The following is a 57,671-nucleotide window of genomic DNA, read 5'->3' as shown; positions in this document are numbered from 1 at the left end:
CATGACCGATGCCACGTTGCTGCGCCAGGGCTGGCAGGGGTTGCTCAACTTCCTCGGCTTCATCGGCGCGGTGCATGGCCCGCTGGTGCCGGACGGCCCGCCCGCCGTCACGCGCTTCATGAGCACGAGCGGCCCGAGTCATTTCGTGTTCGCCTACGAGCAGGGTGTCTACGAGCCGCTCGTCGAGCTTGGCGATGTGGTGCGCGAAGGGCAGCCCGCCGCGCGCATCCATTTCCCCGATACGCCGCTGCGCGAGCCGGTCGTGCATGTCTTCGAGGCGAACGGCGAGGTGGTGTGTCGCCGCGTGCCCGCGCAAACCCAGCGCGGCGATTGCCTGTTCCAGATTGCGGAGCCGCGCGACGCGCAGTGAGGCCGTGGGGCGTTTCGAATCGGCAGGCCGGCGCATTGTCGCCGGCCTGTTTGTTTTTGGCCGCCTTAATGGCTCGTTATGTTTTTATATATACAACGAGACCGAGTGAAATCAATCGCATTCGTCGCGAATTGAATGTCAAACGATGTGGAGAATCGTTAAATTGGCGTGGTGCGTTATGTATTTATAAATACAGCGAAGTGAATGAAATTCGCTGAAATCCTTTGTCGACAAGGGTTTGAAGGCGGCGGTGCGCATGCAGGCCGATTTCCGGGGTCATGAATTCGTGTCGATCCGACTTTCCATCGGCAACGCCATTTCCTATAAACAAAATGGCGCAATGTTGATTTTTTCGACATGCGACCGTGGAATGGACGGCGTAAAATCGTCGTGCAATTCCGTCGTCATACGAATTACGTTCCTCAATACCTCCTCGCCGAGACCACCATGCTCCACATGTCCCGGCGCCAGTTCTTGAAGGTGACCGCGTCTACGCTCGCCGGATCGAGTCTCGCCCTGCTGGGATTCTCGCCCGACGCCGCTCTCGCGGAAGTTCGCCAATACAAGCTGGCGCGCAGCGTCGAAACCCGCAACACCTGCCCGTATTGTTCGGTCGGTTGCGGCATTCTCATGTACTCGCTCGGAGACGGCGCCAAGAACGCCAAATCGAGCATCATCCACATCGAAGGCGATCCCGACCATCCGGTCAATCGCGGCACGCTGTGCCCGAAGGGCGCGAGCCTGATCGACTTCATCCACAGCCCGAGCCGGCTCACGCAGCCCGAATACCGCGCCCCCGGTTCCGACAAGTGGGAACCGATCTCGTGGGACGCGGCGCTCGACCGCATCGCGAAGCTGATGAAGGAAGATCGCGACGCGAATTTCGTCGAAACCTCGGCCGATGGCAAGAAGGTCAACCGGTGGCTGACCACCGGCATGCTGGCCGCCTCGGCCGGCAGCAACGAAGTCGGCTATCTGACGCACAAAACCATCCGCAGCATGGGGATGCTCGCATTCGACAACCAGGCACGTGTCTGACACGGCCCGACGGTGGCAGGTCTTGCCCCGACGTTTGGCCGCGGCGCGATGACGAACCATTGGGTCGACATCAAGAACGCAGACATCATCCTGGTCATGGGCGGCAATGCAGCCGAAGCCCATCCTTGCGGGTTCAAATGGGTCACGGAAGCGAAGGCGCACCGCAAGGCGCGGCTCGTGGTCGTGGATCCGCGCTTCACGCGCACGGCATCGGTGGCGGATTACTACGCGCCGATTCGTACCGGCACGGACATCGCATTCCTCGGCGGGGTGATCAACTACCTGCTGACGAACGACAAGATCCAGCACGAGTACGTCAAGAATTACACGGATTTCCCGTTCATCGTCCGTGAGGATTTCGCGTTCAACGACGGAATCTACTCGGGCTACAGCCCCGACACGCACACCTATCCCGATAAATCGACGTGGGATTACGAGCGTGGCGACGATGGCTTCGCGAAGGTCGATCCAACGCTTGCGCACCCGCGCTGCGTCTACAACCTGCTCAAGCAGCATTATTCGCGCTACACGCCCGAGATGGTCGAGCGCATCTGCGGCACGCCGAAGGACAAGTTCCTCAAGGTGTGCGAGATGCTGGCCACCACGGCGGTGCCGGGCCGCGCCGGCACGATCCTCTACGCGCTCGGCTGGACGCACCATTCGGTCGGCGCACAGATGATCCGCGCCGGCGCGATGGTGCAACTGCTGCTCGGCAACGTCGGCATACCCGGCGGCGGCGTGAACGCGTTGCGCGGGCACTCGAACATCCAGGGGCTGACCGACCTCGGCCTGATGTCGAACCTGCTGCCGGGCTACATGACTTTGCCGTCGCAGGCCGAGCAGGATTACGAGGGCTACATCGCGAAGCGCGCCTCGCAGCCGCTGCGGCCGAACCAGCTCAGCTACTGGAAGAACTACCGCGCGTTCTTCGTCAGCTTCATGAAGTCGTGGTGGGGCGATGCGGCTACCGCCGAGAACAACTTCGGCTACGACTACCTGCCGAAGCTCGACAAACCGTACGATCTGCTGCAAACCATCGAGCTGATGGCGCACGGCGAGATGAACGGCTATATCTGCCAGGGCTTCAACCCGCTGGCGGCGGCACCGTCGAAGGCGAAGACGGCGATGGCGCTCGGCAAGCTCAAATGGCTCGTGGTGATGGACCCGCTCGCCACCGAAACCTCCGAATTCTGGAAGCCGCACGACGATTTCAACGTCGTCGACCCGGCCGCCGTGAAGACGGAAGTGTTCCGGCTGCCGACCACCTGCTTCGCCGAGGAACGCGGCTCGCTGGTCAATTCCGCCCGCGTGCTGCAATGGCACTGGCAGGGCGCGGACGGCCCGGGCGAGGCGCGCAGCGACCTCGAGATCATGTCGGGCCTGTTCCTGCGCATGCGCGAGGCCTACAAGAAGGACGGCGGCAAGTTCCCCGATCCGATCGTGAACCTGACCTGGCCGTACGCAAACCCGGAAAGCCCCACGCCGGAAGAACTGGCGATGGAGTTCAACGGCCGTGCGCTGGTCGATCTGACGGACGCCAAGGATCCGACCAAGGTGCTCGTCAAGCGCGGCGAGCAACTGGCCGGCTTCGCGCAACTGAAGGACGACGGCTCGACCGCGAGCGGCTGCTGGATCTTCTGCGGCGCGTGGACGGCGGCCGGCAACCAGATGGGGCGGCGCGACAATTCGGATCCGACCGGCATCGGCCAGACGCTCGGCTGGGCCTGGGCGTGGCCGGCGAACCGGCGCATTCTGTACAACCGCGCCTCGTGCGACCCGGCCGGCAAGCCGTTCGATCCGACCCGCAAGCTGGTCGGCTGGAACGGCCGCGCCTGGGGCGGCGCCGATGTGCCCGATTTCAAGGTGGACGAACCACCTGAAAACGGCATGGGGCCGTTCATCATGAATCCGGAAGGCGTGGCGCGCTTCTTCGCCCGCGACGGCATGAACGAAGGTCCGTTCCCCGAGCACTACGAGCCGTTCGAAACGCCATTGGCCGCGAACCCGTTCCATCCCGGCAACCCGCGTGCGCTGAACAACCCGGCCGCCCGCGTGTTCCCGGACGACCGGGCCGCGCTCGGCAAGCCCGACAAGTTCCCGCACACGGCCACCACCTACCGCCTGACCGAGCACTTCCATTACTGGACGAAACACGCACGGCTGAATTCGATCGTGCAGCCGCAGCAGTTCGTCGAGATTTCGGAAGATCTCGCCAAGGAGGTGGGCGTGGTGCATGGCGACAGGGTCAAGGTGTCGTCGAATCGCGGCTACATCATCGCGGTGGCGGTCGTGACCAAGCGGATCAAACCGCTGATGGTCGACGGGCACAAGGTGCAGACGGTCGGCATTCCGCTGCACTGGGGCTTCAAGGGGCTGGCCAAGCCCGGCTATCTCGCCAATACCCTGACTCCGTCCGTGGGCGACGGCAACTCGCAGACACCGGAATTCAAGTCATTCCTGGTGAATGTCGAAAAGGCATAAAGGGGAAACGAGATGGCATTGCAATCGCTGGACATCAGGCGGCTGTCCGCCACCACCACGCCGCCGCCCACGGCGCGCGATCCCGTCACGGGCACCGTCGCCAAGCTGATCGACGTATCGAAGTGCATCGGCTGCAAGGCGTGCCAGACGGCCTGCATGGAGTGGAACGACCTGCGCGACGAGATCGGCGAGAACGTCGGCGTCTACGACAATCCGGCCGACCTGACCGAGCATTCATGGACAGTCATGCGGTTCTCGGAATACGAGAACCCGGCCGGCGACCTCGAGTGGCTGATCCGCAAGGACGGCTGCATGCATTGCGAGGATCCGGGCTGCCTGAAGGCCTGCCCGTCGCCGGGCGCGATCGTGCAGTACAACAACGGGATCGTCGATTTCCACGAGGAGAACTGCATCGGTTGCGGCTATTGCGTGACCGGCTGCCCGTTCAACATCCCGCGGATCTCCAAGACCGACCACCGCGCGTACAAGTGCACGCTGTGCTCCGATCGCGTGGCGGTGGGCCAGGAGCCGGCCTGCGTGAAGACCTGCCCGACCGGGGCGATCATGTTCGGCACCAAGGAGGACATGAAGCAGCAGGCGGCCGACCGGATCGTCGACCTCAAGGATCGCGGGTTCGCCAACGCGGGGCTGTACGACCCGCAGGGCGTGGGCGGCACGCACGTGATGTACGTGCTGCACCACGCGGACAAGCCGACGCTGTATCACGGCCTGCCCGAGAATCCGTCGATCAGCCCGTTCGTGAAGCTCTGGAAGGGCATCGCCAAGCCGCTCGCGCTGGCCGGGATTGCGCTGACCGCGCTGGCCGGGTTCTTCCACTACACGCGGGTCGGTCCGAACGAGGTGACGGAGGGAGAGGAGGCTGCTGCCCGGGACGAAGCACGCCGGATCAAGGAGGACGTGAAATGAGCCACGACGACCCGAACCTGATCGTCCGCTACTCGGCGAACGAGCGCTCGAACCACTGGATCACCGCCATCACGTTCGTGCTGCTCGCGCTGTCGGGGCTGGCGCTGTTTCATCCGTCGATGTTCTGGCTGACCGCGCTGTTCGGCGGCGGCCAGTGGACGCGCATTCTGCATCCGTTTGCCGGTGTCGTGATGTTCGTGTCGTTCGCGATCATGGTGGTGCGCTACTGGCACCACAACCTGATCGACGCCGACGACCGACGGTGGATGATGCAGATCGGCGACGTGCTGAACAACCGCGAGGAGAACCTGCCGCCGGTCGGGCGCTACAACGCCGGGCAGAAGCTGCTGTTCTTCACGCTGGTGTGCTGCCTGCTGGTGTTGCTGCTGTCGGGTGTGGTGATCTGGCGGCGGTATTTCTCGATCTATTTCCCGATCGAGGTGATCCGTCTCGCGGCGGTGGCGCATGCGGCGGCGGCCTTCGTGCTGATCGCCAGCATCATTACCCACATCTATGCGGCGCTGTGGGTGAAGGGCTCGATCGGCGCGATGGTGCGCGGCACCACCACGCTTGGCTGGGCGAGAAAGCATCATCCGAAATGGTTCCGCCAGACCGTCAAGGAGTCGAGCCGCACGCGTTAGCGCGGCGTTCCGGTGCATTGAGGCCGGCACGCGAAGGCCATCCCTCGGGATGGCCTTTTTCATTGCGGTCGATCACGGCCGACGATCGTGACGTTCGGGATGCAAGTGCCGGCCGGATCGCGGGCGGTTTCCGCCTTGCAATGGATCAAATTTCATCGGCTGTTTTCGGCGTCGATTCGTGCCTGCATGCTAGTTTGGCGTCCTCGGTTTTCATTCACTGCGTTGCCGTTCAAGGCGGTTGCAATGCGTGAAATGTGAAAAGAGTCGCACTGAATCGCCATCGATGATTTGGCGCGATATTTTGTTGTGCGATTCGCTTCCCATGTGCTTTCCTCGCGCGGTCGTGTCCTGCCAAGGCCATCCGTCGCGATGTTTTCCTCCGGTCTAACGCGGCGCGCGAGCTGTGTTCGCCTATTCGGGCGATTCCTGGCCTCGCATTGGCGAATGCTTGCAGGAAGCTGTATTCTTCACGGCGATGATGCATCAGCCTCCGCCGCCAAGCCGGCTCGCGGGCCGGCGTGCATTTCCGATCGGTCAACCCTTTCGCAGCGGCTGCCGCGTCCCGCGCAAGCCGGTTGCGGCAGCCGATTCCGGCGCGCAAATCGCGGCGCCGGCCAGACAGTTTCAGGTGATTCTCGTGACACAACGCATACTCGACCCGAATGACATCACGGCCCTCGATCATTCGGCGATTCCCCGCTTTCGTCTGCCCGAGCGCGCGAGCGCATTTGCCGAGCGCGCCGCGCGCCTGCGCAAGCTGGCCGACCTCAATCCGATCTCGGGCTATCTGCGCCTGATGGCGACGCTGGCCGACGCGCAGCATGCGGTGCTCGGCACGCTCGACGCGCCGTTGCCCGATGCCGACGCGATCCGTCACGCGCAAACCCATTCGATGCCGATCCTGCCCGCCATGACGGGCACACGCGATCCACGCTGGCGCGACGTGCTGCAACGCCTGCTCGACAGCGTCGAACAGGGCGGCCTGGTCACGCCGCCGCTCGCCAAGCTGATCGACGCGCTGCGCCTGAAAACCGCCGAGCAGCTCGACGCGCAGGCCGATGCGATCGTCGCGCTGCGCGTGGCCGAAGTGGAGCCGGCCTCCGCGCCGTTCATCGCGGCCGCGCTGCAGGTGGTCTGGACCGATCTCGCCTCGCGCGTGCAGCCCGCCGACGTGCCGTATCTCGATCAACCCGGCCTGTGCCCCGTGTGCGGCTCGCATCCGGTCGCGAGCGTGATCCGCATCGGCGGCAAGTATCAGGGCTATCGCTTCCTGCAATGCTCGCTGTGCACGAGCGAATGGCACATGGTGCGCACCAAATGTTCGCACTGCGATTCAACCAAGGGCATCGCGTATCACGGCATCGAAGGCGGCAGCGAGGCGATCAAGGCCGAATCCTGCGACGAATGCCATACCTATCGGAAGATCGGCTATCAGGACAAGGATTTCGCGTTCGAGCCGCTGGCCGACGATCTCGCCAGCCTCACGCTCGATCTGCTGATGAACGAGGCCGGCTACCGGCGCAGTTCGCCGAATCCGCTGCTGTGGCCCGAACTGCCGTCGTCCGACGCGTGAACGGAGAGGCGCCCTTGAGCGATACCGGCGTCAACGACCTGAACGCGCGGCTCGCGCGCGCGCCGTCCGTCGATCGCGTGCTGTCGTCGTCGGCCGTGTTGCCGCTCGTCGAGACGCATGGCCGCACTCGTGTGCTGGCTGCCGTGCGCGCCTCGCTGGACGCATGGCGCGAGACGGTGCGGCGTGATCCGGCAAGTGCCGGCACGCCCGACGAGGCCGGCATGGCCGCCGACGTGCGCGCCCGGCTCGCGGCCGCCGACGCGAGCGCGATGCGGGCCGTCTTCAACCTGACCGGCACGGTCCTGCACACCAACCTCGGCCGCGCGCTGCTGCCCGGCGAGGCCGTGCAGGCCGTGGTGGCCGCGCTGACGCGGCCGATGAATCTCGAATTCGATCTGGAAACGGGCCGCCGCGGCGATCGCGACGACCTGATCGACGCACTGATCTGCGAGCTGACGGGCGCCGAGGCGGCCACCGTCGTCAACAACAACGCGGCGGCCGTGCTGCTCACCTTGTCCGCGCTCGCCGTGCGCAAGGAGGTGGTGGTGTCGCGCGGCGAGCTGGTGGAGATCGGCGGCGCGTTCCGGATTCCCGACATCATGAGTCGCGCCGGCGCGCGGCTGCGCGAGGTCGGCACCACCAATCGCACCCACGCGCGCGACTACGCCGAGGCGATCGGCCCGCGCACCGCGCTGCTGATGAAGGTTCACTGCAGCAACTACGCGATCACCGGCTTCACGCGCGAAGTGACGATCGACGAACTCGCGCCGATCGGCCGAGAACGTGGCGTGCCGGTGGCGGTCGATCTCGGCAGCGGCACGCTCGTTGATCTCGCGCAATGGGGGCTGCCGCACGAGCCCACCGTGCGTGACACGATCGCGGCCGGCGCGGATCTCGTCACGTTCAGCGGCGACAAACTGCTCGGCGGCCCGCAGGCGGGCCTGATCGTCGGATCGCGCGAGCTTGTCGCGAAAATCAAGAAGCATCCGCTCAAGCGCGCGTTGCGCGTCGGCAAGCTGACGCTCGCGGCGCTCGAACCGGTGCTGCGGCTTTACCGTGCGCCCGAATTCCTGCGCGACCGGCTGACCACGCTGCGCCTGCTCACGCGTGCGCAGGCCGAGATCGCCGACACCGCGCAGCGCATGCTGCCGGCCATGCAGCGGGCGGTGGGCGAGGCCTTCGTCGTCAGCGCCGAGCCGATGTTCAGCCAGATCGGCAGCGGGGCGTTGCCGGTGGACGTGCTGCCGAGCTATGGGCTCGTGATGCGGCTCGCCTCGGGCAAGCGCGCCGGGCGCGCGCTCGGTCAGCTCGAAGCACGGTTGCGGGCGCTGCCGCGGCCTGTCGTCGGCCGGATTGCCGACGACGCCCTGCGGCTCGACCTGCGCTGCCTCGAAGCCGGCGACGAGCCGGCCTTCGCGGCGCAACTCGCGGCCGGAGATGCTCACTCATGATCGTCGGGACCGCCGGCCATATCGATCATGGCAAGACCACGCTGGTGCGCGCGCTGACGGGCGTCGACACCGATCGCCTCAAGGAAGAGAAGGCGCGCGGCATCTCGATCGAGCTCGGTTATGCGTACACGCCGCTCGACAACGGCGAGGTACTCGGCATGATCGACGTGCCGGGCCACGAGCGGCTCGTGCATACGATGGCGGCCGGCGCGTGCGGGATCGATGTCGCGCTGCTGGTCATCGCCGCCGACGACGGCGTGATGCCGCAAACGCGCGAGCATCTGGCGATCCTCGAATTGCTCGGTGTCACGCACGGCATCGTTGCATTGACCAAATGCGATCGCGTGGATGCCGCGCGCCGCGCGCAGGTATCGGACGAGATTCGCGCGTGGCTCGATGCCACGGCGCTGGCCGGTGCGCCGATCGTCGAAACCTGCGCGACGCAGCCCGGCGACCCGGGCGTCGCGGCGCTCGGCGCGGCGTTGCGCGAGCTGGCCGCGCAGTGGCGCGCGCGGCGCGACGACGGGTTGTTCCGGCTCGCCGTCGATCGCGTGTTCACGCTGGCCGGGCAGGGCACCGTCGTGACCGGCACCGCGTTCGCCGGGCGGGTTGGCGTGGGCGAGACGCTCAACGTTGCGCGCACCGGCGAGCCGGTGCGCGTGCGCGGCCTGCATGCGCAGAACCGGCCTGCCGAAATCGGCCATGCCGGCGAGCGCTGCGCGCTGAATCTGGCCGGCATCGACAAGGCGGCGCTGTCGCGCGGCGACGTGATCGCCGACGTGCGGCTCGCCGCCACTTCACCGCGTATCGACGTCGAACTGAGCCTGCTGGCCGATGCCGATCTGACGCTCGCGCACTGGTCGCCGCTGCATGTGCATCTGGGCACGCAGCACCATGTGGCGCACGTCGCGCCGATCGACATCGACACGTTGGCGGCCGGCCAGCGCGGGCGCGTGCAGCTCGTGTTCGACGTGCCGGTGTTCGCGATGCCGGGCGACCGCTTCATCGTGCGCAACGCCCAGGCGACGCGCACCGTGGGCGGCGGCCGCGTGCTCGACCCGTTCGGCCCCACGCACAAGCGGCGTGCGCCGGCGCGGCTGGCGTGGCTCGGCGCGATTGCCGCGTGGCTCGACGAAGGGCGCATCGATGCGCTGCTCGACGAGGCGCCGCTCGGCCTGCCGATCGCCACGCTGATGCACCTGACCGGTTTGCCGGCCGAGCGGTTGCCGCTGCCGGAAAACGCCGTGGTGGTGCCGGGCACCGATGGCCCGCGCGCGATCGCACCGCGCCGCCGCGCGGCGTTCCGCGCGCGCGTGATCGAGGTGCTGGCGGCATTCCACGAGCGCTCGCCCGACGAGCCCGGCCCCGATCTCGATCGCTTGCGCCGGATGGCGTTGCCGCTGGCTGACGCCGCCCTGTGGCGCGCGTTGATCGAGACGATGGCGGGCGAGGGCAGCCTCGTGCGCGAGGGGCGCTGGGTGCGCCTGCCCATGCATACCGCGAGCCTCGATCCGGCCGACGAGACGCTCGCGCAGCGCCTGCTGCCGCTGATCGCGGCCGGCCGCTTCGATCCGCCGTGGGTGCGTGATCTGGCCTCCGCGACCGGCGCGCAGGAAGAGGCCGTGCGCGTGCTGCTGCGCAAGCTGGCGCGGCGCGGTGACGTGCATCAGGTGGTGCGTGACCTGTTCTACGACAAATCGGTGGTGGCGGAGTTGGCGCAGCTTGTGACCGGGATGGCGATGGGGTGCATGGGCGGTGTGGATGCCGCTACGTTTCGCGATGGCACGGGGCTGGGCCGCAAGCGCGCGATCCAGATTCTCGAGTTCTTCGATCGCGTTGGGTATACTCGCTTTCACCGCGACCGGCATTTGCTGCGTGCCGAAGGTTCGGAGGTGGAGTCGGGTTGATTGCGGTGGTGTTCGCCGCTTCAGGTTTCAAGCAGTGCGTTGAAGTTCAAGTCTGCGGAAGGCATTCGTATCCGGTGGTACGGCCAGACTTCAAATCTGGTTGGGGACGTCAATCGTTCCCGGGTCGGTTCGACTCCGGCTGCCTTCCGCCATCAGGCGTTACTGGTTTTTCTTTCTCGAATTTTTCGCCGTTTCTGTTCAAAAAAATCGTTGTCAGGTCGATTTCAACTTATCGATAAGCCGGTTTCTGACGTTGTGCTTGGTCATGCTCCTGATCGGCGCCGAAACCTGGCCCTCAGGGGCAAGCCCCGAGGCTTCAGTCATTGTGAACGCGGACGCGATTGATCATGAAGTTGACATCGTCATTTGTATTGACGATGGAAAATATGACGTCAGGATGCTGATTCTTGAAGACACGGAATATCTCATCAGCGAATCCTTGGCCAATGCTGTCCACGCCTTCAAAATCGAAGATCACTCGATGGAATCGCTCAACACGTGCGAGAAGTCTTTGGGCCTGTGAGCGCGAGACGACGCTCTCGGTGCCAAGGCGTGCGAGTCGGACGGGAATCACGGTTTTGTCGAATCTCGACAGCCCTTCGTTTCGATCTTCGGAGCTGAATTCGTCAAAAACGGCGCGTAGTTTTCGCTCCGTTTGATGGCATAGCGCCATGACGACATGGGTTCCAGCTAACATTTGATCCTCGTTGTCGAGCAAGATATCCAGTAGTTGGTCTTCGTGGTCGAAGGTCAAGTCGCCGGATTGAATCTGGAAGCGGTCCATTGCTCGCGATGTGAAGAAGATGCCTTCTCCCGAATGACGGCTCGGATCTGTCGTCAGCTTTCCTTTTGCCAGTTCCAGCAGCGCAAATCGTTCGTCGTCCAGTTCGCAAAGCCGAGCAATGCGCCGGAATATGCCTTCTCCGTTGTCTGTAATGGATAACGCGGCATCGGTTGCCGTAATCCAAATAACAACGTGGAGCGACGAACCATCGGAATGATCTTTGGCATTGTTCATCATTTCAGTCGCGGCGTAGTCCCAAATTCGCAACGCCGCTTCGCTGGCGTATGCCTCCAGCGCGGGGCGAACGGACGTTGTCCATGCGACGTGTTCGTCGAAGTCGGCGAGAGGGAACGTCCACTCGTGAAAGAACAGCGTCTCAATCGAGTAACGTTTAGGGCGCGTGTTGCCGAGTTCCTTCAGGAATCCTGCCTCTACCCAGCGACGCACTTGAGCGGCAGCCGCCTGGCGGGATATGTTGCGCTCGGCCTCCAGTGCGGGAACGAGCGCGACTGCTGTCTCATGTGAAAAAAGGCCGGAGAGCCACCGTACGGTCTGAGGATCGATTTGAGCGAACATATGTAAACACCGGATATCGTATATGTAAACATACTATACGAAATGATGTTAGGCATGTTTACAAACCACTTGTCTATTCACTGCCTCAGCGCAGGGTTCTCTAAAATCCACTCATCCCCCCATCCCCTCCCAAAACCCCCGCCGATCCACCGCCTCCGGCAACGCCTCCCCAATCCTTGCCCGAAACACCGCCGTATCCGCCCCCACCGCCGCGCGTTGCGCCACGATGCGCGCGATCGGCCCGATATGCGTCGCGAGCCGCCGCGCGGTGCGCTCGACCAGCGCCGGATCGACAGCCGCCACCGCCGCCACCGTCGTACCCAACCCGCCGCCATCGCGCCGCGCCGCGCGCACCGACGTAATCCCCGACGCCGTCGCATCGCGCGCCAACAGCGCCGCGAACGCATGCCGCGCCGCATCGTCGGGCAGATGCCGCGCCAGTTCGGCGGCCAGCCCGTGCGAATCGGTGGCATGTGCCGCCGCGCGCCGCACCAGCCGCGACGCCACCGGGCCGACGTGGCTCGCGAGTTGCCGCTCGATCCGCGACAAAAATTCCGCCGGCCAATCGGGCACGTGCGCAGGCGCGCTCGCGAGGTCGGGCGGCGCCAGCGCCTGCCGCGCAAGCGGCACGGCCACCACGGTCTGATCGGGATCGCGCGGCGCGGCCAGCGTATCGAGCATCGCCAGCAGTTCGACGCGCCAGCCGTGCGCCGACGCATGACGCTCCGCCGGCGCCTTCGCCAGCGCCTTCAGCACCATCGCATCGAGCACGGCCGGCAAGCCCGGCACGCATGACGACGGCGCGGGCGGCATCGCGGTCAGCACCTGATGCATGGCCGCCGCCGACGAACCCGAAAACGGACAACGCCCCGTCAGCATTTCGTAGAGCACCACGCCGGCCGAAAACAGGTCGCTGCGCGCATCGACCTCGGCCCCGGCATATTGCTCGGGCGACATGTAGTTCGGCGTCCCGATCATCATGCCGGCCTGCGTCAGCCGGCCGGTATCGAGCTGGGCGATGCCGAAATCGGTGATCTTGCATTCGCCGCGCGGCGCGATCAGCAGGTTGGCGGGCTTGATGTCGCGATGGACCACGCCGGCCTCGTGCGCATAGGCGAGCGCGTCGAGCAACTGGCTGAACCACACCAGCACGCGCGGCAGCGGCATCACGGTGCCGCTGGCGGCATGCTGCGCGAGCCGGGCGGCGAGCGTCTCGCCGCGCACGTATTCGAGCGACATGAACGCCACGCCGTCGGCCTCGCCGTAGTCGAACACGCCGACGATATGCGGATGCACGAGCCGCCCGGCCGCGCGCGCCTCGTTGATGAAGCGCGCCGGCAGCTCGGCCTCGGCGGCCGCGCCGCTGGTGTCGTGCAGCAGCTCGGTGCGGATCGTCTTCAGCGCGACCTGCCGCTGGATATGCGGATCGGTGGCGAGATAGACGGTGCCCATCGCGCCCCGGCCGAGCACGCGCTCGACCTGGTAGCGGCCGATCCGCAGCGGCAGCGCCTCGGTGCGCGCGATCATGGCCGCGAGCCGGGCGGGGCGGTGTCGCCCGCGCCGGTTTCGTCGAGGATCTCGAACGCGGTCACGAGGCTGGTGCGCATGCGGCCGAACGAGACGGCCAGCGAGGCGATCTCGTCGCTGCCGCGGGTGGGCAACGCCACCTCGCCGAGCTGGCCGAGGCTCACCTCGTCGGCCGCGCGCGACAGCGCCTGCAAGCGCCGCGTGACGAGCAGATGCACCATCACGTTCAGCACGATCAGCACCACCGCGAACACCACGCTCAACGCCGCCATGAAGCTGCGCCACAGCGCACGGCCGCGTGCGATCGATTCGGACATCGGCACCGACACGAACTCCGCGCCGATCACGTCGTTCATCTTCCAGCCGAAGCCGTTGGCGGGGCCGTACTTCTCCAGCATGGTGCGCGGCGCGGCGGCGGGCGTGCTGTGGCACTGCATGCAGCTCGAATCGGTGATGCGGCTCGGCCGCGCAAGGAACAGCAGATGTTCGCCGCCGGGCGTGCGGCGCTGCCCGGTCACTTCCTGCAAGGCCGGCTGGTCGTGCAGATGCGCAATCACTTCGGCCTCCCAATCGCTGGGCCGGTCGCGCGGGTTGGTCGGGTTGACCATGGTCGAGCGGTACGAGAAGTTGGGAAACGTGCCTTGCAGCGTGTTGAGCATCTCGATCGCCGAGAACGCCGGCACCGATTCGGGCACGAACGAATACTGGATCTGCGTCGACAGCAGCGGCGTGATGTGCTGCGCCGTGTAGTTCTGCATCGCTTCGGCCGCGCTCATCAGCACGTTGGCGTCGTGGCGCGTTTCGTCGAGCGCCTGCTGTTGCAGCACGCGGTCGGCGACGATGCCGGCCGCGGTCAGGCCGATCGCGAAGATCGCGACGAACACGAGGTTGAACTTGATGGCGAGTGACAGCTTCATGGGTGGCCGGAGAGCGAGGGGTAGACGGAGATCGGCTTGAAAATCGGTTCGACGACGGGCTTGACGGCCGGCTTGACGTTCGGCTTGAGAAGCGGGCGCGGCGGTGGAAACACCAGCACGCGCCAGTCGGGCAGCGCATCGACGTGCTGCTTCACCTCGGCGCGAAACGCCGGGTCCGACAGCCGCGAACGAAAGCGCGCCGCGAACCGCGTGGCCGGATCGGTGCGCACGGCGAGCGCGCTGTCGAGCCAGTCGGCCACATCGGCATAAGCCACCGGGCGCAGGCCGCGCGCGGGCGTGCCGTGGGTGGCGGCCGGCATCGGCAGCGGGCGCAGCGCGTCGCGGAAGCCCACCGGCATCGCGGCCACGAAGGCCGGATCGGGGCCGCGCGACAGCGGCAGCGTCGCCCCCTGGCGCGGATGGCTGGCGTAGGCGGAGCCTTGCGCATCGATATGGATGACTGACGATTTGCCATGCGGTGCGCCGAGGGCGACAACCTGCGCCGCGCCGCGTTCGCAGAACACGGCGTCCACGCCGCCGCTTCCGGGCGCGGAGGCGATCACGAGCGCGGTGTCGTTGGCCGGCACGATGCGCGTGTCGGCCGTCTCGACCACCGGCGCGGCGCATCCCGCGCCATTCCCCGTGCACGCCCGCACCAGCTTGAGCCAGCCGCGCAGCAGCGCGACGTGCGCATCGCGCGTCAGCATCGCACGCGTGCCGGGGCCGAACGCGAGCAGGTTGCCGTTCCCATCCTGAAGCTGGATCGCGCTGTCGGGCGGCGTCTCGACGATGTCGTCCTGCGCGAAGCGCTGGCCGGCCTGCGCCGTATACAGGCTGGCCGCGTGGATCGTCGTGACGGGGGCGCCCGACGGCTCGGCGCGCACCAGCGTCCAGTCGGCCCGCGCGAGCGGCGCGATAGCGAGCAACACCAGCGGCGCGAGCCGCAGCGCCGTATTGCCTGCCATCCGTTCGAAGGTTCCTGAAAGTTTCATGACGTGCGATGCAGTGAATCCGCGCCCGGTTGACGCGCGGGTACTGACTGAACAGCCGGCCGCGCCGGTTTATTCCATCGGCGTGCGAAGTGACGACAAGCGCCGAAACGCGCCGAAACGCGTCCGTTGCACCCCGCCACGGAATATCCGGCGCTTCCCGGGTGTTCTGGTTCACGCAACCCGGCACGCAGGCCACGCCGGTTCGGCCGGATGAAAAAAAGTGGAATAGACGGCGAGCCTGCGTTGTTCTGTGAACGTGGACGACGGTCGCGGCACGACGCAAGTCCACCGCGATCGGGGCGTGCCGGCTGGCCGCGTCGAATCCCTGAAACCCAAGCACCTGAAAGGAACCAGCGCATGGCAACGAGGCAGAGCAGTCAGAAATTCATTGCCCGCAATCGGGCGCCGCGCGTACAGATCGAGTACGACGTCGAGCTGTACGGCGCGCAGAAGAAAGTCCAGATCCCGTTCGTGATGGGCGTGATGTCGGATCTGTCCGGCGCCAATGCCGGCGATCTGCCGCCGATCGAGGAACGCAAGGCGCTGGAGATCGACGTCGACAATTTCGACAGCCGTATGCAGTCGATGAAGCCGCGCGTCAATTTCAACGTGGCGAACACGCTGACGGGCCAGGGCAACCTGGAAGTGGACATCGCGTTCGAGAGCATGGACGACTTTTCGCCGGCCGCCGTGGCGCGCAAGGTGGAAGCGCTCGCCAAGCTGCTGGAGGCGCGCACCCAACTGGCGAACCTCGGCACCTATCTCGACGGCAAGGCCGGCGCGGAAAAGCTGATCGAGCGCGCGCTCAAGGACCCGGCGCTGCTGCAATCGCTGAGCGCGGCGCCGAAGCCCGCCGACACCGAACCCGAACAGGAGTGATGGCGACATGGACAGCCAGCAACAACTCGCCCCGGCCGGCGCGCAGCTCGAGACGAGCGGCGCAAGCGATTTCGCGGCCCTGCTGAACAAGGAATTCCGGCCGAAGAACGAGCGCGCGAAGGAGGAAGTGGAAGCCGCGGTGCGCACGCTCGCCGAGCAGGTGCTGCAGGACGCGAACATCGTGTCCGACGACGTGACGCAAACCATCAACGCCTACGTCGCCGAAATCGATCGCAAGCTCAGCGAACAATTGAACCGCATCATGCATCACGCCGATTTCCAGAAGCTGGAAGGCGCGTGGCGCGGCCTGCATCACCTCGTGACGAATTCCGAAACGGATCCGATGCTGAAGATCCGCGTGATGAACGTGTCGAAGAAGGAACTCGGCAAGAACCTCAAGCGCTTCAAGGGCGTGGCCTGGGATCAAAGCCCGGTGTTCAAGCGCGTGTACGAGGAAGAATACGGCCAGCTCGGCGGCGAGCCTTACGGCTGCCTGATCGGCGATTATTACTTCGACCACAGTCCTCAGGATATCGAACTGTTGCGCGGCATCTCGCAGATCGCGGCCGCCTCGCACGCACCGTTCATCTCGGCCGCCGATTCGTCGCTGCTCGGCATGGAGAACTGGAACGAACTGGCGAACCCGCGCGATCTGTCGATGATCTTCACCACGCCCGATTACGCCGGCTGGCGCTCGCTGCGCGAGATGGACGACGCGCGCTACCTGGCGCTGACCATGCCGCGCACGCTGGCGCGCCTGCCGTACGGCGCGAAGACCGACCCGGTCGAGGAATTCGATTTCGAGGAAGACACCGAAGGCGCGGATTCCGCCAAGTACACCTGGCAGAACGCAGCGTATTCGATGGCGGTCAACATCAATCGCTCGTTCAAGCTGTACGGCTGGTGCACGCGCATTCGCGGCGTGGAATCGGGCGGCGCGGTGGAAAACCTGCCGGTGCACACGTTCCCGAGCGACGACGGCGGCGTGGACATGAAATGCCCGACCGAGATCGCCATCACCGACCGCCGCTCGGCGGAACTCGACAAGATGGGCCTGATGCCGCTCGTGCATCGCAAGAACTCGGACGTGGCGGCGTTCATCGGCGCGCAGTCCGTGGCGAAGCCCGAGGAATACGACGATCCGGCCGCCACCGCGAACTCGAACCTCTCGGCGCGGCTGCCGTACATGTTCGCGTGCTGCCGCTTCGCGCACTACCTCAAGTGCATCGTGCGCGACAAGATCGGCTCGTTCAGCACGCGCGAGCAGATGGAGAACTGGCTGTCGAACTGGGTCATGAACTATGTGGACGGCGACCCGGTGAATTCCAGCGAGGAAACCAAGGCGCGCAAGCCGCTGGCGGCCGCGCAAGTGGTGGTGGAGGAAGTGGAAGACAACCCCGGCTACTACACCTCGAAGTTTTTCCTGAAGCCGCATTACCAGCTCGAAGGCCTGACCGTGTCGCTGCGTCTCGTGTCGCGGCTGCCGTCCGGGCGCGCGGCCTGAATGGTTCCAGCGGTCTAACCGGCATTCCGGCCGGCGCGGCGACGCGCCGGTCCCCTCGTTCGTCGAACCGGCGAGCAATCTCATCAGCAACGCACAGAGGCAACTATGGCATTCGACATGCACCTGAAATTCGGCTCTGGTTCGGTCACGATCCAGGGCGCATCCAACCACTCGAAGCACAAGAACCAGGTGCCGATCATCGCGTGGTCGTGGGGCGTCAGCAATACCGGCAACCTGCACACCGGCGCGGGCTACGCGTCGGGCGGCAAGGCCAACATCCAGGACATCACCATCACCAAGTACATCGACAGCTGCTCGAACGCGATCCTCAACGCCTGCTGCACCGGCGCGCGCCTCGACAACGCGTTCCTGTACGTGACCAACGCCACCGGCCAGCAGACCGACTTCCTGACGCTCGAACTGAGCGAAGGCGTGCTGATCACGTCGGTGTCCACCGGCGGCACCGGCTCGGACGAACGGCTGACCGAGAACATCACGCTGCACTTCGGCAAGTTCAAGTATTCGTTCCAGCCGCAGGACGACGAAGGCAAGGCGAGCGGCGGCACCAAGGATTTCACGTACGACATCCAGCAGGTCGCCAAGCAGTAAGCCGCCAAGCCGCATCCGCGCCGCGACGGCGGATGCGGCGCGCCGGAGCCGGGCCTCGCGCCCGGTTCCGTTTCCAGCCCGCCCATCAAGGAATGTTTCGCCGTGAGCCCCCTTCCTGTCACTGCCAGCCCCGAAACGCTGCTCGCCAACGGGCAACTGGACGAAGCGCTGCGCGCGCTGTCCGCCGAGGTCAGAAGCCGTCCGGCCGACGCCCGCTTGCGGGTGTTCCTGTTCCAGTTGCTGGCCTTGCTCGGCGATTGGGCACGCGCCGAACGGCAATTGGCAGTCGCGCACGAGCTGGATGCGCAGAACGCGCTGATGGCGAGCGCCTACGGCACCGCGCTGCACGGCGAGATCGAACGCGCCGCCGTGATGGCCGGCAGCGCGCTGCCGCCGCTCGTCGGCGCGGAGGAGCCATGGCACGCACCGCTCGTGCAATCGCTGGCGGCGCTGTGCAGCGGCCACGTGCAGGCCGCGCTGGCGCTGCGCAACGACGCGTTCGACGCCGCGCCCACGGTGGCGGGGCACATCGACGGCGAGCCGTTCGAGTGGATCGCCGACGCCGACCCGCGCTTCGGCCCGTGCCTCGAAGTGATCCTCAAGGCCGGCTATACCTGGGTGCCGTTCTCGCAGGTCCGCTCGCTCGATTTCGAAGCGCCCAGCGACCTGCGCGACAAGATCTGGGCGCCGGTGCGCATCGGCTGGCAGGCCGGTGGCGAGGCGGTCGGCTTCGTGCCGTGCCGCTATCCGGGCAGCGAGCATTGCAGCGTCGCCGCGCTGACGCTGGCCGCGCGCACCGCCTGGGTCGAGCAGGATGCGGACTGCTTCGTGGGCCAGGGCCAGCGCATGCTGGTGACCGACCGCGCCGAGCATTCGCTGCTCGACGTGCGCTCGATCACGTTCGACGCGCGCTAGGCGCCCGGCCATGGCCGAACTCACCCCGCAGGAGCGCCTGCAGCCGTCGCTGCTCGACCGGCTCACCGACCTCGCGCCGCACGAGCCCGACGAAAGCCGCGAGCAGCGCGTGATCACCGCCGCGCGGCTGCGCGAGTGCGTCACGCGCGACATCGCCGCGTTGCTGAACTGCACGCGCCAATGGGATGGCGAGCGGCTCGACGAACTCGATGGCCTCGACCAGGTGCGCAACTCGGTGCTGAATTTCGGCATTCCCGACCTGGCCGGCGCGACGCTGTCGGGCATCGACGCGGGCACCTTGCAGGAGCGCATCCGCGTCGCGCTGCTTGATTTCGAGCCGCGCCTGATCGCCGACACCGTGCAGGTGAGCGTGCATGCCGACGAGGCACGCATGGACAGCCGCTCGTTGAGCTTCCGCATCGATGCGCAGATGTGGGCGCAGCCGATGCCGCTGGGCCTCTACCTGCGCACCGACGTCGATCTCGAAACCGGCGAATTCCGCGTCGCGCAACACTTCGGCTGATCGCTATGGATCCTCGTCTTCTTCGTTACTACAACCGCGAATTGCAGCACGTCCGGGAAATGGGCGCGGAATTCGCGCGCGCCTACCCGAAGGTGGCCGGCCGGCTCGGCATGGAAGGCTTCGAATGCGCCGACCCCTACGTCGAGCGCCTGCTCGAAGGCTTCGCGTTCCTGGCCGCGCGCGTGCAACTGAAGCTCGACGCGCAATACCCGGTATTCACCCAGCATCTGCTGGAGATGATCTATCCGCATTACCTCGCGCCGATTCCGTCGATGGCGGTGGTGCAACTGCATCCCGATGCGAGCGAGGACTTGCCGCCGGCCGGGCACGCGGTGGCGCGGCACACGGTGATGCGCAGCCTGACCGGCTTCGGCGAGCGCACCGCCTGCGAATACCGCAGCGCGCACGAGGTGACGCTGTTGCCGCTCGAACTGAGCGAGGCGCGCTACTTCGATACGCCGGCCGCGCTGGCCGCCGCCGGCCTCGTGCCGCCGCGCCACCGCCCGGTGCGCGCGGGCTTGCGGCTGCGGCTGCGCACGCTGGCCGGCGTGCAGGCCAACATGCTCGCGCTCGACCGGCTGCCGGTGTTCCTGGCCGGTGCGGACGAACTGCCGGGCCTGATCCACGAACAATTGCTGGCGAATTGCGCAGGCTACACGGTGCGTATCGCGGCCTCCACCGAAGGCGAGTGGCTCGCCGACCATCACGACGCGGCGGCGCTGCGCCCGCTCGGCTTCGACGAGCACGAGGGCATGCTGCCGTACGGCGATCGCTCGTTCAGCGGCTACCGGCTGCTGCAGGAGTATTTCGCGTGCCCGGAGCGCTTTCGTTTCGTCGAGTTCACGGGGCTGCGCGCGCTGCTCGCGCGTGCGCGCGGCACGGAGTTCGAGATCGTCGTATGGCTCGATCGCAGCGTGCCGCGCCTGCACAACGCGATCGACGCGGGCAATTTCCGGCTGTTCTGCACACCGGCCGTCAACCTGTTCGAACGGCGCGCGGACCGCATCCATCTGCAAACGGGCAAGACCGAATATCACGTGATCGGCGATCGCACGCGGCCGATGGATTTCGAGGTGCACAGCGTGCTCGACGTGCAGGGCTACGGCGATCGTCAGGAGCCCGAGCAAAGCTTCCTGCCGTTCTACGGCGGCAACGCGCGCACCTGGCACGGCGGGCAGGCGGCGTTCCACACGCTGCGCCGCGAGCCGCGCCTGCTGTCGAGCCGCCAGAAGGAGAAGGGCGCGCGGTCGAGCTATGTCGGCAGCGAGACCTTCATCGCGCTGGTCGACGCCAACGACGCGCCGTATGCCACCTCGCTGCGCCAGCTCGGCCTGCGCGTGCTGTGCACCAACCGCGATTTGCCGCTGCACATGCCGGTGGGCAAGTCGTACACCGATTTCACGCTCGATACCGATGCGCCGGTGGCGTCGATCCGCTGCGTGGCCGGCCCGACCCGGCCGCGCGCGCCCACCGCGATCGGCGACACCGCCTGGCGGCTGATCAGCCATCTGCAACTGAATTACCTGTCGCTGCTCGGCGAGGACGGCGAGCAGGGCGCGGCGGCGCTGCGCGAAATGCTCGGCCTGTATCACGACGAGTTCGACGCCGCCGCGCGCCGGCAGATCGAGGGCATCAAGCAGGTGGTCGCGCGGCCCGCCACGCGCCGCATTCCGGTGCCGGGGCCGATCACCTACGGGCGCGGGCTCGAAATCACGCTGACCTGCGCCGACGCCGCGTTCGAGGGCGGCAGCGCGTTCCTGCTCGGCTCGGTGCTCCAGCACTTCTTCGCGCGCTACGTCTCGCTGAATTCGTTCACCGAAACGGCGCTGCGCACCTTCGAACGCAACGAGGTAGCCCGATGGCCCGCGACCCCCGGCAAGCGTCCGATCCTGTGACGGCCCGCGCCAGCGAGGCCGCCGCCGAGCTGGAGGCGGCGCTGCACGCGCGCCCGTTCGATTTCGAATTCTTCGAGGCGATGCGGCGGCTCGAATGCGCGTATCCGGCGCAGCCGCGCTTCGGCCATTCGACCAAGCCGGCCGAAGACCCGGTGCGGCTCGCCCACGCCGCCTCGCTCGAATTCCCGGCGCGCAGCATCGAGCGCTTCGAGCCGGGCGAAAACGGCGAGCCGGGGCGGCTGCACGGGTTGTTCCTCGGGCTGTTCGGGCCGAACGGGCCGCTGCCGCTGCACCTGACCGAGCACGCCGTCGATCGGCAGCGCAATGCCAAGGACCCGACGCTGGTGGCGTTCGCGGACCTGTTTCATCACCGGATGCTGAGCCTGTTCTACCGCGCCTGGGCGGACGCGCAGCCGACCGTGCAGCTCGATCGCCCGGCGCAGGACCGGTTTCGCACCTATATCGGCGCGCTGATCGGCATCGGCTCGCCGCAACTGGAGGGGCGCGACGCGCTGCCCGACGCCTACAAGCGCTTCTTCGCCGGGCGGCTGGTGCCGCAGGCGCGCAACGCCGAAGGCCTCAAGGGTTTGCTCGAACACTACTTCGAGGTGCCGGTGGCGGTGCAGGAGTTCGTGATCGGCTGGATGGCGCTGCCGCCGGAGGCGCACCTGCGCATGGGCGGCGCGATGGCGCAGATGGGCCGCAACGCCACGCTCGGCGCGCAGGTGCGCGGCGCGCAGCACCGCTTCCGGCTGCGCATCGGGCCATTGAGCCTGAACCAGTTCAACCGCTTCCTGCCCGGCGGCGATGCGCTCGAGGAGCTGGTGGCGGCCGTGCGGCTGTACGTGGGCGGCGAGAAGGGCTGGGACGTGCAACTGGTGCTGAAGAAGGAAGACGTGCCGGGCATGCACCTGGGCCGCGCCGGGCGGATGGGCTTCAGCACCTGGATGGGCCGCTATCCGAAGCCGGCCGACGCCGACGAGGTGGTGCTGACGCCGGTCGATTGACGCCGGGCGGCCTGGTTTAACCCCGGGTGAAACGCAACGAAGCGCGGCGCGGCCGGCGCTTCTTCACTTTGAACCGGTGGCCGCCGAGCGGCCGCCTCACTGTCTACAGGATGGATCATGGCCGAAATCAGTCGCGGCGCCTTGTTCGGCAAGCTCAATGCGCTGGCTTACCGCGGGATCGAGAGCGCCACCGTGTTCTGCAAGCTGCGCGGCAACCCCGATGTCGAACTGGTGCACTGGCTGCATCAGATTCTGCAATTGCAGGATTCGGACCTGCACCGCATCGTCCGGCACTTCGACGTGAACCCGTCGAACCTGGCGCGCGACCTGAGCGTCGCGCTCGACCGGCTGCCGCGCGGCAGCACGTCGATCTCCGACTTGTCGGCCGACGTGGAGGAAGCGGTGGAGCGCGGCTGGGTGTTCGCCACGCTGATGTTCGGCGAATCGCAGGTGCGCACCGGCTATCTGCTGGTGGGGCTGCTGCGCACGCGCCATCTGCGCCATGCGTTGCAGGCGCTGTCGGCGGAATTCGCGAAGCTCAAGCCCGAGGCGCTGGCCGACGGCTTCGCGCAAATCGTGGCCGGCTCGCCGGAAGACAGCCTGCCAGCCACCGACGGCTTTCGCGCCGAGGCGGCCGCGCCCGGCGACGCCAGCGGCGCGCTCGCGCCGCCGCAGGCGAGCGGCCAGCAGGCGTTGCGGCAGTTCACCGTGGACCTGACCGCGCAGGCGCGCGACGGCAGCCTCGATCCGATCGTCGGGCGCGACGGCGAGATCCGGCAGGTGGTCGATATCCTGATGCGGCGGCGGCAGAACAACCCGATGCTGGTGGGCGAGGCCGGCGTGGGCAAGACGGCGGTGGTGGAGGGTTTCGCGCTGCGCATCGCGCGCGGCGACGTGCCGCCGCCGCTCAAGGACGTGGTGGTGCGCACGCTCGACATCGGGCTGTTGCAGGCCGGCGCGAGCATGAAGGGCGAATTCGAGAACCGGTTGCGGCTCGTGATCGAAGCCGTGCAGGCCTCGCCGCAACCGGTCATCTTGTTCATCGACGAGGCGCATACGCTGGTCGGCGCGGGCGGCGCGGCCGGCACCGGCGACGCGGCGAACCTGCTGAAGCCGGCGCTCGCGCGCGGCAACCTGCGCACCATCGGCGCGACCACCTGGGCCGAATACCGCAAGCACATCGAGAAGGATCCGGCGCTGACGCGGCGCTTCCAGACCGTGCCGGTCGACGAGCCGGGCGAGGACAAGGCGATCCTGATGATGCGCGGCGTGGCCAGCGTGATGGAGCGGCACCATCGCGTGCAGATTCTCGACGAGGCGCTGGAGGCGGCCGTCAGGCTGTCGCATCGCTATATCCCGGCGCGGCAGTTGCCCGACAAATCGGTGAGCCTGCTCGACACCGCCTGCGCGCGTGTCGCGATCAGCCAGCACGCCGTGCCGGCCGAGATCGACGATGCGCTCAAGCGCATCGAGGCGCTCGAAACCGAGCAGCGGATCATCGCGCGCGAGGCGCGGATCGGCATCGACACGGCCGCGCGCGAGGCGCAGGTGTTGACCGCGCTCGATGCGCAGCGCGCGCGGCTGGCGGAGCGCGAGGCGGTGTGGGCCGAGGAAAAGGCGTTGGTCGAGCGGATTCTGGCGCTGCGCGCGCAATTGCGCGGCGATGGGGAGGCGGTGGACGGCACCGGTGGCGGGCTGGATGCGATGGGCGATGAAACGCGGGGCGGCGCGTCGGTTGAGGAGCCTGCCACGGCGCGGCTGCAAGCACTGGCTGAAATGCCCGCCGTAACGCATCCGCAAGCACTGGTTGAAGCGCCGGGCGCAGCACGGCCCCAAACACCGGCCGAAACGCCCGCCACGGCACGGCCGCAAGCACTGGCCGAAACGCCGGCCGAAGCAAGAGCGCAGGCACCGACCGATTCCACGCTCGACACCTCGCTCCCCCTCGACGCCACTGCCCGCGCCGCCGCGCTCGCCGATCTCCAACGCCTGCAAGCCGAGCTGGCCGCCTTGCAGGGCGAGACGCCGCTGATCCTGCCGAGCGTCGATTACCAGGCGGTGGCGGCCGTGCTGTCCGACTGGACCGGCATCCCGGTCGGCCGGATGATGCGCAGCGAACTGCGCACCGTGATGAACCTCGCGAGCCTGATCGGCGAGCGCGTGATCGGCCAGGATCACGCGATGGAGGCGATCGCCAAGCGCATCCAGACCTCGCGCGCCGGCCTCGACAACCCCGACCGCCCGATCGGCGTGTTCATGCTGGCCGGCACCTCGGGCGTCGGCAAGACCGAGACGGCGCTGGCGCTGGCCGACGCGCTGTACGGCGGCGAGCACAACCTCATCACGATCAACATGAGCGAGTTCCAGGAGGCGCACACCGTCTCCACGCTGAAGGGCGCGCCGCCCGGCTACGTCGGTTACGGCGAGGGCGGCCTGCTGACCGAGGCGGTGCGCCGCAAGCCGTATTCGGTGGTGCTGCTCGACGAGGTCGAAAAGGCCCACCCCGACGTGCACGAGATGTTCTTCCAGGTGTTCGACAAGGGCGCGATGGAGGACGGCGAGGGCCGTGCCATCAACTTCCGCAACACGCTGATCCTGCTGACCACCAACGTCGGCACCGACCTGATCGCCCGGTTGTGCCAGGACCCCGACCTGATGCCCGACGCCGACGGCCTGGCGCAGGCGCTGCGCGCGCCGTTGCTGGAGGCGTTCCCGCCCGCGCTGCTCGGCCGGCTCGTGACGATCCCGTATTTCCCGCTCAGCGGCGAAATGCTGGCGCGCATCGTGCGCCTGCAGCTCGACCGCATCAAGCGGCGCGTGGAGGCGCGCTACCGCGTGCCGTTCACGTACGACGACGCCGTCGTGCAACGGGTGGTGAGCCGTTGCACCGAAAGCGAATCGGGCGGCCGGATGATCGACGCGATCCTGACGAACACCTTGCTGCCGGCCGTCAGCCGCGCGTTCCTGACGCGCACGCTGGAAGGCGGCGCGCTCGAATGCGTGAGCGTGAGCGTCGAGGGCGGCGATTTCGCCTATCGGTTCGAGGCGCCAATCATTGAATCGGGAGCCACCGCATGAAAGCCATTCCGAAGCGCCTCCACATCATCTGGATCGGCGGCGACATCCCGGCGCGCAACCGCGAATGCATCACGTCGTTCACCAAGCTGAACCCCGATTGGGAGATCAACCTGTGGATCGACGCGAACCAGCTGCTGACCGGCGAGCGTCGCCAGCAGATCAGCGAGCGATACAAGGCCGCGCACAACGGCGCGGCGGTACCGGCCGCCCACTGGCAACAGTCGGCCGACACGCTCGGCGAGCGGGGTGGCGACAACGCCACGATCGATTATCTCGAAACCTACCTGGGCCGGCGCGGCGAGGCGCTGGAGGGCAAACGCAGCCGCAACGCCAATTCGATCATGATGTTTTGCGAGGCCAACCGGATCAAGCTGCGCGAGGTGCAGCGCGACCTGAAGATCGGCAAGAACGCGCCGATCTATCGCCAGGAACTGGTCAATCGCGGCGGCAACTTCGGCGCCGCCAGCGACATCCTGCGCATCGAGATCCTGCTGCAACACGGCGGCATCTATGTCGATACCGACATCCGCTGCGTGCAGGCGCTCGGCGAGATCATCTGCCACCAGTCGTACCCGCGCTTCTCGTCCAGCTATGCCAGCGCGAGCTGGAAGACCGTCGACGAGCAGGGCTGGAACAGCGACGAGTGGTGGCAACGCACCGTCACCGGCGCGGACCAGCCGCAGATCAGCAATTCGGTGATCGCGTCGCACGCCGGCTGTCGGGGCCTGACCGCCTACAAATCGCTGATCCACAGCAATTACAAGGCGCTGAAGAAACCCGGCGAGCTGCGCGACCTGTATGCGGCGAGCGTGCGCCACTCCACGGTCAAGATGACCGGCCCGACCGCGGCGGCCGAAAGCTCGGGCTTCAAGAAGATCCGCGACGCGTTCGGCGACCGGCAATTGCAGTCGCCCGACGCGGGCCAGCGGCTGGAGGATTCCCGCTTCCTGCGCGACAACTGGTACTTCCCCATGTACAAGGTGCGCGACCAGTATTTTCACGACTGGTTGTGAAGCGCTGCCGCCCGCGCGCGGGCGGCGCCGAAAACTCGATGGAATAGATCGCCGCCCCCGGTTGTTATTGGTCGTGAAGCTCATCGACACAGGCACGCGAATCATTCCATGGCTCACGCAATCACACTCGGTTCCAACGTCGGCGGCAGCCTGCTGTTCTCGAACCTGAGCGCGACCGAGGCGCTTGGCAGGCTGTTTTCCTACCGTCTCGAAGCGATCAGCAAGAACACGGCGGTGGACCTGCGCGCGCTGCTCGGCACGCCGATGACGGTCAAGCTGGTCACGCCGCAGGGCTACACGCGCTATTTCAACGGCATCGTGTGCGAGGGCGAGCAGGCCGGCTTCGTCAATATCGACGGCGTGCGCTACGCCGTGTACCGCTTCGTGCTGGTGCCGAAGCCGTGGCTCGCCACGCGGCGGCGCGATTGCCGCATCTATCGCGGCAAGAGCGTGCCGCAGATCGTGCAATCGGTGCTGGGCGACATCGGCTACAGCGACCTCAAGCCGAGCCTGACCGGCAGCTATCCGCCGCGCGACTACTGCGTGCAATACCGCGAGAGCGATTTCGACTTCATCAGCCGCCTGATGGAGCAGGAAGGCATCTACTACTTCTTCACGCACACCGAAGGCACCCACACGATGGTGCTGGCCGACGCGCTCGGCGCGCACACCACGGTACCGAGCTTCGAGCAGATTCCGTATGCGCCGCCCACCGAGCGCGGCAAGCGCATGAAGGCGTCGATCAGCGATTGGGAAACGGCGCGCGCGATGAACACCACGCGCGTGCAGCTCGACGATTACGACTACCTGAAGCCGAAGGCGTCGCTGCTGGCCACCGAGACGCTGACCGAGAGCGACGAAGCCTCGAACCTCGGCGGCCTCGACGCCTACGATTTCTCGTACGACACGGTGGGCTACGACCAGCGCCTGAGCGACGGCCAGCGTTACGCGCAGGTGCGTGCCGACGCGCAGAACGTGCCGCTGTTCACGAGCACCGGGCAGACCGACGCGTGCGGCCTCGCCACCGGCGCGCTGTTCCGGCTCAAGGATTTCCCGGCGGCCGAGGCGAACCAGGAATATCTGGTGATCGGCGCCGAGACGCGGCTGGTCGAGCCGGATTACGCGTCGGGCGGCGGCGGGGACGACGGCGAGCCGCCGTTCCACTGCGCGTTCCGGGTGATCCGCAGCCGCCAGCCGTTCCGCGCGATGCCCATTACGCCGCGCCCGACCATCGCCGGGCTGCAGACGGCCGTGGTGTACGGCGACACGCCCGAGGACATCGCCGTCGACAAATACGGCCGCGTGCAGGTCACGTTCTTCTGGAGCCGGCCCGGCAAGCCGCACGCCGACAACTCGTGCCCGGTGCGCGTCGCGCAGTTCTGGGCCGGCAAGCGCTGGGGCGCGCAGTTCATTCCGCGCGTGGGGCAGGAGGTGGTGGTCAGCTTCCTCGACGGCAACCCGGATCGGCCGCTGATCATCGGCAGTGTGTACAACGCCGACAACATGCCGCCGTACAGCCTGCCCGACAACAAGACCCAGAGCGGGCTCAAGAGCCGCAGCCACGCGGGCGGCGGCAGCGAGGATTACAACGAGATCCGCTTCGAGGATCGCAAGGGCGACGAGCAGGTGCTGATCCACGCGCAGAAGGATTTGCGCGAGGAATCCGAACACGATCACGACGTGCAGGTGGCGCACAACTACACGCTGACGGCCGGCAACCAGATCAAGCTCGTCACCGGCCTGGCCAGCATCACGATGAACCGCTCCGGCGAGATCGCGATCCAGGGCACCAACCTGACGATCAACGGCGAGATGAACGTGACGCTGGCCTCGGGTCTCGCGATGGAAATCAACTCGAAGGCCAACCTCAACATCAGTTCGGTGGCGGCGATGGAAATCCTGTCCGAAGCCGATTGCCTCGTGCAGTCCACCAACCTGCAATTGATCGGCACGGCCACGGCCATTCTGGGCGGCGCCGCGCCGATGATCCTGTGAGCGCGCTGCTCGACGCCGCGCGGCAGATGAAGCTGTCCGCGCCGGCCCTGGCCCGCCTGCACGACGCGCAGGCGCCGCGCGCGGCCGTGCAGGCGCTGCTCGACGCGGGGCTGTGCGCCGACGCGTTGAGCCTGCTCGCGCGCCTGCTGCCGCATCGCTATATGGTGGCCTGGGTGTGCCAGTGCGGCAGCCGCCAGACGCTCGACGCGCACGATCGCGCCGGGCTCGCGCTGGCCGAGGCCTGGGTGCGCGACCCGCGCGAGGCGCGCCGCGCCGAGGCCGCCGCGTTCGCGAGCGCGCATCGCTACCGCGGCATCGGCGCCTGGTGCGCCGCCGCCGCCGGCTGGACGGGCGGCGATCTCAATCCGCGGCACGCGCAACCCACGCCGCCGCCCGAGCACCTGAGCGCGCTTGCCGCGATGGCGGCGCTCGGCTACATGGCGGCGCTCGTGCCCGCGCAATTCGATGCCCGCCGGGCTGCGTTCGTCAACGACGCGCTCGGTCTGCTGGGCACGCCGGATGGTTTCGAAGGAGGTGATCAATGAGCAACGTGCAAAGCCTGATTCTGTCGGTGCAGGGCGAACGGGCCGAACGGCTCGGGGCGCGTCGCGAGCACACGTTCGATTGCCGCGACGGCAGCATCGGCCGTTCCGACGAATGTGACTGGGTGCTCGGCGCCGATGGCGTGTCGCGCCTGCATGCGCTGGTGCGCTATCTGAACGGGCTGTATTTCATCGAGGATCGCAGCACCAACGGCATGCTGTTGAACGGCGCGTCGTTGCGGCGCGGCGAGCCGTCCACGCTGAAGCATGGCGACCGCCTGCAGATCGATACGTTCGAGATCGACGTGCGCCTGCAGGGCGAGGCCGCGACGCAATGGAGCGCGCTCGGCGACGACGGGCGCGCGGTGGCGGATACGGTGTCGCCGGTGGTGGGCGCGGCTTCGTCGTCTTCGATGTTCGAGGCGCAATCGGCACCGAAGGCCGCGCCGGTCAAGCCGGTGCCGGCCGATGCGCTCGACTTGAGCCTGCTGCTCGCACCGCGTCGCGGCGAGGCGGCGGGCAGCGATGGCGATGGCCTGATTCCGGACGCCGCGCCGGGCGCGAGCCTCGATCCGCTCGCGATGTTCGACGCGCCGTCGTCCTACGACGAGGCGCCGTCGCGGCACGAGCCGCCGGCCGAATCGTGGAATCACACGCCGGCCGTGTCCGACCGGTTCCGGCCGCCGCAAGTGGAGGCGATGCGGACCAGCGCTCCGGTGCTGCCCGACGATTGGGACATGACCGGCAGCCGCGTGGTGGCGCGGGTGGAGCCGGTTCGGCGGGATGAGCCGATCGTGCCGGAGGTGGGCGTGCCGTCGATGCCGTCGATTCAGCCCGAGCGTGCCGTGATGGTGCCGCCTGCTGCGCCGGTCGCCGCGCCGGTCGCGATGGAGCCGGCCTCGCTGATCGACGCGCCGTCGCAGGCCGCAACGCCTCATGTCGTGCCGCAGCAACAACCCGCGCCGGCATCGGCTGTCGATGCGGCATCGGCACCGGCTGCCATTCCGGCATCGGCCTCGACCTCGACCTCGACTTCAGCACCGGCCTCGACTCCGATTCCGACAGCGGTATTCGCACCGGCACCGGCCTCGTCTCCGGTATCGGCATCGGTATCGGCATCGGCTCCGGTATCGGCATCGGCTCCGTCTCCGGCCTTGGCACCGTCTCCGGCCTTGGCTCCGGCGTCGGCATCGGCATCGGCATCGACGCCGACTCCGGCACCCGCATCCGCACCCGCTTCGACGGCCGCGCCGCAACCGCAATCCGTCCCCGCACCGCAAGCCTCGCCCCCATCCTCCGACCTCGAAGACATGTTCCGCATCGCCGTGGACGCGATGATGGACGTGCTGCGCGCCCGCGCCGAGCTGAAGAACAGCTTCCGCCTGCCCGCCACGCTGATCCAGCGCACCGAGAACAACCCGCTGAAGTTCGCGCCGACCGCGCAGGAAGCGGTCAAGCGGCTGTTCGCGCCGCCCGACCAGGGCTTCCTGGCCGGCAGCGCCGCGCTCCACGACGCCGCCGCCGACATCCGCAATCACCAGATGGCGATGCTGGCCGGCGTGCGCTCGGCGTTCCACTCGCTGCTCGAGCATTTCGATCCGGCGCGCATCGAGGAGGCCGAGGGCGGCAGCCCGCGGCGGCTCTCGCTGGGTGGCCGGCCGCGCCACTGGGAGCGCTACAAGGCGCAGTTCGAGGCGCTCACACGCGACCCCGACGACTGTTTCCGACGCCTGTTCGGCGACGAATTCGCGCGGGCCTACGAGGAACAACTGGTGCGCCTGAAAAGCCGTCGCGACTGACCGCAGCCGCAGCCGTAGCGCACCACCCCCGCCGCCCGCGCCGGCGGCCACGCACACCGAACCCTGGATCGACGTATCGCCATGACCCAAAGCAACAAGATCGTATGGAGCGAAGGCCTGTTTCTGCGGCCGCAGCACATGCAGCAGCAGGAGCGCTATTTCGAGCGCTACGTGGAGCTGCGCTCGGGCGGCCTGCGCCCGCACGCCTGGGGCTTCCAGGAACTCGAACTCGAAACCGACCTGCTGGCGATCGGCAAGCTCGGCATCAAGCGCGCGAGCGGGGTGTTTCCCGACGGCACGCCGTTCTCGATGCCCGGCGACGATCCGCTGCCGCCGCCGCTCGACATCGAATCGAACTGGCGCGACCAGGTCGTGCACCTGACCTTGCCGCTGCGCTCGGCCACCCAGCCCGACAGCGCCTGGCCCTCCGCCACGGCCGATCAGCTGACGCGCTACCGCGTGCGCGAAACCGAGGCGCGCGACGCGTCCGGCAGCATGGACGGCCTGACCACGCTCGAAGTGGGCGGCATGAGCACGCGCCTGCTGCCCGATTCGCAGCCCACCGAGGGGCTGATGCGGATTCCGCTGGCGCGCGTGGTGGAATGCCGCGCCGACCGCCGCGTGATCCTCGACGACGGCTTCATGCCCACCGCGCTGCGCACCGAGGCCGCCGACCGGCTCGTCACGTTTCTGTCCGAACTGCTGGGGCTGCTGCACCAGCGCGGCGAGGCGCTGGCCGGACGCGTGGTGGAAACCGATCGCGGCGGCGCGGCCGAGATCGCCGATTTCCTGATGCTGCAGGTGGTGAACCGCTACCAGCCGCTGATCGCGCATCTGGCCGCCGCGCCGCTGCTGCATCCCGAGGCGCTGTATCGGCAGTTGCTCGAACTGGCCGGCGAACTGGCCACGTTCACCGAGCCGGGCAAGCGCAGCCGCACGTTCACGCCGTATCGCCACGAAAGCCTGCGCGACAGCTTCGAGCCGCTGATCGCCGCGCTGCGCATGGCGTTGAGCGCCGTGCTGGAGCAAAGCGCCGTGCCGATCCCGCTGCAACAGCGCAAGTACGGCGTGTGGGTGGGCGTGGTGCCCGATCCCACGCTGCTCGACACCGCCACCTTCGTGCTGGCCGCCAAGGCCGACATGAAGGCCGAGGACATGCGCCGCCAGTTGCCCGCCCAATCGAAGATCGGCCCGGTCGAGAAGATCCGCGACCTGGTCAACCTGCAACTGCCGGGCATCGGCGTGTCGCCGATGGCGGTCGCGCCGCGCCAGTTGCCCTATACGTCGGGCTTCGTGTATTTCGAGTGCGACCGGCAATCGTCGATGTGGCGCATGTTGAAGACCTCGGGCGGCATCGCGATGCATTTCGGCAGCGGCTTCGCCGGCCTCGACCTGCAATGCTGGGCGGTGCGCACATGAGCACGAATTCCCGCAACGGCGAGCGCAATCCGCCACCCGACGCCACCGTGCTGCGCCCGCGCGAAGCGGCCGGCGCCGACGACGCCACGCGCATCGCGATGCCGCGCCCGGCGCAGGCCGCCGGCGCGGCCAACCACGCACGCACCGCCCGCGCCGAACGCCGCGCCGAGTTGGGCGACTTCATGAGCGGCGTGGCCAACCCGCTGGTGCGCGCCGCCAATCCGCTGCTGTTGCTGACCGTGCAGTTGCGGCACAGCGTGGCGCCGCCGGCCGACGTCGCCCGCCTGCGCGAGCAGGCCGTCGCGCAGGTGCGCAGCTTCGAGCATTACGCGCAGGACGCCGGCATCAGCACGCAGACGGTGATGGCCGCGCGCTACGTGCTGTGCACGCTGATCGACGAGGCCGTCAACATCGCGCCGTGGGGCGACCTGAGCGGCTGGGCGCAGAAGACGCTGCTGGTCACGTTCCACGGCGAAACCTACGGCGGCGCGAAGTTCTTCCAGATCCTCGACCGCCTGAGCGCCGATTTCTCGCGCCATCTCGACCTGATCGAGCTGATGTACATCTGCCTCGCGCTCGGCTTCGGCGGGCGCTATCTGGTGGAGCCGGGCGGCCTCGGCCGGCTCGCCGACATCCAGGACGACCTGTACCGCCGCATTCGCGGCCTGCGCGAGGCGCCGGCCGCCGAACTCGCGCCGCACTGGCGCGGCGTGGAGGATCGCCGCAACCCGGTGATGCGCCACGTGCCGCTGTGGGTGGCGCTGGCCGCCTCGGCCGTGATCGTGCTCGGCGCGTTCCTGTATTTCTTCACGCGCTTGAACGGCCTGAGCGAGCCGGCCAGCGCGCAGCTTGCCGCGATCGGCCTGGAGAACGCGCCGCCGCCGCAGGGCGGGGCCGCGCCGAAGCCGGCGCGCAGCCTCAAGGCGCTGCTCGGCCCGCTCGAACAGGCCGGCGCATTGAGCGTGGACGAGCAGGCCGACGGCCGCGCCACCGTGCGGCTGGCCGCCGGCGCGCTGTTCCCGTCGGGCGGCGCCGATCTCGCGCCCGACGAAATCCCGGTGCTGCGCCAGGTGGCCGCCGCGCTGAACCAGGTGCGCGGCCGCGTGATCGTGGTCGGCCACACCGACGATCAACCGGTGCACTCGCTGCAATTCAAGGACAACTTCGCGCTGTCCACGGCGCGCGCCCAGCACACGCTGGCGATCCTCGCGCAAGGGCTCGACGATCCGCGCCGGCTGGAGGCGAACGGCGCGGGCTCGTCGCAGCCGATCGCCGTGCCGCCGAGCCTGCCGGCCAACCGGGCGCGCAACCGCCGCGTGGAAATCCTGTACACCCCGGAGAACTGAACCCATGAACACGTTGAAAACGGCGGCGACGTCCCGCTGGTTCGCGGTGTCGGCCGGGCTGCTGCTGATCGCCGTGCTGATCTGGCTCGGCGGCCCGTATCTCGGCATCGGCGCCTATCAACCGCTCGCGAGCGCGGCGGCCCGGCTCGCGCTGATCCTCGCGATGGTGCTGGCCGCGGTGCTGGTGGCGCTGGCGCTGCAATGGCGTGACCGCCGCAAGGCCGCGCAACTGTCGGGCGAACTGGCCGGGCAGGAAGCGCGGCTCGCCGCCGAGGAGCCGGGCAGCACCGAGCGCGCGCAATTGCAGCAGCGCTTTCGCGAGGCCATCGACACGCTGCGCAAGACGCGCCGCAACGGCCGCAACCTCTACGCGCTGCCGTGGTACGTGGTGATCGGCCCGCCCGGCTCGGGCAAGAGCACGCTGCTGCAGAATTCCGGCTTCGATTTTCCGTTGTCCGAACGATTCGGCAAGGAAGCGCTGCGCGGCATCGGCGGCACGCGCGACTGCGACTGGTGGTTCACCGACGAGGCCGTGTTCCTCGACACCGCCGGCCGCTACACGACGCAGGATTCCGATGCCGGCGCGGACGCCTCGGCCTGGCAGTCGTTCCTCGCGCTGCTGCGCCGTCACCGCCGCCGCCGTCCGCTGAACGGCGTGATCGTGACGATCAGCGTGTCCGACCTGCTCGGCTTCGACGACGCCGCGCGCGCGCAGCACATCCGCGCCGTGCGCCGCCGCCTCGACGAGATCAACCAGCACCTGAAGATCGCGATCCCCGTGTATCTGGTGTTCACCAAGTGCGACCTGGTGGCCGGCTTCAGCGAATTCTTCGACGATCTCGGCCCGGACCTGCGCAGCCAGGTGTGGGGCGCGACGTTCCCGCTCGACGCCAGCCTCGACGGCAGCGCCTGCCTGCGCTTCGCCGGCGAATACGACCTGCTGCTGGAGCGGCTCAACACGCGGCTCATCGAGCGTCTGCACGCCGAGCGCGACCGCAGCCGGCGCGCGGCCGTGCTCAGTTTTCCTCAGCAACTCGGGGCGTTTCGCGAGATCGCGCGGCAGTTCGTGGAAGGCACGTTCGCGCGTCACGAGTACGGCACGCCGCCGGTGCTGCGCGGCACGTACCTGACCTCGGGCACGCAGGAGGGCGCGCCGATCGACCGGATGCTGAGTGCGGTGGCGCGCACCTTCGGCGTGGATGCCGCGCGCGTGCAGGTGGGCGCGGGGCAGCGCCATACCTATTTCGTCGAACGGTTGCTGCGCGACGTGCTGTTCCGCGAATCGGGCCTGGCCGGCACCAACCCGCGCCTGGAGCGGCAGAAGCTGCTGATGCAGGCGGCCGCGTATATCGGCCTCGCGGTGCTGACGGTGGGGCTGGTGGCCGGGTTCGCCACCAGCTACGCACGCAACCGCGTGCTGATCGCCGACGTGCAGGCCACGCTCAAGGATCTGCCGCCGGCCGACACGCTGAACGGCACGCCGGATCTGCCGACCTATTTCGCGCGCGCGCTGGCCCGGCTGGAGGTGATCTCGGCCGCGCAGGACGTGGCGGGCCAGTATCAGGGCCACGTGCCGTTGGCGATGCGCTTCGGGCTGTTCCAGGGCCACGCGCTGTTCGCGCAGGCGCACGGAGCCTATTTGCGCGAGAGCGACGCCACCTTGCTGCCCGGCATCGGCGTGCGCTTTCGCGAGGGGCTGAGCGAGAACGCCAACGATCCGCAGGCGCTGTACGACACGCTGAAGGGCTATCTGATGCTCGGCCAGCCGCAGCATCTCGACCCGGGCGAGCTGGCCGCGCTGGCGCGCCTCGAATGGCAGCGGCTGTACCCGCGCGACCCCGAGATCGCCCGGGCGCTCGACCGGCATTTCTCGGCGCGCGTCGACGATCCGCAAAAGCCGCGCGCCTTGCCGCTGGACGCCGCGCTGATCGATCAGGCCCGCGCCACGCTGAAGACGGCCGATCTCGCCACGCTGATCTACGGCAGCGTGCAGCTCGAAGCGCAGCGCTCCGGCACCTCGCCGGTGCGGCTCGATCAGTCGCTCGGGCTGCTCGGCAACGTGTTCGTGCGCAAGAGCGGCACGCCGCTCGCGCAGCCGCTGCCGGTGCTGTTCACGCGGCCGTATTTCGCGTCGGAAGCCAACGGCGGGATTGCGCAATCCGTCGACGATTTCGTCAAGGATTACTGGGTATTCGATGCGGGGCGCGTCGATCCGCTGGCGCGCTCGCGCTACGAGCAACAGGTGCTGACGCTGTACGAGCAGGACTACATCCGCAACTGGGACGCGCTGCTGGCCGACCTGCAACTGCAGCCGGTGGCGAGCATCCAGGATGCGAGCGCGCTGGCCGCCAAGCTGTCGGGGCCGAGTTCGCCGCTCAAGGCGCTGCTGAACCTGGTGCGCGACAACACCAGCGACATGCTGCGCGGCAGCGCGGGAACGAGCGCAGCGGGCGGCGTCGATACGAGCGCGGCCGGCGCGCAGGCGAAGACGGTGGGCGAGAACCTCGCCGCCAAGCGCGCGCTGAACACGCGCCTCGCGGGCGAGCTGCGCTCGGCCGGCGCGCCGCTGCCGGTGGGCGTCACGCTCGGCGCCAATGGCGGCAGCGGTGGCGGCAATGGCAGCGGCACGCAACCGGGCGCGGCGATCGAGGCGCATTTCGCGCAGCTCGACCAGTTGAGCATCGGCACGCCGGGCGCGACGCCGCTCGATCACACCATCGGCGTGCTCGATCAACTGGGCAAGGCGCTGCTGACGATGAACGACCTGAGCGACCCGGCCGCGCAGAACAACGCCGCCGTGCTGGCCGCGCGTCAGGAGGCGGGGCAGTTGCCGCCGCAGGCGGCCGGGCTGATCGCCGGGCTGACCGGCAAGAGCGCGGCGCTGGTGGCCAGCGGCAGCAGCGCCGCGCTGGCCGAGCAGTTTCGCGCGGCGGCCGGCAACGATTGCGCCAGCTTCGTGGATGGCCGCTACCCGTTCGCGCCGGGCGGCGCGTCGGACATCCCGGTGCAGAACTTCGCCGAGCTGTTCGGCAACGGCGGCCGCTTCGACAGCTTCTTCAAGTCGACGCTCGCGCAGCGGGTGGATACCGGCGCGCGCGCCTGGCGCTGGAAGCCGGGCGCGCCGCCGGGGCCGGACAGCGTGCTGGCCGGCGCGCAGGTGGCCGACGAGATCCGCCAGGTGTTCTTCGGCAGCGGCGCGCAGGCGCATGTCGGCTTCACGCTGCTCGCGCCGCAGTTCGATGCGTCGATCGCGCGGCTGGTGGTGGAGGTGGACGGGCAGAAGTTCGACGTCTCGGCGAGCGGCGCGGCGGCGGCATCGAGCGCCGCGATGGTGTGGCCGGGTCCGCAGCCGGGCCATGTGGTGATCAGCGCGTTCGACGCGTCGAATCATCCGGTCGGCACGCCGCTGCGATTCGACGGAGATTGGGCGTGGTTCCATGCGCTTGACGCCGGGCATGTGCAGAAGCAGGGCGACCTGCGCGTGGTGGCGAGCTTCACGTTCGATGGGCACGCGGTGGGCCTGCCGATCCAGCCCGCGAGCCTGCGCAATCCGTTCCAGAGCGATGCCGTGCGGCGCTTCAGGTGCCCGCGATGAGCGGCGTCGGGTTCTACGGCAAGCTGCCCGCGGCCGGCGATTTCGTGCGGCGGCGGCTGCCGGGCGAGTTCGTCGAGGGCTGGGACCGGCATTTCCAGCGTGCGCTCGATGCCGGCCGCCGCGAGCTGGGCGCGCGCTGGGATGCGGCGTGGCGCGACGGCCCGGTGTGGCGCTTCGTGCTGCCGGCGCTGGTGTGCGGCGGCGGTGCGTGGTGCGGCGTGATCGGGCCGGGCGTGGACCGCGTGGGCCGCGCGTTTCCGATGGTGTTGGCCGCGCCGTGCGCGGGCGATGCCGCCAGGCTGTTCGGCCAGGGCGCGTGGTTCGATGCGCTGACGCGGGTCTATCGGCATGGGCAGGACGGTGCGCTCGATGTCGAAGGGTTCGACGCCTGCGTGGCCGCGTTGCCGCCGGTGCCGGTGGAGGCGGACGATGCGGCCGCTCGCTGGCGCGATCTGCCGTGGGAAGCCGGGCAGTGGCAACTGACGCAGCCGGACCCGCTGGCCGAAGCCGCCGTGCTGGGCGAGACGTGGCGTCAGCTTGGGTTGCGCGCCGAGCCGTGGAGCCTGTGGTGGCGCGAAGGCGCGATGCATCGGCTCGCGGTGCGCGGCTTGCCGCGCAGCGTGGCGAGTTTGTTGACCGTGCCGGATGAGCGCATGGCCATGCCGATGTCCTCCGCAGCGCAGGCCATCGAACCGGACTGGCTGCCGATGGCCGCCGCAGCGCCGGTCATCGAGCCCGACTGGCTGCCCATGCCAGCCGCAGCGCCGGTCATCGAACCGGACTGGCTGCCGATGCCCGCCGCAGCGCCGGTCATCGAGCCCGACTGGCTGCCCATGCCAGCCGCGACGCAGGCCATCGAGCCCGACTGGCTGGCCGACGCTCCCGGCGACGGTTTGTCCGCCGCCGATTTCGTCCTGCCGCCCGCTGTCGCGTACGTATCGGATGCGGCGTTGCTGCGCCTCGATGCCGGCCGCATCGTCGTGCTGGCCGCCGATGACGGCCCTGGCGGCTACGGCGGCGCGCCGCGTCAGGCAGCGCGACTGATCCGCGAGACGGTCGCGGCGCACGGGCAGGGCGCAGCCGGCCCGCGCGCGGCGCTGATGGCGCTGCATGCGCAATTGCGCGACGCGCCGGGCCATGCCGAAGGCAGCGCCGCCGCATTGCACGCCGCATCTCATGCCGCATCGCCCGCCGCATCGCCCGCCGCCGAAAACGGCGCGGCCGTCGTGGTGCGCTTCGACGGCGCCGACGCGCAGGTGCTGCGCATCGGCGCCGCCGCGCTCTGGCATTGGCGGCGCGGCCAGTTGCGCGCGCCGTTCGTTGAGCGCGAGAGCGGCGCGGGCGGCGAATTCGACGACCTGCTGTTCGGCGAGGCCTGGTTCGACATGCCCGGTGTCGGCACGCCGGGCGAGCCCGATTGCGACGAAGCCTCGCTGCGGCTCGAACCGGGCGACCGCCTGCTGCTGCTGGCCACCCGCGCGCTGACGCAACTGCCGCGCGAATGTCTCGCGCAGGCGCTCGACCTGCCCACCGGCGACGACGTGCGTGCGCATCTGGCGCGGCTCGCCGACCTGCGCACGCTGCCCGCGCAGTGGCCGATCGCCGTGCTGGAGGTGCCGGCATGAGCGCCACCTACCGCTCCGCCGGCCGCACCGAAACCGGCAAGGTGCGCCGTCGCAACGAGGACGCGATCCTGGTGCGCGACGACCTCGGCCTGTGGGTCGTGGCCGACGGCCTCGGCGGCCACGCGGCCGGCGATTACGCGAGCACGCTGATCGTGACGCGGCTCGGCGGCCTGACGCGCGACGGCGACGTGCACGCGTTCGTCGCCGCGATCGAGGATTGCCTCCAGCAGGTCAACGACGAGCTGCGCGCCGCCGCGCTGGAGCGCCAGGTGGACGTGATCGGCTCGACCGTCGCGCTGCTGGTGCACGACCCGGCGTTCATGCTGTGCGGCTGGGTGGGCGACAGCCGCGTGTACGTGCACGAGGACGACGCGCTGGTGCAACTGACGCGCGACCACGTGCACGGCCAGCCGGTCGACATCACGCACTTCGGCGCGCCCGGCGCGGCACGCTCCGCGCCGCCGGCCGGCTCGGGCGTGCTGACCCGGGCGGTCGGCGTGGAGGACACGCTGTTCGTCGATTGGGCCGTGGCCGGCAGCCGCCCCGGCATGGAGTTCCTGCTGTGCTCGGACGGCATCAACAAGGAACTGAGTGACAGCGAACTGGCGAGCGCCTGCCGCGAGCCGCTCGCCCCCTGGCAACGCGTCGACCGGCTGTGCGCGCTCTCGATGGCGCGGCGCGCCCGCGACAACCTCTCCGCCGTGATCGTGCGGCTCGATACCCCGTGAAGACTTTCCGATGACCTCTCCCCACGCCTACCTCAAAGCGGGCCGTGCGCAGGTGCGCACGCTGGCCGACCTGTTGCGGCGTCGCGCGCGCAAGCTGCTGGCGCAGCGTCGCGGCGGTTCGCCGACCGCGTCCGCCTCGTCTCCGGTGGGGCGCGCGAACACCTTGGCGCCGGCCGCGCGGCTCGCGCCCGACGACGATATCGGCTTGACCTACGTGCAGCCCGCCCGGCCCGCCGCGCCGGCCGCCGATGCAAGCGATACGGTGCGCACCGCGCAAGCCTGGCACGACGCGGGCGACGCCACCGTCGTCAAGCCGGGCAGCCGGCCTTCGGGCAATGCAGGCAACGCGGGCAACGCGGGCAACGCGGGCAACGCAGGCAACGCAGGCAACACCGGCAACACCGGCACCCTCACGTCCGGCACCGGCGCGGACAGCAGCCTGAGCCGCGAAAGCTGGCAGCGCATCGCGCAGGCGCAGGGCGGCGACGACGCGGCCGTCGGCAAGCTGCTGAAAGGCCGCTTCCTGCTCGAGCGCGAGCTGGGCCGGGGCGGCATGGGCGTGGTCTATCTGGCGCGCGACGAGCGCAAGGTCGAGGCGCGCGACCGCGATCCGTACGTGGCCGTCAAGGTGCTCAACGACGAGTTCCGCCGCCATCCCGATTCGCTGATCGCGCTGCAACGCGAGGCACGCCGCGCGCAGCGGCTGGCCGACGACAACATTGTCCATGTCTACGATTTCGACAAGGACGGCACGATCGTCTTCATGACGATGGAGTACATCGACGGCACCGACCTGCGCACGCTGATACGCGGGCGGCCGTCGGGCCTGCCGTTGCGCGAGGCGTGGCCGCTGATCGCCGGCATGGCGCGCGCGCTGCAGCGCGCGCACGCGAGCGGCATCGTGCATTCGGATTTCAAGCCCGGCAACGTGATGGTCACGCGCGACGGCGTGCCGAAGGTGTTCGATTTCGGCATCGCCCGGGCGGGCCACGCCGGCGCGGGCGCGGCCGGCGAGCAGACGGTGTTCGACGCCGGCACGCTCGGCGCGATGACGCCGGCCTACGCGAGCCTGGAGATGATCCAGGGTGCCGAGCCCACCGCCCGCGACGACGTGTACGCGCTCGGCTGCGTGGTGTTCGAACTGCTGACCGGCCGCCATCCGTTCGACCGGCACGGCGCCGACGTCGCGCTGGCCGAGGGCGCGGTGCCGCCGGCCGTGCCGGGGCTGCCGCGCCGCCAGTACCGCGCGCTGTGCGAGGCCGTGGCGTTTCGCGGCGAGGCGCGCCTGGCCACCGTCGGCGCGCTGATCGACGGCCTGCGCCCGCGCCGCTCGGGCGAGCGCATCGCCCCCTATCTGCTCGGCCTGCTGGCGGTGGCCGCCTGCGCGGCCGGCGGCGTGGCGCTGCACAACCACGACCGGCATCGCCAGTACGACGCGGCCGTGGCGCGCTTCGCCGCCACCGATCCGCATCGCTACGCCAACGAGGATCAGGCGATGGCGGCGCTCGCCGCGCTCGACGTGGACGACCGCCAGCGCCTCGTGCTGAACCAGAACGATGCGATCCTGCGCTTCCTGTCCGAACGGCTCGATGCCGATTGGAGCCCGCCGCTCGGCCGCTTCGATTACGCGGCCGTGCAGCACGTGTTCCAGGTGCGCGATCAGTTGAAGCTGTTCTCGCCGGCGTTCGACGCGCGCCGCAAGCAGATCGACGACGAGCGCACCGGCATGCTGGCGAGCCTCGGCGGCAGCCTCGACGAAGCGGTGGATCGCGATGCGCTGTTCGAGGATCAGCCGGGCAGCGCCGCCGACATCCTGCGGCGCATCCGGCTGCTCGACCCCGGCAGCGCGCTCACGCGCAGCACGCGCCTGCAGTTGAAATACGACGCCGCGATCGGGCAGTCGATCGATTTCGGCAAGTTCGACGAGGCCCGCGCGCGGCTCGCGCTGGCGCTGCAACTGTTCCCCGACGCGTCACGGTTGCTGCGGCGGCGCGACCAGCTCGACGCGGCGATCGCCACCGCGGTTGCGCATCCGGGGCCGCACGCCGGCACCCTGAGCGTGGCCGACGCGCGGCGCTCGCTGAACGACCTGGCCGCCAATCCGTCCACCGCCAAGCCGTGGCTCGACGCGCTGTCGGCCGCGATGACCGCCTTGCAGGGCGACGAGGCGCCCGAAACCGCGCAGGCGATCGAGACGCTGACCGACGGCATCGTCAACGCCGCGGCGCGCGTGAGCGATGCCGCGCAGGCGCACCCGACGCTCGACCTGATCGAGATCGGCCTGCGCTACGCGCCGAACGCGCCGGGCCTTGCCGCGCAGCGCGACCGCATGCTGATGCTGCTGCAACAGCAGCGCATCGACCAGCAGATCGCCAGCGGCGACGCCGCCGCGCAGATCGACGCGATGCGCCTGGCCGCCACCGCCAACGACGGCCCGCGCGCGCTCGCCGCGCTGAACCGGCTGCGCGCGCTGCAACCCGACAACGCGTTTCTCGGCAGCGCCGGGCCGGCGCTGGTGGCCGACGCGTATCTCGGCAACGCGCGCCTGCTGGGCCGCACCGGCAAGCTGGCCGACGCCGCGCAGGCCGCGTCGAACGGCGCCGATGCCGTGCCCGGCGACGCGCGGCTCGGCGCGGCAGTGCAGCGCTACCGGATCGCCGCCGCGATCCTCGAGGCGCGCGGCAAGCCGATGGTCGATGCCGACTGGCAGGCCTTGCAGGCGCGCTTCGCGGCCGCGCGCGACGGCGACCCCGACGCCATGCGCCAACTGGAGCGCGACATCGGCAACACGGTGTCGCTGCCGCCGGGCGGCTTGAGCGCGGTGTTGCAGCAGATCCGCGCGCAGGCCGGCAGTGCCGATGGTGGCGATGCCGATGGTGCGAGCGATTCGGCGGTGGCCCGTTGAGCGCCGCGCGTGCGGGCCGCGTGACGGCAACGGTGACGGCAAGGGAGGAGGCGCGATGAGCGTGCGCGAGCAGCAGGTCAACGACGCATTGCGCAGCCTCGACGAGATGCACCGGCAACGCCGGATCGCGCGGGACGAATACCGGCAGCGACGCCGGCGCCTGCTCGATTCGCTGAGCGAGGCGACCGAGCTGGCCGGGCGCGACACGGTGCGGCGCGCGGTGCCCGATGGCGATGCGCCGGTGGCGCGTCGCGAGGCGAGGGGCGATGACGCCGGCACGGGCGGGGTTCGTCAGGAAAACGAAATGCCTGCGCGCGGCATGTCGCGATGGCGCGTGGCGATTTGCGTGGTGGGGATCGGTGCACTGGCGTGCGCCGCGTGGTGCTGGTTCTCGGTGGGAACGTGAGCGGCCGGGCGCGTGGTTCAGGTGCGGCGCAGGCTCGGCTCGAGCCTGATTCAAGCGCTCCCCGCCGCTCAATCGCGGTTCGGCCCGGCCAGCGTCCGAAGCTCCGACAGCCCGCCCGGCGCGATGTCTTCCAGCACTTCGGCGAAGCTCTTGCCGACCAGCCGCCGCGCGCGCTTGAGCAGCACCGGCAGCGGGCTCGACGGTTCGGCGCGTTCGTAGTATTCGCAGATCTCGTCGAGCCGGCGGATCACGTCGGCCTGGCTGGCGATCGTGTCCGGGCGCGCCGGGGCGGCGACGGGCGCTGGCGCGGCCTCGCCCTCGTTGCCCGGCGCGGCGGTGGTCGTGCCGGTCGCCGCCAGTTCCGGGAAGCGCCGCGCCACCTGCGCATCGACGAACTTGCGCAGTTCGTCGATATCGCCGCCCAACAGCGCGAGATCCGGGCTGGCGGTGCCGAGCCGCTCGCGCAGCAGCGCGACGATCGCCTGCGCGTGCTCGTGCGCCGCGGCCAACTGCGCGGCCGCTGCCGGCAACTGCGCCTCGCCGCAATCCATACAACAGGCTTCCAGATCGGCGAGCGTCGGCGGCGGCGTGCCGTCCTCCGACGGTGCGGCGACGATCGCGCCGGTCGCCACGCGCAGGTCGCGCAGCGAAAAGCGCCCGAGCCTGGGCGAATGCACGAACGGCGCGAGCCGCAGGTAGCCGAGCACGCTTTGCGGATCGGCGAGCGGCATCAGCGCATTGGCGCGCGCGGTCGGATCGTTGTCGTCCTCGGCGTCGAGCTGCGGGTGGACGTCGTCCCAATACGCTTCGAGCAGGCCGCGCACCACGGCGAGGCCCGCCGTCCAGCCGGCCACGCCGTCCAGGCGCGTGCGCGCCGCGCACAGATGCACCGCCACGCGCACATCCTTGGTGCGCGCCAGCAGCGCCTCGGCGGCCTGCGCGACCCGGTCCCAGTCCGGCTCTTGCGCCGCCTTCAGGCTGTCGCCCATGATGCGCTCGGGCATCGGCGTGGCGAGCTGGTCGAGCGCCGCGAAGGCCGGATCGTATTCGAGGTTCGGGCCGGTGCGCGCGTCGCCGTCGATGGGCGCGAGCAGGGCCGGGAGCGTGACGGAATCGTTCATTGCAGGCCAGGGAAGGTTGGTGACGAAAGCTTGCTTGGGTTGCATCGATGGCGGCCGGATCGGGCCGCCATCGATGCGCTCGCGCGAAGCGGCTTCGTCCAACACAACACCTGAGTACGCCGAACTATTCCGGCACGAAAGGATGCGCATCGATGCCCGGCCGCCCGGTCGGGAAATCCGTGATGCGAAGCACTAGCATTTACTTACAATTTTGCGGATTTCACGCATGCCGCACGCAAGGCCTTGTTATTACAGGAGGCCGCGCCGCGCGACACCCGCAATGCGTCGCTCGATAACGAAATGAATGCGCATTTTGCCCCGAACTGGCGCAATTGATTTCGGCAGACGCCCGACCCCGGTTGTACAATCCGCGAACTTTTTACCACCTCCTTAGCCACGGCCGGTTTCCGGTCGGCGAGCCGGTCGCCACCCCGTTTTCAGTCAGCCAAACATGTCTACAGCAGATGTCGAGAATTTGCCCGCACTTCTGCCGGGCATGCTGCCGCGGCTCTGGGCATTCTCCCTTCGCCTGTGCGGGAATCAGCACGATGCCGAGGACCTGGTCCAGCGTGCCTGCTTGCGGGCGCTGGAGCGTGCCCATCAGTTGCAGCCGGGCACCGCGCCGCTGAGCTGGATGTTCTCGATCGTCCACTCCACCTGGATCAACGAGCTGAAGGCGCGCAGCGTGCGCAGCCGCTCGAGCATGGAGTGGGACGACGCGTTTCTCGAGACCGTGCCCGACCCGGGTGCGTGCGACCCGGAATCCGCCATGATGAGCAGCGAGATCATCGCGGCCGTCGAGCGCTTGCCGGAAGCGCAGCGCGTGGTGATGCTGCTGGTGGCCGTGGAGGGCATGAGCTATTCCGAGGCGGCCGAGGTGCTGGAGGTGCCGATCGGCACCGTCATGAGCCGGCTGTCGCGGGCGCGGCAAACCATCGGCGCGCGCTTCGGCGAGCGCAGTGCGCCGGCTCCGCGCGCGTTTCAAGCGCAACGGGTCACGCCATGAGCGTCGGCGACGCCAGCCTGCTGGCCTATGTCGACGGCAGTCTGCCCGCGCAAGCGCACCGTCGGATCACGGCAGCCATTCAGGAATCCGATGCATTGCGGCAACGCGTCGCGCGGCTGCGGGCGGCCGATCTGCCGTATCGCGATGCGTTCGCGCGGCAGGCGCTGCCGCCCGTGCCCGCGTTGATCGTGCATACGGTGGATGCGTTGATCGCGCGGCATCGTGTGGGGCGGGGCGATGGCGCGCCTGCCGCCGAGCCCGCGATGGCGAGCGGCAACGTGCATCGCCTGACGCCGCGCGGGCAGGCCGCGCCGCGATGGACGTGGCCGAAGTTCGCGGTGGCGTTCGTGGCGGGCGTGTTCTGTTGCAGCCTGGCGCTGCGCCTCGCGCCGGGCTTGTCGAGCCGGGGCGCGGATGTCGAGACGCAGGCCGATGGCGGCGAGGCTGACGATCGTGGCGACATGCGGAGCATGACGCCCTGGATCAAGGCCGCCGCCGATTACCAGCAGCTTTACACGCGCGACACGGTTGCCTTGCTGCAACCCGACATGAAGGCCGCCGCCGCCGAGCTCGCCGCCATCAATACGATCGACAGGCTGCCCGTGCGGATTCCCGATCTGCGCGACCAGGGCCTTGCGTTCAAGCGCGTGCAACGGCTGCGCTTTCACGGCAAGCCGCTCGTGCAGATCGTCTATCTGCCGATGCAGGGGCAGGGCAAGCCCGTCGCGCTGTGCGTACTGCGCGAAGCGATGGCCGACGCCGCGCCGTCGCGCCGCCGCGTCGATGGCTTGACCGTCGTGAGCTGGCGGCGCGGCCAGCTTGGCTACGCGCTGCTCGGCGAGGCCGGCGCGGCCGATCTCGATGCGCTCGGCGCGCGGCTTTACGGCGACGAGGCCGAGGCCACGCTCGGCAGCGACGATTCGGGTGGGCATGTCCGGCGCGGGTGAACGCAGCGAGGGCGAGCCGATGGGCCGGGCCGGGTTGATGTTGCGCTGGGCCGTCGTGCTTGGCGTGCCGGCCGCGCTGACCGGCGCGTTCGTCTGGTGCGGCGGCTGGTTGAGCGCGCCGGTCGATGCGCCGCGCATCGTCGATGCGTTCGAGGCCACCGCCGCCCGCTATCCGGGCTTCCGCCGCAATCATGCGAAGGGCATCTGCGTGACCGGCCATTTCGACAGCAACGGCGCCGGCCGCGCCGTGTCGCGCGCCAGCGCGTTCGCGCCGGGCCGCTATCCGCTGGTCGGGCGGCTGTCCATGCCCGGCACCGATCCCACCCGCGAGGACGCCACCGGCATGGTGCGCAGCTTCGCGTTGCGCATGACGATGCCCGGCGGCGAGCAATGGCGCCTCGCCATGAATTCCGCGCCGATCTTCGCCGTGCGCACGCCGCAGGCGCTGTTCGAGCAATTGCGGGCCGACGCGCGCGACCCCCGCACCGGCCGCGCCGATCCCGAGAAGATGCAGGCCTTCCTCGACGCCCACCCCGAGGCGGGCGCGTTCGATCGCTATCTGGCCGCGCATCCGTCCTCGTCCGGCTACGACAACGCGCGCTACTACGGCATCAGCGCGTTTCGCGTGGACGATGCGCGCGGCGCGCGGCGTTTCGTGCGCTGGGAGGTCGTGCCCGACGATGCGTACCGCCCCGTCGATGCGCGCGAGCAGCGCGACCCCGATTTCCTCGCCTACGATTTGACGCAGCGGCTCGCGCGCGGGCCGCTGCGCTGGCATCTGGTGCTGAACGTCGCGCTGCCCGGCGACCCGCTCGACGATTCGACGCGCGCGTGGGCGCCGTCGCCGAGCCGGCCGCGCATCGATGCCGGCACCGTGGTGATCGACCGCGCGCAGACGCAGATCGACGGGCCGTGCCGCGACGTCGTGTTCGACCCGACGGTGCTGCCCGCCGGCATCGCGCCGTCCGCCGATCCGTTGCTGGCCGCGCGCTCGGCGACCTACGGCGAATCGTTCCGGCGGCGCATGACGGAGGAGGCCGCGGCGATCCGCGCGGGCCGGCATTGAGGTGGCGGCGCGGGTTGACGGGTGACTGGGGGGAAAGGCGATGGGTGCGCGCCACAATACCTGCTATACGGCATTGGGGCGCGGCGAGAGTCCGTTTATCATAGCGGCTTCGTGGCGCACCCACCCGCGCTTAAGGCCCGGTTGCGATCCAATCGGGCGCCTTCCATTTTTCAGCTATTCGTCCCATGACCCCCGACGACAGCCAACTGATCGCCTACGCCGACGGCCGACTCAGCGCGACCCAAACCGCCTGGGTCGAGCGCGAACTGGCCGCGTCCGCCGCGCTTCGCGACAGTATCGGGCGGCTGCGTGCTTCCCGATTGCCTTATCGGCAGGCGTTTGCCGCGCAGATCCTGCCGGCGGTGCCGGCGGCGTTGCGGCGGTTCGTGGAGGGGATTGGGGGAGAGGGGACGTGACGGGTCAGGAAGACTTTTGAAAAGAAAAATCATCCCGATGGTGCTTGCCAGCTTGTTGGTGACTCCGGGGGTACATGCGCAAAGCAGTACGCCTTTGGTTGGGTTCGGCGAAAGTTATTGGCGATACGCGGCTGATCCGAGTGGGGCGACCGTGTTTAGTTTTGTGCCGCACTGCCGGCAATTTGGGGTGAGAGATTCTGAAGATACCAGGCCGCCTGGATATTTATTTTTCTCGCCTGAAATTGAGCCGATGGGATCGACCTATCGCTGGCTTGGTGTCGCGGCTTTTTTGCAAATGCAGCGAGGGTTCGGCAGCCTCTTCCAAGCAACGCTTCCTTTAATCAGGCTGCCTTCGTGCTAAAAAAGTTTGATCAGGGTGGCAACCCAGTACGCATCGCTGATTTGCGGCGGCTGAAATTTATTTTCATCAACCCATCAAAACACGCACCGAAATGAAAACTCTCGTAACAGCTCGTCTGTCTGAGCTCGGCATCGTTCTTCCCGCTCCGATTCAACCGCTTGGGTCGTATCGATCCGTGTCGGTCGTCGGCAATCAGGCGTTCGTTTCCGGCCTCGGCCCCTTTGAAAATGGCAAGCCCGTTGTTGGCGTTGTGGGCAATGACATTTCTCTTGACCGTGCACAAGAGGCTGCGCGCCTGACGATGCTGATGATTCTCGCCTGTCTTCACGAGCAGTGCGATCTCGATCGGGTGAAGCGATGCACACGCCTGACCGTCTACGTTAGGGGGAACGAAACGTTCACTCAGCACCCGGCTGTCGCCAACGGGGCGAGCAATGTCCTGCTTGATGTGTTCGGAGCCGACCTTCTTCCTGCAAGGAGTGCCCTCGGGGTTTACACGTTGCCGATGGGAATTCCAGTCGAAATCGATAGTGTTTTTGAACTGGAGTGAATGACGGGGCTTGTGCCGCGCAGGTCGTCGCGGCGGCAAGCTTGAGCGGCGCTATCTGGATGTCGAACCGTCGCTTGACGCGAATGCGCAGGGTGCCGAGTCGTACTTGACTCTCGATGCCCTGGAGAGCGATTCGGGCAATGATGCCTCGGCGTCGCAAGTCCTGGCTGATGCTCCTCGGTCCGTCGGGTCAGGGCCGCGCTCGCACCATCGATGCTTGCCCGTCCTCAAGCGGATCGGATCGTGCTCGCAGCATCGCCACGTGCGGCGTGCGCGTCATGAAGTGGTCGCCGGCAGGTCATCCCGCCGCCGGCCCGAGAGAGAGCGGCGGCGATATGCGTGTCGAAGCCGCAGCGGCTCACAGAAGGCCGTAAGGAAAAAGAAAGATAAAAAGGCGTTCGACGCTTCGTTGCGATACCCCACCACATTCCCCATTCCCCCGTCGCAATATATTCACATACCTTCCGAATTAATCCCCCCGTCATTTATTCCCCGAGAATTCCCTCGACTCTCCATTGCCGGTATAATCGCGCCGAAATCAGACACCGGGAAGCCGCGCCCGAAAAAAACCAAGCCGTTATCAGGCCGACAACAACATGGATGACGCATGAACATGAGCGATTTAATTCAGGCCATCCAGGGTGGGCTGATTCAGCAGGACCGGCTGATCAAGGTGGACATCCCGGCCCTGCCGGCCAATACCATGGTGCCTCGCCGGGGGCTGGCCACGTCGCGGCTGGGCCGCGAATTCAGCGTCACGCTCGACCTGATTTCCACGGCTGGCGATGTGGAACTGAAAACGCTGATCGCCCAGCCGATCACGCTCTGGATTCAGCAGGCCGATAAATCGTATCTGCCGGTCAATGGTTACATTCATACGGCGCGTCGGCTTGGCGCAGATGGAAGTTTTACCGTTTATCAACTCGGTTTCGCTTCGTGGATGTATTTTTTACGCTTTCGAAGCGATATGAAGTACTGGCAGGATAAATCGGTCGATCTGATTATTACCGACGTATTCAATCAGCATCCCCAGGCGCAAGGTTTCTTTCAGTTCGCCCTGTCCAAACCGCTGCCGTCGCGCTCGTACTGCCGGCAGAGCGAATCGGACTGGAATTTCGTCCATCGGCTGATGGAAGAGGAAGGACTGTTCGGTTTCTGGCGTCAAGCCAAGGACGGCAAGTCGCACACGCTGGTCGTGACCGACGACCTCCACCAGCTCGACGTGGCGTCGCCGAACCCGGTGCCGTTCTACCGCGCCGGCACCGGCAGCGAAACCGACGCGTTCACGCAATGGGGCGGCGCGCGCACCCTGCAGAGCACCGCGCACACCACCCGCACGTTCGACTACAAGGCGCCGGCGGACCCGGCCAACCCCAAGGGCACGACGCTGCCGACTATGACGGGCCAGGGCGATCTGCCCCAGCAGGCCGAGGTCTACGAATACACGGGCGCCTATACCTATTCGAAACAGGACCGGGGCGAGCACCTGTCGAAGGTCCACCTGGAGGAATGGGAGTCGCGGGCGAAACGGTTCTTCGCGGCGGGCGGCGTGCGCGGCATCGACGCGGGCCTGCGCTTCGATCTGAGCGGGCATCCCGAACATGACCGCGATCCGTCGAACCAGCGAGAGTTCGTTGCGATCTCAGTTCAGCGCTATATCGAGAACAACCTGCCGCTGTCGGACAAGGAAGCCAGCTTCCCGCACAGCCTGCAGGCGGCCGTGGCGCAGGCCAAGGCCGGTTACGCGGGCGCCTCGGTGCCGCACGACGACGGCTCGGCCGGCTTCTATCTGGCCGAAGTCGAGGCGCAGCGCACCACGGTGCCGTATCGCAGCCCGTTCGAGCATCCGAAGCCGGAGATGCACCTGGAGACGGCGATCGTCGTCGGGCCGCAGGGCGAGGAGGTCTACACGGACGAACTGAACCGCGTGAAGGTGATGTTCGTCTGGGATCGGCTGAATCCGGGCGACGAAGGCGCGTCCTGCTGGGTGCGCGTGGCGCAGTCGGACACGGGCGGCGGCTACGGCGGCGTGCACATGCCGCGCGTGGGCGAGGAGGTGATCGTTGGCTACGTGGGCGGCGATTGCGACCGGCCGATCGTGCTGCATCGCGTGTACAACGGCTCGGTCAAGCCGCAATGGCACAGCAACGGCATCCTGTCGGGTCATCGCTCGAAGGAATACGGCGGCAGCGGCTACAACCAGATGGTGATGGACGACGCCACCGGCCAGAACCGCCTGCAACTGATGAGCAGCAGCGCGAACAGCATGCTGCATCTGGGCTATCTGATCGACCAGAGCGGCAATTCGCGCGGCGGCTACCTGGGCAGCGGCTTCGACCTGCGCACCGACGATTACGGCGCGGTGCGCGCGAGCCAGGGCCTGTACGTCACGACCTATCCGAAGGCGGCGAACACCCAGCCGCTCGACGTGAAGGAAACGCAGCAGCAGCTCGTCAACGCGGAAAGCATCGTCGAATCGATGTCGGACGCGAGCGTCCAGCATCAGGCCGAAAGCCTGCAGGATGCGCACGACGCGATGCGCGCATTGACCGATGCGACCCAGAACACGGTGGCGAGCGCCGCCGCCTCGGGCGGCAACACCGCCGGCGGCGGCACCGGCAGCGCGAACGCGTTCCGGCAGCCGGTGATGGTGTTCGGCAGCCCGGCCGCGATCGGTTTGTCGTCGCAGCAATCGATCCATGCCGCCGCCACCGAGCACATCAACCTGGTGAGCGGGCAGAGCACCCACGTGGCGGCCGGCAAATCGCTGATCGCGAGCGTCGGCGAGAAGTTGAGCCTGTTCGTGCAGAACGCGGGCATGAAGCTGTTCGCGGCGAAGGGCAAGGTGGAGATCCAGGCGCAGGACGACAACATCGAACTGACCGCGCAGAAAACCCTCAAGCTGCTTTCCGCGACCGAGAAGATCGAGATCGCGGCGGACAAGGAAGTGCTGCTGACCTCGGGCGGCGCGTATATCCGCCTGTCGGGCGGCAACATCGAGATCCACGCGCCGGGGAAGATCGACGTCAAGGGCGCGCAGCACCTGTTCGCGGGGCCGGCCAGCCAGGGTTATCCGCTGCCCGCCGCGCGGCCCGACCAGCCGGGCCAGCTCAACCTGCTGCATCAATACGCCAACGGCGAGGCCGTCAAGGGCGGTCAGTTCTCGGTGTTCGACGCCAACGGCTCGCTGCTGCGCAAGGGCGCGCTCGACGCCAGCGGCCGCACCACCGTCAGCGGCCTGCCGCCCGGCGCGGCGCAAGTGCAGTTCGGCACCGATCCGCGCGACCCGTCGCAGCCGGCCAATTACTTCAAGAGCGTGCCGTGGCCGCTCGCGCCATCCACGGGCGGCAGCGCCGCGGCCGGTTCGCAACTGGCCTCGCTGCTGCCGGCGGCGGGCGGCGCGGGGGCGCTCGCATCGTCGGCGGCCGGGCTGGCTTCGGCGGGCGCGAGCCTGGGCGGGGCGACCTCCGCGCTGTCGGCGGTCGGCAGCGCGGGCTCGATGGCCTCGGCGCTGGGCGGCGCCGGCTCGGCCGTGGCCGGCCTGACCGGGGCGTCCGGTGCCTCGGGTGCATTGGGCAGCGGCGTGAGCAGCCTGCTCGGGGCGGCCGGCAAGAACGTCTCGCAACTGGGCAGCCTGGCCTCGATCGCCTCGAACCCGCTCGCCGCCGCACCGGGCATGGTGAGCAAGCTGCTGCCGTCGGCCGGCGCGAGCCCGATGGCCGGCGCGGCCCAGCAGGTGGGGTCGCTGGTGCAGTCGGCGCGTGGTGCGCTGCCTGTCATCAAGGGGCTGGTCTGATCCATCGCAGCGACAAGTACAACCATCGCAGCGACAAGCACAACCGACGATAAGAAACCGATAACGATGAGCACACCGTCCACCACCGCGCCGGCCGCGCCGCAGAAAAGCCACGAAACCAAGGTCGCGATCATGCCCTTGGTGACGATCGCCAAGGAAGACGTCGGCAGCGCGCTGGACAACTTCGACCAGTGGCTCAAGAGCGTCAGCGACGGCTACGTCACCCTGGCGCGCGTCGAACAACTGGCCAGCTATATCCCGGTGGTCTCGAACATCATCTCGGCGGTCGACGTGGTGATGGACATCAAGCGGCTGATCGAGGCCCAGCACAAGGATGTGTTCGATTACCTGAACCTCGGCATCGACCTGATCGGCATCATCCCGATCCCGCCGGTGATGGGCGAGTTCCGCATGGGCGCGCGGCCGCTGCTCAAGCTGGCGCGCCAGGAGCTCGAACGCAGCGCGGTGGCGGTGGCCGAAGGCGGCGCGCAGATGATCGCCGACGCGGTGATCTCGGTGCTGGTCTCGCACCTGAGCACCAAGTTCGCGGGCGAGATCGACGCCTTCGTCCAGCAGGTCAAGGCCAAGCTGCAGCAACTGCTCGACGATTGCGCGAACCATGCGCATCAACTGCTCGAAGGGCTCGCGCAGATCTTCGAGAAGGCCGCCTCGGGCGCGCTGTTCGACACCGCCGGCAACGAGCGGGCGGCCGCGCAGCATCTGAAGCAGGCCGGCGACGGCTTCACCGCGCACGACGCGAGCAAGATCGCCCACAGCCTGTGGTCGTATCTGGAGGACGGCGCGAAGGAACTCGTCAAGGATACGGCGAACGTCGCCACCAAGGCCGCCAACCTGGTCTCGCCTTCCACCAACGCGAAGCTGCGGGAGTTGGCGGCGACCGCGCGCGGCGCGATTCCGATGGTGACGGCGAAGATCAAGGGCTTGAATAGTTCCGATGTGGGCGGCCTGATGTGGCTGCTCAACGCGCTGACGATCGCGGTGGAGAAGTGGCGCGCGCTGAAGGCCCATCGCGGCCAGGTGGTCGGCATCAAGGAAGCGGGCACCGTCAAGGCGGAACTCAAGAAGACCGAAGGCGAACTGGAAACGATCGCCAGCCAGGCGGCCGCCAAGCACCCCGGCGCAAACACCTGCAAGACCTGCGGCGGCGGCGCGGCAGCGGGCCGCTCGCCATCCTCGATCGGCTTCGCGCTTGGAGACGAACTGTTCGCGCACGAGGATTTCTCGCTGCCGGGCGTGTTGCCGATCGTCTGGCTGCGTACCTATCGCTCGTTCCTGTCCGCCTACGACGACGGCGAACTGGGCGCGCGCTGGGTCACGCCGTACACGACGCGCCTGGATATTCGGGAGGCCGAACAAAAGCTCGTGTATCACGACGCGACCGGCCGCAGCCTCGACTATCCGCTGCTGGCCGCCGGCGAATCGCACGACGATTTCGGCGAGGAACTGACGCTGTCGCGGCTCGACGATCAATGGCTCGCGCTCACGCGCGGCCACAAGCTGATCGAGGTGTACGAGCGCCATGCCGACGTGTTCCGCCTGGCGTTCCTGCGCGACCGCAACGGCAACCAGATCGTGCTGGTGTACGACGACGCCGGGCGGCTCGTGCGCGTGGCCAACGAACAAGGCAGTGTGCTGCTGACCCACGACGCGAAGGGGCGGCTTGCCAGCGCGCTGCATATCGATGCCGATGGCGAGAAGCTCGGCGCGCTCGCCAGCTACCACTACGACGAGCAGGGCGATCTGATCGCGGCGGTGGATCGCGACGGCAATCGCCGCGAATACCGCTATCGTCACCATCTGATCACGCGCTACACCGATCGCACCGGCCGGGGCATGAACCTCGAATGGGACGGCACCGGGCCGAAGGCGCGTTGCGTGCGCGAATACGCGGACGACGGCAGCTACGAAACGCGCCTCGCCTGGGACCCGAACATCCGGCTGGTGCAGGTCACGGACGGCCTCGGCCGCGTCACGAGCCATTACTACGACATCGACGGTTACACGTACCGCGTGATCCAGCCGGACGGCCTCGAGGAATGGTTCTATCGCGACGCGAATCACAACCTGACCCAGCACATCTACCCGGACGGCAGCGTCGAACGTTTCGGCTACGACGCGCGCGGCAACCTGATCGTGCTCACGCACCGCAACGGCAGCGTGACGCACATGACGTACGACGGCAAGGATCAACTGATCACGATCGTCGATCCGCAGGGCGCGCGCTGGCAGCATGCCTATGACGACGCCGGCAACCTCGTCAGGCAGACCGATCCGCTCGGCCACGAAACGAAGCATGCCTACGATGGCAAGGGGCAACTGGTCGCCGTGACCGATGCGCGGGGCGGCACCCGGCAGCTCGCCTACGACGACGCGGGCCAGCTTACCGGCTACACCGATTGCTCCGGCAAAACCTCGCAATGGCGCTACGATGCGCGCGGCCGCGTGCTGGAAAGCAAGGACGCGGCGGGCGGCGGCGCGACGTTCCGCTATGGCGCCAACGGCCAGTTGACCGCAACCGAATCGGCGGCCGGCACCGAGCGTTTCGACTACGACGCCGAAGGCCGCCTGCTGGTGCATACCGACCCGATGGATCGAGCGACGCGCTACAGCTACGACGTGGCCGGGCGGCTCGCCACGCGCCGCAACGCGCTGGGCGAGACCATGCAGTACCGCTACGATCCGCTCGGCCGCCTGTCGATGCTGACCGACGCCAACGGCGCGAGCCATCGCTTCCGCTTCGATGCGGGCGGGCGTTTGCTGGAGGAGACCGGCTTCGATGGCGTGAGCACGCGTTACGTCTACGCGCCGACCACCGGGCGGCTCGTGTCGTCGCAGGTTGCGCAGCAGATCACCGAGGTCGAATACGACGAGGCGGGGCGGCTCGTGCGGCGCGTGGCGGGCGACGAGGACGAGCGCTTCATGTACGACGCCAACGGGCGTCTGGTCGATGCGCAGAACCGCCACGGCGGCATCCAGCACTTCTTCGACAGCGCCGGCAACCTGGTGCGCGAGCATCACGAGCATCGCTGGCAAGGCGGGCGCCGCAGCTATGTCTGGCGTCATGCCTACGACGAGAACGGCACGCGCATCCGCACGGTGCGCCCGGACGGCCATCGCATCGACTGGCTCGTGTACGGCTCGGGGCATGTGCACGAGATCCAACTCGACGGCCAGGAACTGATCCAGTTCGAGCGCGACGACCTGCATCGCGAGGTGCAGCGCACGCTGGCCAACCGCGTCGGCGAGGAGACCAAATACGATCCGGCCGGCCGGCTCGAAGCCCGCACGGCGCAGCGCCTCGGTGCACGGGCGCCGTTCATCGATCGCGGCTATCGCTACGATCCGGCGGGCCATCTCGCGCAGATCGACGACAACCGCAAGGGCGTGAGCACCTACCGTTACGACCCGGTGGGCCGGTTGGTGGAGGCGCTCGCGCCGGCCGGCAACGAGCGCTTTGCGTTCGATCCGGCCAGCAACCTGCTGGATACGCCCAACCCCGAGCAAGCGCGTACGGGTCCGTCGATCCTGAGAGGCCCCGACAACAGCTTGCCGGCCGCGGTCTCGCCGGTGCTGGGCAATCTGCTGACCACGTACGCGGGGAGCCACTTCAGCTACGACGAGCGGGGCAACCTCGTGGAGATGCGCTCGCCCGAGGCCCATCATCGCTACGACTGGGACGGTTTCGGCCGCTTGACGGGCGCGAGCGTGGCGGGCGCACAGCATCATCACGAAGCGAAGTACTACTACGATCCGTTCGGCCGACGGATCGGCAAGGACGTGGACGGCGAGCGGACCGTGTACGGATGGGATGGCCAGAAGCTGGCGTTCGAGAGTCGCGCGGCGGGCGGCACGCATTACCTCTACGAGCCTTACGGCTTCGTGCCGCTGGCGCAATTCGCGACTGCGGCGGTAGAGGGCATCGACACGCCCGAGTGGACCGCCGAGCATCGCTACACCCCGGAGGACGATCCGCTGCTGGCGTATCGCGAGGCAGCGGGGCCGGCGACGGTGTTCTACTACCACTGCGACCAGATCGGCACGCCGAAGCTGATGACGGACCCACTGGGCGAGATCGTCTGGGAAGCCGAATACAAGGCGTGGGGCGACGCGGCCGAAGTGATCGCGCGCGTGTCGCAGGCTACCGGCGGCGTGGTGCACAACGCGTTGCGTTTCCAGGGCCAGCAATGGGACGAGGAAACCGGGCTGCACTACAACCGCTTCCGCTATTACGCGCCGCGGATGGGCCGCTATATCAGCAAGGACCCGATCGGCTTGTCGGGCGGCGCGAACGCGTATCTCTACACCGTGGTGCCGACCGGGCAGGTCGATCCGTTCGGGTTGAGCCCGACCTGGTGCGACAAATCCCAGCGCTGGCGCGAGAGCGACAACGGCCAGTTCCGTTCGCGGCCGACCGAGCTGATGAAGACCCAGCCCGATACCGCGTTCTTCTGGTCGGGCCGGACCAATGGCGTGGGGGGCATGGACCCTGCCGCCGAAATCGCCAAGGCCAACGGCGGCACCACGCTGGAAATGTTGCTCGCGCAACAGAAAGTCCAGATGCCTGCCTGGGATGCCAACAATCCGACCGTGGTCAACGAGTGGGGGCAGATGTCGAAGGCGTATGCTCAGGGCACCTGCGGCCTGGTGCGCGGGGTGATCGGCAAGGAACTGCGGCCGGGCAATGTCTGGGAAGGGTACGAAAAGGGCACGTTGATGAGCAATCCGAACGTCAAGACGATTCAGACCATCGACCCGAGCACCCAGGAAGTTACGACTATTTTTCAGAGGTAAGCGATGAGCTTCGTTGTCACTCACGTTTCGCGCGGCGATATTCTTCTGAGCAAGGGCTCGCAGCAGGCCCGGGTGCTGGGGGAGGGGTTGCTGGTGTCCAAGCCGGGTGATCCGGCGTTTGTGGTGTATCTGAATTCCATCAACGAGGTGGAATCGGAAGGGAAGAAGGCGCCGGTGAGCGAGGCGGTTCGGCAGGAGATCGTCGAGGCGATCAAGGGGTATTTTTCGGGGAAGGGGATGGGGGTGGATTTCGAGTGAGGGGGCTGGTTTCGCGGCTTCTCGAAGGTTGATGCCCACTCAGATATACGGGAATGCTACGTAGAATATGAGGGTGTAACGAAATACGTTCTCTCGTTCGATGGTGTTTTCAACTTCGATTTCGACCACCACATGGAAGGCGATGGAATCATACTGCATGCTAGGTTTCACTGGTTGATGGGTTGCTGAGATTCAGATGCAGCTCGGGCTATGAACGAGCCACGCCGGCGGTGCGACGTCCCCCCGGTTTCAGTAGCACTCGGCTTTGGAGCCCGGGGTTAATTTAGCTGCGTTTGCCATCAACTGACGGGCGTAGTTTGCAGGCGTCAGCCCGCCCAGCGATTTCTTCGGCCGTTCCTCGTTGTACTCTC

General features: G+C 68.0%; 40 protein-coding genes and 1 tRNA gene (1 of these 41 running past the window's edge). 36 read left to right on the top strand and 5 right to left on the bottom strand.

Annotated elements, in window-relative coordinates; all coding sequences use genetic code 11:
• The 8 genes from ACYP33_RS09530 to ACYP33_RS09495 form a co-directional block, all read left to right on the top strand.
• On the top strand, nt 1-370 hold the end of the coding sequence (locus ACYP33_RS09530) for a succinylglutamate desuccinylase/aspartoacylase family protein (protein ID WP_414441616.1). It extends 656 nt beyond the left edge of the window; 370 of the gene's 1,026 nt are visible here — the last part of the coding sequence; its start codon lies beyond the left edge, outside the window; its stop codon occupies nt 368-370.
• Nucleotides 371-817: 447 nt separating this feature from the next.
• A complete protein-coding gene (gene fdnG / locus ACYP33_RS09525; protein ID WP_414447904.1) occupies nt 818-3,889 on the top strand; it encodes a formate dehydrogenase-N subunit alpha in 3,072 nt (1,023 codons plus the stop codon).
• A 12-nt stretch (nt 3,890-3,901) separates the two neighbouring features.
• A complete protein-coding gene (gene fdxH, locus ACYP33_RS09520) occupies nt 3,902-4,816 on the top strand; it encodes a formate dehydrogenase subunit beta (protein ID WP_414447903.1) in 915 nt (304 codons plus the stop codon).
• Entirely contained in the window at nt 4,813-5,457 is a 645-nt protein-coding gene (locus ACYP33_RS09515) for a formate dehydrogenase subunit gamma (protein WP_459621248.1), read from the top strand. The genes fdxH and ACYP33_RS09515 overlap by 4 nt, the downstream gene beginning before the upstream one ends.
• 637 nt (nt 5,458-6,094) lie before the next feature.
• Nucleotides 6,095-7,030: a formate dehydrogenase accessory protein FdhE gene (fdhE, locus tag ACYP33_RS09510; protein ID WP_414441620.1), complete on the top strand. Its 936-nt coding sequence runs from the start codon at nt 6,095-6,097 to the stop codon at nt 7,028-7,030.
• 14 nt (nt 7,031-7,044) lie between these two features.
• Nucleotides 7,045-8,481, top strand: a complete 1,437-nt coding sequence (gene selA, locus ACYP33_RS09505) for an L-seryl-tRNA(Sec) selenium transferase (RefSeq protein ID WP_459621247.1) — start codon at nt 7,045-7,047, stop codon at nt 8,479-8,481.
• Nucleotides 8,478-10,388: a selenocysteine-specific translation elongation factor gene (selB, locus tag ACYP33_RS09500; RefSeq protein ID WP_459621246.1), complete on the top strand. Its 1,911-nt coding sequence runs from the start codon at nt 8,478-8,480 to the stop codon at nt 10,386-10,388. The genes selA and selB overlap by 4 nt, the downstream gene beginning before the upstream one ends.
• Nucleotides 10,389-10,444: 56 nt before the next feature.
• Nucleotides 10,445-10,540, top strand: a tRNA-Sec gene (locus ACYP33_RS09495).
• Between the two features lie 164 nt (nt 10,541-10,704).
• Here the strand turns inward: ACYP33_RS09495 and ACYP33_RS09490 are convergent.
• The 4 genes from ACYP33_RS09490 to ACYP33_RS09475 all read right to left on the bottom strand — a co-directional run bounded on the left by ACYP33_RS09490 (nt 10,705) and on the right by ACYP33_RS09475 (nt 15,184).
• Nucleotides 10,705-11,748 (bottom strand): STAS-like domain-containing protein, encoded by a 1,044-nt coding sequence (locus ACYP33_RS09490; protein WP_459621244.1) that lies wholly within the window; start codon nt 11,746-11,748, stop codon nt 10,705-10,707.
• A gap of 111 nt (nt 11,749-11,859) precedes the next feature.
• On the bottom strand, nt 11,860-13,275 hold the full coding sequence (locus ACYP33_RS09485; protein WP_459621243.1) for a serine/threonine-protein kinase: 1,416 nt from the start codon (nt 13,273-13,275) through the stop codon (nt 11,860-11,862).
• Entirely contained in the window at nt 13,272-14,192 is a 921-nt protein-coding gene (locus ACYP33_RS09480) for a c-type heme family protein (protein ID WP_414441626.1), read from the bottom strand. Before ACYP33_RS09480 ends, ACYP33_RS09485 begins: the two co-directional genes overlap by 4 nt.
• Nucleotides 14,189-15,184 carry a hypothetical protein gene (locus ACYP33_RS09475; RefSeq protein WP_459621241.1) on the bottom strand — a complete coding sequence of 332 codons (996 nt, stop codon included), beginning with the start codon at nt 15,182-15,184 and terminating at the stop codon, nt 14,189-14,191. The genes ACYP33_RS09480 and ACYP33_RS09475 overlap by 4 nt, the downstream gene beginning before the upstream one ends.
• A gap of 357 nt (nt 15,185-15,541) precedes the next feature.
• Here ACYP33_RS09475 and tssB point away from each other — a divergent pair, with 357 nt between their 5' ends.
• The 19 genes from tssB (at nt 15,542) to ACYP33_RS09380 (ending at nt 42,967) form a co-directional block, all read left to right on the top strand.
• Entirely contained in the window at nt 15,542-16,063 is a 522-nt protein-coding gene (gene tssB, locus ACYP33_RS09470; RefSeq protein WP_459621239.1) for a type VI secretion system contractile sheath small subunit, read from the top strand.
• 7 nt (nt 16,064-16,070) lie between these two features.
• Nucleotides 16,071-17,567 carry a type VI secretion system contractile sheath large subunit gene (gene tssC / locus ACYP33_RS09465; RefSeq protein ID WP_414447894.1) on the top strand — a complete coding sequence of 499 codons (1,497 nt, stop codon included), beginning with the start codon at nt 16,071-16,073 and terminating at the stop codon, nt 17,565-17,567.
• A 105-nt stretch (nt 17,568-17,672) separates the two neighbouring features.
• Entirely contained in the window at nt 17,673-18,176 is a 504-nt protein-coding gene (locus tag ACYP33_RS09460) for an Hcp family type VI secretion system effector (protein ID WP_414447893.1), read from the top strand.
• Between the two features lie 102 nt (nt 18,177-18,278).
• Complete coding sequence (locus ACYP33_RS09455) at nt 18,279-19,091, top strand: type VI secretion system accessory protein TagJ (RefSeq protein ID WP_459621236.1); 813 nt, start codon at nt 18,279-18,281, stop codon at nt 19,089-19,091.
• Nucleotides 19,092-19,101: 10 nt separating this feature from the next.
• Nucleotides 19,102-19,614: a type VI secretion system baseplate subunit TssE gene (gene tssE / locus ACYP33_RS09450; protein ID WP_414441632.1), complete on the top strand. Its 513-nt coding sequence runs from the start codon at nt 19,102-19,104 to the stop codon at nt 19,612-19,614.
• A gap of 5 nt (nt 19,615-19,619) precedes the next feature.
• Nucleotides 19,620-21,509, top strand: coding sequence for a type VI secretion system baseplate subunit TssF (tssF, locus tag ACYP33_RS09445; RefSeq protein ID WP_459621235.1), 1,890 nt, complete (start codon nt 19,620-19,622; stop codon nt 21,507-21,509).
• Nucleotides 21,473-22,516, top strand: coding sequence for a type VI secretion system baseplate subunit TssG (gene tssG / locus ACYP33_RS09440; protein WP_459621233.1), 1,044 nt, complete (start codon nt 21,473-21,475; stop codon nt 22,514-22,516). The genes tssF and tssG overlap by 37 nt, the downstream gene beginning before the upstream one ends.
• 117 nt (nt 22,517-22,633) lie before the next feature.
• Nucleotides 22,634-25,594, top strand: coding sequence for a type VI secretion system ATPase TssH (tssH, locus tag ACYP33_RS09435; RefSeq protein WP_459621232.1), 2,961 nt, complete (start codon nt 22,634-22,636; stop codon nt 25,592-25,594).
• Complete coding sequence (locus ACYP33_RS09430) at nt 25,591-26,607, top strand: TcdA/TcdB catalytic glycosyltransferase domain-containing protein (RefSeq protein ID WP_459621231.1); 1,017 nt, start codon at nt 25,591-25,593, stop codon at nt 26,605-26,607. The genes tssH and ACYP33_RS09430 overlap by 4 nt, the downstream gene beginning before the upstream one ends.
• A gap of 108 nt (nt 26,608-26,715) precedes the next feature.
• Entirely contained in the window at nt 26,716-28,602 is a 1,887-nt protein-coding gene (gene tssI / locus ACYP33_RS09425) for a type VI secretion system tip protein TssI/VgrG (RefSeq protein WP_459621230.1), read from the top strand.
• On the top strand, nt 28,599-29,147 hold the full coding sequence (locus ACYP33_RS09420; protein WP_459621229.1) for a DUF6931 family protein: 549 nt from the start codon (nt 28,599-28,601) through the stop codon (nt 29,145-29,147). The genes tssI and ACYP33_RS09420 overlap by 4 nt, the downstream gene beginning before the upstream one ends.
• A complete protein-coding gene (tagH, locus tag ACYP33_RS09415; protein WP_459621227.1) occupies nt 29,144-30,943 on the top strand; it encodes a type VI secretion system-associated FHA domain protein TagH in 1,800 nt (599 codons plus the stop codon). Before ACYP33_RS09420 ends, tagH begins: the two co-directional genes overlap by 4 nt.
• A gap of 81 nt (nt 30,944-31,024) precedes the next feature.
• Complete coding sequence (gene tssK / locus ACYP33_RS09410) at nt 31,025-32,362, top strand: type VI secretion system baseplate subunit TssK (protein WP_459621225.1); 1,338 nt, start codon at nt 31,025-31,027, stop codon at nt 32,360-32,362.
• A complete protein-coding gene (gene icmH / locus ACYP33_RS09405) occupies nt 32,359-33,708 on the top strand; it encodes a type IVB secretion system protein IcmH/DotU (RefSeq protein WP_459621222.1) in 1,350 nt (449 codons plus the stop codon). Before tssK ends, icmH begins: the two co-directional genes overlap by 4 nt.
• A gap of 4 nt (nt 33,709-33,712) precedes the next feature.
• The gene (tssM, locus tag ACYP33_RS09400) at nt 33,713-37,303 is read left to right on the top strand and encodes a type VI secretion system membrane subunit TssM (RefSeq protein WP_459621220.1); all 3,591 of its coding nucleotides are present in this window, start codon (nt 33,713-33,715) and stop codon (nt 37,301-37,303) included.
• Nucleotides 37,300-38,928: a type VI secretion system-associated protein TagF gene (gene tagF / locus ACYP33_RS09395; RefSeq protein ID WP_459621218.1), complete on the top strand. Its 1,629-nt coding sequence runs from the start codon at nt 37,300-37,302 to the stop codon at nt 38,926-38,928. Before tssM ends, tagF begins: the two co-directional genes overlap by 4 nt.
• The gene (locus ACYP33_RS09390) at nt 38,925-39,656 is read left to right on the top strand and encodes a PP2C family protein-serine/threonine phosphatase (RefSeq protein ID WP_414441644.1); all 732 of its coding nucleotides are present in this window, start codon (nt 38,925-38,927) and stop codon (nt 39,654-39,656) included. The genes tagF and ACYP33_RS09390 overlap by 4 nt, the downstream gene beginning before the upstream one ends.
• 10 nt (nt 39,657-39,666) lie before the next feature.
• A complete protein-coding gene (locus ACYP33_RS09385; RefSeq protein ID WP_459621216.1) occupies nt 39,667-42,561 on the top strand; it encodes a serine/threonine-protein kinase in 2,895 nt (964 codons plus the stop codon).
• Entirely contained in the window at nt 42,515-42,967 is a 453-nt protein-coding gene (locus ACYP33_RS09380) for a hypothetical protein (protein ID WP_414447880.1), read from the top strand. The genes ACYP33_RS09385 and ACYP33_RS09380 overlap by 47 nt, the downstream gene beginning before the upstream one ends.
• Nucleotides 42,968-43,035: 68 nt before the next feature.
• Here the strand turns inward: ACYP33_RS09380 and tssA are convergent, their stop codons facing one another.
• Nucleotides 43,036-44,088 carry a type VI secretion system protein TssA gene (gene tssA, locus ACYP33_RS09375; RefSeq protein ID WP_459621214.1) on the bottom strand — a complete coding sequence of 351 codons (1,053 nt, stop codon included), beginning with the start codon at nt 44,086-44,088 and terminating at the stop codon, nt 43,036-43,038.
• Between the two features lie 451 nt (nt 44,089-44,539).
• On the opposite strand from tssA, the gene ACYP33_RS09370 reads away from it, so the two are divergent.
• The 9 genes from ACYP33_RS09370 to ACYP33_RS09330 all read left to right on the top strand — a co-directional run bounded on the left by ACYP33_RS09370 (nt 44,540) and on the right by ACYP33_RS09330 (nt 57,300).
• Nucleotides 44,540-45,094, top strand: a complete 555-nt coding sequence (locus ACYP33_RS09370) for an RNA polymerase sigma factor (protein ID WP_414447878.1) — start codon at nt 44,540-44,542, stop codon at nt 45,092-45,094.
• Nucleotides 45,091-46,041, top strand: a complete 951-nt coding sequence (locus ACYP33_RS09365; RefSeq protein ID WP_459621212.1) for an anti-sigma factor family protein — start codon at nt 45,091-45,093, stop codon at nt 46,039-46,041. Before ACYP33_RS09370 ends, ACYP33_RS09365 begins: the two co-directional genes overlap by 4 nt.
• Nucleotides 46,025-47,107 carry a catalase family peroxidase gene (locus ACYP33_RS09360; protein WP_459621210.1) on the top strand — a complete coding sequence of 361 codons (1,083 nt, stop codon included), beginning with the start codon at nt 46,025-46,027 and terminating at the stop codon, nt 47,105-47,107. Before ACYP33_RS09365 ends, ACYP33_RS09360 begins: the two co-directional genes overlap by 17 nt.
• A gap of 185 nt (nt 47,108-47,292) precedes the next feature.
• The gene (locus ACYP33_RS09355) at nt 47,293-47,523 is read left to right on the top strand and encodes an anti-sigma factor (protein ID WP_459621208.1); all 231 of its coding nucleotides are present in this window, start codon (nt 47,293-47,295) and stop codon (nt 47,521-47,523) included.
• Between the two features lie 16 nt (nt 47,524-47,539).
• On the top strand, nt 47,540-47,884 hold the full coding sequence (locus ACYP33_RS09350; RefSeq protein WP_459621206.1) for a hypothetical protein: 345 nt from the start codon (nt 47,540-47,542) through the stop codon (nt 47,882-47,884).
• A gap of 91 nt (nt 47,885-47,975) precedes the next feature.
• On the top strand, nt 47,976-48,434 hold the full coding sequence (locus tag ACYP33_RS09345) for a RidA family protein (protein ID WP_459621205.1): 459 nt from the start codon (nt 47,976-47,978) through the stop codon (nt 48,432-48,434).
• A gap of 607 nt (nt 48,435-49,041) precedes the next feature.
• Nucleotides 49,042-52,230 carry a type VI secretion system Vgr family protein gene (locus ACYP33_RS09340; protein WP_459621203.1) on the top strand — a complete coding sequence of 1,063 codons (3,189 nt, stop codon included), beginning with the start codon at nt 49,042-49,044 and terminating at the stop codon, nt 52,228-52,230.
• 66 nt (nt 52,231-52,296) lie between these two features.
• Nucleotides 52,297-57,042, top strand: coding sequence for an RHS repeat-associated core domain-containing protein (locus ACYP33_RS09335; protein WP_459621201.1), 4,746 nt, complete (start codon nt 52,297-52,299; stop codon nt 57,040-57,042).
• A gap of 3 nt (nt 57,043-57,045) precedes the next feature.
• Nucleotides 57,046-57,300 carry an Imm74 family immunity protein gene (locus tag ACYP33_RS09330; protein WP_459621199.1) on the top strand — a complete coding sequence of 85 codons (255 nt, stop codon included), beginning with the start codon at nt 57,046-57,048 and terminating at the stop codon, nt 57,298-57,300.
• Nucleotides 57,301-57,671 lie beyond the last annotated feature (371 nt).

Source organism: Burkholderia sp. 3C, from assembly GCF_054589155.1.
The sequence above is the reverse complement of the archived record's forward strand: the minus strand, read 5'-3'. Positions and strand labels throughout refer to the sequence as shown.

What these genes read in the sequence shown, in the direction of transcription:
- ACYP33_RS09355 (WP_459621208.1), top strand. Translation starts at nt 47,293, where the DNA reads ATGACCCCCGACGACAGCCAACTGATCGCCTACGCCGACGGCCGACTC.
- tssF (WP_459621235.1), top strand. Translation starts at nt 19,620, where the DNA reads ATGGATCCTCGTCTTCTTCGTTACTACAACCGCGAATTGCAGCACGTC.
- ACYP33_RS09385 (WP_459621216.1), top strand. Translation starts at nt 39,667, where the DNA reads ATGACCTCTCCCCACGCCTACCTCAAAGCGGGCCGTGCGCAGGTGCGC.
- ACYP33_RS09390 (WP_414441644.1), top strand. Translation starts at nt 38,925, where the DNA reads ATGAGCGCCACCTACCGCTCCGCCGGCCGCACCGAAACCGGCAAGGTG.
- tssK (WP_459621225.1), top strand. Translation starts at nt 31,025, where the DNA reads ATGACCCAAAGCAACAAGATCGTATGGAGCGAAGGCCTGTTTCTGCGG.
- ACYP33_RS09515 (WP_459621248.1), top strand. Translation starts at nt 4,813, where the DNA reads ATGAGCCACGACGACCCGAACCTGATCGTCCGCTACTCGGCGAACGAG.
- ACYP33_RS09380 (WP_414447880.1), top strand. Translation starts at nt 42,515, where the DNA reads ATGGTGGCGATGCCGATGGTGCGAGCGATTCGGCGGTGGCCCGTTGAG.
- ACYP33_RS09490 (WP_459621244.1), bottom strand. Translation starts at nt 11,748, where the DNA reads ATGTTCGCTCAAATCGATCCTCAGACCGTACGGTGGCTCTCCGGCCTT.
- selB (WP_459621246.1), top strand. Translation starts at nt 8,478, where the DNA reads ATGATCGTCGGGACCGCCGGCCATATCGATCATGGCAAGACCACGCTG.
- tssH (WP_459621232.1), top strand. Translation starts at nt 22,634, where the DNA reads ATGGCCGAAATCAGTCGCGGCGCCTTGTTCGGCAAGCTCAATGCGCTG.
- ACYP33_RS09460 (WP_414447893.1), top strand. Translation starts at nt 17,673, where the DNA reads ATGGCATTCGACATGCACCTGAAATTCGGCTCTGGTTCGGTCACGATC.
- ACYP33_RS09485 (WP_459621243.1), bottom strand. Translation starts at nt 13,275, where the DNA reads ATGATCGCGCGCACCGAGGCGCTGCCGCTGCGGATCGGCCGCTACCAG.
- tagF (WP_459621218.1), top strand. Translation starts at nt 37,300, where the DNA reads ATGAGCGGCGTCGGGTTCTACGGCAAGCTGCCCGCGGCCGGCGATTTC.
- ACYP33_RS09430 (WP_459621231.1), top strand. Translation starts at nt 25,591, where the DNA reads ATGAAAGCCATTCCGAAGCGCCTCCACATCATCTGGATCGGCGGCGAC.
- fdxH (WP_414447903.1), top strand. Translation starts at nt 3,902, where the DNA reads ATGGCATTGCAATCGCTGGACATCAGGCGGCTGTCCGCCACCACCACG.
- tssG (WP_459621233.1), top strand. Translation starts at nt 21,473, where the DNA reads ATGGCCCGCGACCCCCGGCAAGCGTCCGATCCTGTGACGGCCCGCGCC.
- ACYP33_RS09345 (WP_459621205.1), top strand. Translation starts at nt 47,976, where the DNA reads ATGAAAACTCTCGTAACAGCTCGTCTGTCTGAGCTCGGCATCGTTCTT.
- ACYP33_RS09365 (WP_459621212.1), top strand. Translation starts at nt 45,091, where the DNA reads ATGAGCGTCGGCGACGCCAGCCTGCTGGCCTATGTCGACGGCAGTCTG.
- tssC (WP_414447894.1), top strand. Translation starts at nt 16,071, where the DNA reads ATGGACAGCCAGCAACAACTCGCCCCGGCCGGCGCGCAGCTCGAGACG.
- tssI (WP_459621230.1), top strand. Translation starts at nt 26,716, where the DNA reads ATGGCTCACGCAATCACACTCGGTTCCAACGTCGGCGGCAGCCTGCTG.
- tssA (WP_459621214.1), bottom strand. Translation starts at nt 44,088, where the DNA reads ATGAACGATTCCGTCACGCTCCCGGCCCTGCTCGCGCCCATCGACGGC.
- icmH (WP_459621222.1), top strand. Translation starts at nt 32,359, where the DNA reads ATGAGCACGAATTCCCGCAACGGCGAGCGCAATCCGCCACCCGACGCC.
- tssB (WP_459621239.1), top strand. Translation starts at nt 15,542, where the DNA reads ATGGCAACGAGGCAGAGCAGTCAGAAATTCATTGCCCGCAATCGGGCG.
- tssE (WP_414441632.1), top strand. Translation starts at nt 19,102, where the DNA reads ATGGCCGAACTCACCCCGCAGGAGCGCCTGCAGCCGTCGCTGCTCGAC.
- ACYP33_RS09335 (WP_459621201.1), top strand. Translation starts at nt 52,297, where the DNA reads ATGAGCACACCGTCCACCACCGCGCCGGCCGCGCCGCAGAAAAGCCAC.
- ACYP33_RS09370 (WP_414447878.1), top strand. Translation starts at nt 44,540, where the DNA reads ATGTCTACAGCAGATGTCGAGAATTTGCCCGCACTTCTGCCGGGCATG.
- tagH (WP_459621227.1), top strand. Translation starts at nt 29,144, where the DNA reads ATGAGCAACGTGCAAAGCCTGATTCTGTCGGTGCAGGGCGAACGGGCC.
- ACYP33_RS09330 (WP_459621199.1), top strand. Translation starts at nt 57,046, where the DNA reads ATGAGCTTCGTTGTCACTCACGTTTCGCGCGGCGATATTCTTCTGAGC.
- ACYP33_RS09475 (WP_459621241.1), bottom strand. Translation starts at nt 15,184, where the DNA reads ATGAAACTTTCAGGAACCTTCGAACGGATGGCAGGCAATACGGCGCTG.
- ACYP33_RS09480 (WP_414441626.1), bottom strand. Translation starts at nt 14,192, where the DNA reads ATGAAGCTGTCACTCGCCATCAAGTTCAACCTCGTGTTCGTCGCGATC.
- ACYP33_RS09340 (WP_459621203.1), top strand. Translation starts at nt 49,042, where the DNA reads ATGAACATGAGCGATTTAATTCAGGCCATCCAGGGTGGGCTGATTCAG.
- tssM (WP_459621220.1), top strand. Translation starts at nt 33,713, where the DNA reads ATGAACACGTTGAAAACGGCGGCGACGTCCCGCTGGTTCGCGGTGTCG.
- ACYP33_RS09360 (WP_459621210.1), top strand. Translation starts at nt 46,025, where the DNA reads ATGTCCGGCGCGGGTGAACGCAGCGAGGGCGAGCCGATGGGCCGGGCC.